This window comes from Planococcus sp. APC 3906 (assembly GCF_030407685.1).
GTDB lineage: Bacteria > Bacillota > Bacilli > Bacillales_A > Planococcaceae > Planococcus > Planococcus koreensis.
Genome location: NZ_JASDCW010000018.1, coordinates 1 through 57671, shown reverse-complemented (window position 1 = coordinate 57671; position 57671 = coordinate 1). Strand labels below are relative to the sequence as shown.

Annotated in this window: 55 protein-coding genes, 10 tRNA genes and 1 pseudogene (1 of these 66 running past the window's edge); 22 read left to right on the top strand and 44 right to left on the bottom strand. The window is 48.3% G+C overall.

What is annotated here, in order from left to right:
- A protein-coding gene (gene hemH / locus QMA09_RS11475) for a ferrochelatase (RefSeq protein WP_290213215.1) crosses the window boundary here: on the bottom strand, positions 1-829 show its 5' portion. Its footprint begins 98 nt before the window's first position; the window shows 829 of its 927 coding nt (coding positions 1-829); the start codon lies at positions 827-829; its stop codon lies beyond the left edge, outside the window.
- Positions 830-858: 29 nt separating this feature from the next.
- Entirely contained in the window at positions 859-1905 is a 1047-nt protein-coding gene (gene hemE / locus QMA09_RS11470; RefSeq protein WP_290213214.1) for a uroporphyrinogen decarboxylase, read from the bottom strand.
- A gap of 200 nt (positions 1906-2105) precedes the next feature.
- On the opposite strand from hemE, the gene QMA09_RS11465 reads away from it, so the two are divergent.
- The 3 genes from QMA09_RS11465 (at position 2106) to QMA09_RS11455 (ending at position 4913) form a co-directional block, all read left to right on the top strand.
- Complete coding sequence (locus QMA09_RS11465; RefSeq protein WP_135500996.1) at positions 2106-2615, top strand: antibiotic biosynthesis monooxygenase family protein; 510 nt, start codon at positions 2106-2108, stop codon at positions 2613-2615.
- 62 nt (positions 2616-2677) lie between these two features.
- Entirely contained in the window at positions 2678-3670 is a 993-nt protein-coding gene (locus QMA09_RS11460) for a sodium:calcium antiporter (protein ID WP_135500994.1), read from the top strand.
- Between the two features lie 76 nt (positions 3671-3746).
- Entirely contained in the window at positions 3747-4913 is a 1167-nt protein-coding gene (locus tag QMA09_RS11455; RefSeq protein WP_135500992.1) for a M20 metallopeptidase family protein, read from the top strand.
- 38 nt (positions 4914-4951) lie between these two features.
- Here the strand turns inward: QMA09_RS11455 and QMA09_RS11450 are convergent, their stop codons facing one another.
- Together QMA09_RS11450 and QMA09_RS11445 are read right to left on the bottom strand one after the other, a co-directional pair.
- The gene (locus QMA09_RS11450; protein WP_135500990.1) at positions 4952-6154 is read right to left on the bottom strand and encodes an ABC transporter permease; all 1203 of its coding nucleotides are present in this window, start codon (positions 6152-6154) and stop codon (positions 4952-4954) included.
- Positions 6138-6887, bottom strand: a complete 750-nt coding sequence (locus QMA09_RS11445) for an ABC transporter ATP-binding protein (protein ID WP_183736501.1) — start codon at positions 6885-6887, stop codon at positions 6138-6140. Before QMA09_RS11445 ends, QMA09_RS11450 begins: the two co-directional genes overlap by 17 nt.
- Positions 6888-7066: 179 nt before the next feature.
- Here QMA09_RS11445 and QMA09_RS11440 point away from each other — a divergent pair, with 179 nt between their 5' ends.
- The 7 genes from QMA09_RS11440 (at position 7067) to QMA09_RS11410 (ending at position 11264) form a co-directional block, all read left to right on the top strand.
- A complete protein-coding gene (locus QMA09_RS11440; protein WP_135500988.1) occupies positions 7067-7483 on the top strand; it encodes an HIT family protein in 417 nt (138 codons plus the stop codon).
- A 121-nt stretch (positions 7484-7604) separates the two neighbouring features.
- A complete protein-coding gene (locus QMA09_RS11435; RefSeq protein WP_290213213.1) occupies positions 7605-8135 on the top strand; it encodes a tryptophan transporter in 531 nt (176 codons plus the stop codon).
- A gap of 126 nt (positions 8136-8261) precedes the next feature.
- Positions 8262-8663, top strand: a complete 402-nt coding sequence (locus tag QMA09_RS11430; RefSeq protein ID WP_135500984.1) for a YtxH domain-containing protein — start codon at positions 8262-8264, stop codon at positions 8661-8663.
- Between the two features lie 138 nt (positions 8664-8801).
- On the top strand, positions 8802-9374 hold the full coding sequence (locus tag QMA09_RS11425) for an HTH-type transcriptional regulator Hpr (protein ID WP_135500982.1): 573 nt from the start codon (positions 8802-8804) through the stop codon (positions 9372-9374).
- Positions 9375-9466: 92 nt separating this feature from the next.
- Positions 9467-10012, top strand: coding sequence for a DUF3267 domain-containing protein (locus QMA09_RS11420; RefSeq protein WP_135500980.1), 546 nt, complete (start codon positions 9467-9469; stop codon positions 10010-10012).
- A gap of 58 nt (positions 10013-10070) precedes the next feature.
- Positions 10071-10256, top strand: a complete 186-nt coding sequence (locus QMA09_RS11415; RefSeq protein ID WP_135500978.1) for a hypothetical protein — start codon at positions 10071-10073, stop codon at positions 10254-10256.
- Positions 10257-10370: 114 nt separating this feature from the next.
- A complete protein-coding gene (locus QMA09_RS11410) occupies positions 10371-11264 on the top strand; it encodes a peptidylprolyl isomerase (RefSeq protein WP_290213212.1) in 894 nt (297 codons plus the stop codon).
- A 93-nt stretch (positions 11265-11357) separates the two neighbouring features.
- Here the strand turns inward: QMA09_RS11410 and yhaM are convergent, their stop codons facing one another.
- From yhaM to QMA09_RS11385, 5 genes are all read right to left on the bottom strand, one after another.
- On the bottom strand, positions 11358-12299 hold the full coding sequence (gene yhaM / locus QMA09_RS11405; RefSeq protein ID WP_135500974.1) for a 3'-5' exoribonuclease YhaM: 942 nt from the start codon (positions 12297-12299) through the stop codon (positions 11358-11360).
- A complete protein-coding gene (locus QMA09_RS11400) occupies positions 12296-15127 on the bottom strand; it encodes an ATP-binding protein (RefSeq protein WP_290213211.1) in 2832 nt (943 codons plus the stop codon). The genes yhaM and QMA09_RS11400 overlap by 4 nt, the downstream gene beginning before the upstream one ends.
- Before the next feature lie 4 nt (positions 15128-15131).
- On the bottom strand, positions 15132-16349 hold the full coding sequence (locus QMA09_RS11395) for a metallophosphoesterase family protein (RefSeq protein WP_135500970.1): 1218 nt from the start codon (positions 16347-16349) through the stop codon (positions 15132-15134).
- A 114-nt stretch (positions 16350-16463) separates the two neighbouring features.
- On the bottom strand, positions 16464-17714 hold the full coding sequence (locus QMA09_RS11390; RefSeq protein ID WP_135500968.1) for an ABC transporter permease: 1251 nt from the start codon (positions 17712-17714) through the stop codon (positions 16464-16466).
- Complete coding sequence (locus QMA09_RS11385; protein WP_135500966.1) at positions 17707-18606, bottom strand: ABC transporter ATP-binding protein; 900 nt, start codon at positions 18604-18606, stop codon at positions 17707-17709. Before QMA09_RS11385 ends, QMA09_RS11390 begins: the two co-directional genes overlap by 8 nt.
- Before the next feature lie 123 nt (positions 18607-18729).
- Between QMA09_RS11385 and QMA09_RS11380 the strand changes: the two genes are divergently transcribed.
- Entirely contained in the window at positions 18730-18915 is a 186-nt protein-coding gene (locus QMA09_RS11380) for a YhzD family protein (protein WP_135500964.1), read from the top strand.
- 419 nt (positions 18916-19334) lie between these two features.
- Here the strand turns inward: QMA09_RS11380 and QMA09_RS11375 are convergent, their stop codons facing one another.
- From QMA09_RS11375 to QMA09_RS11365, 3 genes are all read right to left on the bottom strand, one after another.
- Positions 19335-20114, bottom strand: coding sequence for an enoyl-CoA hydratase (locus tag QMA09_RS11375; protein ID WP_290213209.1), 780 nt, complete (start codon positions 20112-20114; stop codon positions 19335-19337).
- A gap of 119 nt (positions 20115-20233) precedes the next feature.
- Complete coding sequence (locus tag QMA09_RS11370) at positions 20234-20581, bottom strand: YlbF family regulator (RefSeq protein ID WP_135501188.1); 348 nt, start codon at positions 20579-20581, stop codon at positions 20234-20236.
- 16 nt (positions 20582-20597) lie between these two features.
- Positions 20598-21752 (bottom strand): DUF445 domain-containing protein, encoded by a 1155-nt coding sequence (locus tag QMA09_RS11365; RefSeq protein ID WP_338325015.1) that lies wholly within the window; start codon positions 21750-21752, stop codon positions 20598-20600.
- Between the two features lie 73 nt (positions 21753-21825).
- Here QMA09_RS11365 and QMA09_RS11360 point away from each other — a divergent pair, with 73 nt between their 5' ends.
- Complete coding sequence (locus tag QMA09_RS11360; RefSeq protein ID WP_135500959.1) at positions 21826-22029, top strand: YheE family protein; 204 nt, start codon at positions 21826-21828, stop codon at positions 22027-22029.
- 533 nt (positions 22030-22562) lie between these two features.
- Here QMA09_RS11360 and QMA09_RS11355 read toward each other — a convergent pair.
- On the bottom strand, positions 22563-24320 hold the full coding sequence (locus QMA09_RS11355; RefSeq protein WP_290213208.1) for an ABC transporter ATP-binding protein: 1758 nt from the start codon (positions 24318-24320) through the stop codon (positions 22563-22565).
- Positions 24321-24322: 2 nt separating this feature from the next.
- Positions 24323-26059 carry an ABC transporter ATP-binding protein gene (locus QMA09_RS11350; protein ID WP_290213207.1) on the bottom strand — a complete coding sequence of 579 codons (1737 nt, stop codon included), beginning with the start codon at positions 26057-26059 and terminating at the stop codon, positions 24323-24325.
- Positions 26060-26636: 577 nt separating this feature from the next.
- Here QMA09_RS11350 and QMA09_RS11345 point away from each other — a divergent pair.
- Complete coding sequence (locus QMA09_RS11345; RefSeq protein WP_135500953.1) at positions 26637-27173, top strand: universal stress protein; 537 nt, start codon at positions 26637-26639, stop codon at positions 27171-27173.
- Positions 27174-27352: 179 nt separating this feature from the next.
- The gene (locus QMA09_RS11340) at positions 27353-27787 is read left to right on the top strand and encodes a phosphatase (protein ID WP_290213206.1); all 435 of its coding nucleotides are present in this window, start codon (positions 27353-27355) and stop codon (positions 27785-27787) included.
- A 32-nt stretch (positions 27788-27819) separates the two neighbouring features.
- Here QMA09_RS11340 and kynB read toward each other — a convergent pair whose 3' ends face one another.
- From kynB to chrA, 3 genes are read right to left on the bottom strand one after another with little or no spacing between them, the layout of a single operon-like run.
- Positions 27820-28440, bottom strand: a complete 621-nt coding sequence (gene kynB / locus QMA09_RS11335) for an arylformamidase (RefSeq protein ID WP_290213205.1) — start codon at positions 28438-28440, stop codon at positions 27820-27822.
- Positions 28441-29694 carry a kynureninase gene (gene kynU / locus QMA09_RS11330; protein WP_290213204.1) on the bottom strand — a complete coding sequence of 418 codons (1254 nt, stop codon included), beginning with the start codon at positions 29692-29694 and terminating at the stop codon, positions 28441-28443. It lies immediately after the preceding gene.
- Positions 29695-29706: 12 nt separating this feature from the next.
- On the bottom strand, positions 29707-30876 hold the full coding sequence (chrA, locus tag QMA09_RS11325; protein WP_290213203.1) for a chromate efflux transporter: 1170 nt from the start codon (positions 30874-30876) through the stop codon (positions 29707-29709).
- Between the two features lie 319 nt (positions 30877-31195).
- Here chrA and QMA09_RS11320 point away from each other — a divergent pair, with 319 nt between their 5' ends.
- Positions 31196-32077, top strand: coding sequence for a cation diffusion facilitator family transporter (locus QMA09_RS11320; RefSeq protein WP_135500942.1), 882 nt, complete (start codon positions 31196-31198; stop codon positions 32075-32077).
- A gap of 76 nt (positions 32078-32153) precedes the next feature.
- Here the strand turns inward: QMA09_RS11320 and QMA09_RS11315 are convergent, their stop codons facing one another.
- Positions 32154-33461 carry a DUF2254 domain-containing protein gene (locus QMA09_RS11315; protein WP_290213202.1) on the bottom strand — a complete coding sequence of 436 codons (1308 nt, stop codon included), beginning with the start codon at positions 33459-33461 and terminating at the stop codon, positions 32154-32156.
- Positions 33462-33820: 359 nt separating this feature from the next.
- On the opposite strand from QMA09_RS11315, the gene rsgA reads away from it, so the two are divergent.
- A complete protein-coding gene (gene rsgA, locus QMA09_RS11310) occupies positions 33821-34876 on the top strand; it encodes a ribosome small subunit-dependent GTPase A (protein ID WP_290213201.1) in 1056 nt (351 codons plus the stop codon).
- 40 nt (positions 34877-34916) lie between these two features.
- Here the strand turns inward: rsgA and QMA09_RS11305 are convergent, their stop codons facing one another.
- From QMA09_RS11305 to QMA09_RS11290, 4 genes are all read right to left on the bottom strand, one after another.
- Positions 34917-35555, bottom strand: coding sequence for a response regulator (locus QMA09_RS11305; RefSeq protein ID WP_290213200.1), 639 nt, complete (start codon positions 35553-35555; stop codon positions 34917-34919).
- A 17-nt stretch (positions 35556-35572) separates the two neighbouring features.
- A complete protein-coding gene (locus QMA09_RS11300) occupies positions 35573-36688 on the bottom strand; it encodes a GAF domain-containing sensor histidine kinase (protein WP_290213199.1) in 1116 nt (371 codons plus the stop codon).
- A gap of 103 nt (positions 36689-36791) precedes the next feature.
- Complete coding sequence (locus QMA09_RS11295) at positions 36792-38492, bottom strand: phospho-sugar mutase (protein WP_135504043.1); 1701 nt, start codon at positions 38490-38492, stop codon at positions 36792-36794.
- Positions 38493-38569: 77 nt separating this feature from the next.
- Entirely contained in the window at positions 38570-40114 is a 1545-nt protein-coding gene (locus QMA09_RS11290) for a carbon-nitrogen hydrolase family protein (protein ID WP_135504041.1), read from the bottom strand.
- A 130-nt stretch (positions 40115-40244) separates the two neighbouring features.
- Between QMA09_RS11290 and QMA09_RS11285 the strand changes: the two genes are divergently transcribed.
- From QMA09_RS11285 to QMA09_RS11275, 3 genes are read left to right on the top strand one after another with little or no spacing between them, the layout of a single operon-like run.
- Positions 40245-40676, top strand: coding sequence for a disulfide oxidoreductase (locus QMA09_RS11285; RefSeq protein ID WP_290213198.1), 432 nt, complete (start codon positions 40245-40247; stop codon positions 40674-40676).
- A complete protein-coding gene (locus tag QMA09_RS11280; RefSeq protein ID WP_290213197.1) occupies positions 40673-41143 on the top strand; it encodes a thioredoxin family protein in 471 nt (156 codons plus the stop codon). The genes QMA09_RS11285 and QMA09_RS11280 overlap by 4 nt, the downstream gene beginning before the upstream one ends.
- A gap of 52 nt (positions 41144-41195) precedes the next feature.
- Positions 41196-42041 carry an RluA family pseudouridine synthase gene (locus tag QMA09_RS11275; RefSeq protein WP_290213196.1) on the top strand — a complete coding sequence of 282 codons (846 nt, stop codon included), beginning with the start codon at positions 41196-41198 and terminating at the stop codon, positions 42039-42041.
- Positions 42042-42074: 33 nt separating this feature from the next.
- On the opposite strand, the gene QMA09_RS11270 is transcribed toward QMA09_RS11275, so the two are convergent.
- On the bottom strand, positions 42075-42908 hold the full coding sequence (locus QMA09_RS11270) for an aldo/keto reductase (RefSeq protein ID WP_135504033.1): 834 nt from the start codon (positions 42906-42908) through the stop codon (positions 42075-42077).
- A gap of 149 nt (positions 42909-43057) precedes the next feature.
- On the opposite strand from QMA09_RS11270, the gene QMA09_RS11265 reads away from it, so the two are divergent.
- Positions 43058-44359 (top strand): NCS2 family permease, encoded by a 1302-nt coding sequence (locus tag QMA09_RS11265; protein WP_290213195.1) that lies wholly within the window; start codon positions 43058-43060, stop codon positions 44357-44359.
- Between the two features lie 69 nt (positions 44360-44428).
- Here QMA09_RS11265 and QMA09_RS11260 read toward each other — a convergent pair whose 3' ends face one another.
- The 3 genes from QMA09_RS11260 to queG all read right to left on the bottom strand — a co-directional run bounded on the left by QMA09_RS11260 (position 44429) and on the right by queG (position 46710).
- Positions 44429-44737 carry a hypothetical protein gene (locus tag QMA09_RS11260; protein WP_416144299.1) on the bottom strand — a complete coding sequence of 103 codons (309 nt, stop codon included), beginning with the start codon at positions 44735-44737 and terminating at the stop codon, positions 44429-44431.
- A gap of 344 nt (positions 44738-45081) precedes the next feature.
- Complete coding sequence (trmL, locus tag QMA09_RS11255) at positions 45082-45555, bottom strand: tRNA (uridine(34)/cytosine(34)/5-carboxymethylaminomethyluridine(34)-2'-O)-methyltransferase TrmL (RefSeq protein ID WP_135504029.1); 474 nt, start codon at positions 45553-45555, stop codon at positions 45082-45084.
- A gap of 9 nt (positions 45556-45564) precedes the next feature.
- The gene (gene queG, locus QMA09_RS11250) at positions 45565-46710 is read right to left on the bottom strand and encodes a tRNA epoxyqueuosine(34) reductase QueG (protein ID WP_290213194.1); all 1146 of its coding nucleotides are present in this window, start codon (positions 46708-46710) and stop codon (positions 45565-45567) included.
- 67 nt (positions 46711-46777) lie between these two features.
- Between queG and QMA09_RS11245 the strand changes: the two genes are divergently transcribed.
- Positions 46778-47440 (top strand): B3/B4 domain-containing protein, encoded by a 663-nt coding sequence (locus QMA09_RS11245; RefSeq protein WP_290213193.1) that lies wholly within the window; start codon positions 46778-46780, stop codon positions 47438-47440.
- Positions 47441-47516: 76 nt separating this feature from the next.
- On the opposite strand, the gene QMA09_RS11240 is transcribed toward QMA09_RS11245, so the two are convergent.
- Positions 47517-48905, bottom strand: coding sequence for an Ig-like domain-containing protein (locus tag QMA09_RS11240; protein WP_290213192.1), 1389 nt, complete (start codon positions 48903-48905; stop codon positions 47517-47519).
- Positions 48906-49107: 202 nt separating this feature from the next.
- Between QMA09_RS11240 and QMA09_RS11235 the strand changes: the two genes are divergently transcribed.
- Positions 49108-50154, top strand: a complete 1047-nt coding sequence (locus tag QMA09_RS11235; RefSeq protein ID WP_135504024.1) for a C45 family autoproteolytic acyltransferase/hydrolase — start codon at positions 49108-49110, stop codon at positions 50152-50154.
- 74 nt (positions 50155-50228) lie between these two features.
- Here QMA09_RS11235 and QMA09_RS11230 read toward each other — a convergent pair whose 3' ends face one another.
- From QMA09_RS11230 to QMA09_RS11160, 17 genes and pseudogenes are all read right to left on the bottom strand, one after another.
- Entirely contained in the window at positions 50229-51284 is a 1056-nt protein-coding gene (locus QMA09_RS11230) for a C45 family autoproteolytic acyltransferase/hydrolase (protein ID WP_290213191.1), read from the bottom strand.
- A gap of 71 nt (positions 51285-51355) precedes the next feature.
- Positions 51356-53752 carry an HAD-IC family P-type ATPase gene (locus tag QMA09_RS17195; RefSeq protein ID WP_483313552.1) on the bottom strand — a complete coding sequence of 799 codons (2397 nt, stop codon included), beginning with the start codon at positions 53750-53752 and terminating at the stop codon, positions 51356-51358.
- A gap of 54 nt (positions 53753-53806) precedes the next feature.
- A pseudogene (locus tag QMA09_RS17190) lies at positions 53807-53896 on the bottom strand (cation-transporting P-type ATPase); the annotation flags it as partial.
- A 15-nt stretch (positions 53897-53911) separates the two neighbouring features.
- Positions 53912-54013 carry a cation-transporting P-type ATPase gene (locus tag QMA09_RS17185; protein ID WP_483313551.1) on the bottom strand — a complete coding sequence of 34 codons (102 nt, stop codon included), beginning with the start codon at positions 54011-54013 and terminating at the stop codon, positions 53912-53914.
- 178 nt (positions 54014-54191) lie between these two features.
- Positions 54192-54569 (bottom strand): VOC family protein, encoded by a 378-nt coding sequence (locus QMA09_RS11220; RefSeq protein WP_206662871.1) that lies wholly within the window; start codon positions 54567-54569, stop codon positions 54192-54194.
- Between the two features lie 140 nt (positions 54570-54709).
- Positions 54710-54791 (bottom strand) — tRNA-Leu (locus QMA09_RS11215).
- Positions 54792-54908: 117 nt separating this feature from the next.
- Positions 54909-55907, bottom strand: coding sequence for an inorganic phosphate transporter (locus QMA09_RS11210; protein ID WP_290213190.1), 999 nt, complete (start codon positions 55905-55907; stop codon positions 54909-54911).
- Between the two features lie 15 nt (positions 55908-55922).
- A complete protein-coding gene (locus QMA09_RS11205) occupies positions 55923-56540 on the bottom strand; it encodes a DUF47 domain-containing protein (protein ID WP_290213189.1) in 618 nt (205 codons plus the stop codon).
- Between the two features lie 320 nt (positions 56541-56860).
- Positions 56861-56944, bottom strand: a tRNA-Leu gene (locus QMA09_RS11200).
- Positions 56945-56954: 10 nt separating this feature from the next.
- A tRNA-Cys gene (locus QMA09_RS11195) sits at positions 56955-57028 on the bottom strand.
- A 6-nt stretch (positions 57029-57034) separates the two neighbouring features.
- A tRNA-Gly gene (locus QMA09_RS11190) sits at positions 57035-57109 on the bottom strand.
- A 5-nt stretch (positions 57110-57114) separates the two neighbouring features.
- Positions 57115-57186, bottom strand: a tRNA-Gln gene (locus tag QMA09_RS11185).
- A 9-nt stretch (positions 57187-57195) separates the two neighbouring features.
- Positions 57196-57271: transfer RNA gene (locus QMA09_RS11180), tRNA-His, on the bottom strand.
- Between the two features lie 41 nt (positions 57272-57312).
- Positions 57313-57388 (bottom strand) — tRNA-His (locus QMA09_RS11175).
- A gap of 23 nt (positions 57389-57411) precedes the next feature.
- Positions 57412-57485: transfer RNA gene (locus tag QMA09_RS11170), tRNA-Trp, on the bottom strand.
- A gap of 6 nt (positions 57486-57491) precedes the next feature.
- Positions 57492-57575: transfer RNA gene (locus QMA09_RS11165), tRNA-Tyr, on the bottom strand.
- A gap of 3 nt (positions 57576-57578) precedes the next feature.
- A tRNA-Thr gene (locus QMA09_RS11160) sits at positions 57579-57654 on the bottom strand.
- Positions 57655-57671 lie beyond the last annotated feature (17 nt).

Genomic DNA, 57671 nt, shown 5'->3' with positions numbered 1-57671 from the left:
CGTCGCAGACGACTTTACATTCGTAGTCGTTGTCGAATAGCACTTCCAGGTGATCGGCAACAAAGCCGACCGGCGTGTAAACGAACGAGCGATATCCTTTTACATCATATAATTCGCGCGTCAAGTCCTGGACGTCTGGTCCGATCCATGGCTCCGGAGTTTGTCCGGCACTTTGCCAACCAACTTCGTAATGCTCCACGCCTGCTGCTTGGGCGATCAAATCGGCTGTTTCTTTCAATTGATCCGGGTAAGGATCGCCGTTTGCAATGATTTTTTCCGGCAATGAATGCGCAGAAACGATCAGGCAAGATTTAGCGCGTTCTTCTTCGGACATCTCCGCAAACGCTGCGCTGACTTTTTCGCTCCAGTATTGGATGAACTTCGGTTCTTTGTACCAGCTTTCAACTGAAGTCAATTGGATGCCGGCTTTTTCAGCAGCTTCTGCCGCGCGGCCATTGTATGACTTAACAGAGAACGTCGAGAAATGCGGAGCCAATACAATCGAAATCGCTTCTTTGATGCCATCGCGGTGCATCGCTTCTACGCCGTCTTCAACAAACGGTTCAATATGCTTCAAACCAAGGTACATTTTAAATTCGATATCGTCCTGGGCTTCATTCAAACGGGCACATAGCGCATCGGCTTGGTCCTGCGTGATTTTTGCCAAAGGCGACAAGCCGCCGATTGCTTTGTAACGGTCTTTCAGATCTTCCAAGCTTTCTTCGCTCGGCTTGCGTCCGCGGCGAATATGCGTGTAATAGCGTTCAATATCGCTTTCTTCGTATGGCGTTCCATACGCCATCACCAATAATCCCATTGTCTTTTTCATCGTCAATCACCTCATAAGAATTTTGTGTTTCAGTTGCCTGCTTTGTGGGCAGCACTGTATTCGTGTACCAATGAAGTCAATCTTTTCAATGTATCAGGCTGCACTTCCGGGAATACACCATGTCCCAGATTGAAGATGTAGCCGTCTTGCTGCATACCCATATCCAAAATCGCTTTTGCGCGTTTTTCGATAACTGGCCAGTCCGCCAGCAAATAAGAAGGATCGAAATTGCCCTGCAAGGTTTTTGTCAGACCCATTTCGCGTGCTTCTGTAATCGGCAACCGCCAATCCAGTCCGACCACATCAACCGGCAGGTCATGCCATTCTTTCGCTAAGTGGCTTGCGCCGACGCCGAAGATAATCAACGGAACACCTTCTGTGCGGAGTTCTGCAAAAATGCGGTCCATAACCGGCTTGATGAAAATGCGGTAATCTTCTACATTCAATGCGCCGACCCATGAATCGAAAATCTGGATCGCTTTTACGCCTGCTTTGATTTGTTCTTTTACGTAAGGGATGATCGTATCCGCCAGCTTGTCCATCAAGGCGAACCACATTTGCGGCTGGGACACCATCATTGCTTTGGTTTTGTTGTAATTGCGGGACGGCCCGCCTTCGATCATGTAACTTGCAAGCGTGAACGGCGCACCGGAAAAGCCGATCAACGGCACATTCAATTGCTCTTGCGTCAAGATGCGGATGGTTTCAAGAACATACGGCACGTCCTGCTCCGGGTTGATTTCGCCCAAACGTTCGATGTCTGCCATCGTGCGGATCGGGTTATCGATCACCGGGCCAATGCCTGATTTGATCTCAACGTCCACACCAATCGCTGGCAATGGCGTTACGATGTCTTTGTACAAAACAGCTGCATCCACATTGTATTGGTCAACCGGCAGCTTCGTGACGTAAGCGCATAATTCCGGCTGGTGTGTGATTTCTTCCAACGAGTATTTCTCTTTGATTTTGCGGTATTCTGGCTGCGAACGCCCTGCTTGGCGCATGTACCAGACTGGCACATGATCGGTTTTTTCGCCGCGCGCCGCCTTCAAAAAAGTATCGTTAAATTGTGTCATGTAATTTTCATCCCTTCGGTTCTTTTCGTCCTTTGCATCCTATATCCGTATATACTATAGACGCTCCGTATCCTATTGTATAGATTACTTATGCAAATGTCATAAATTAGACGCTTATGCTTTCACCGGATTGCCATTTTGGTTTTACATTGTTGAGGGAACGCTGTATAATGTAGATATAAGTTAAAGGAGGAATTCAGATAAATTTATTCATGACGACAGGTACGTATGACTTTATGAAATCGATGCGTGCAAAACATGCTGACGAGACGATGGTGTTGATGCAGGGCGAAAACACGACATTGCTGCTGCACGAGACGGAGGGCAAATCGCTTTTCCAGACGCCGCGCCGCTATGAAGTGGTAGATGGCACAGGAACATTCCAAGAAAAAGGTTTTTTTGTCTTCAATAATATTCCGGTGACTGATGAAGGACGGCCGATTTTCGAGCACCGTTTCAAAAACCGCGCCGGCGCCATCGAAAACGAACCGGGCTATGTTGCGTTCCGCGTACTGCGCCCGCTGGATTCAGATACGTACGTTGTATTGACTGAATGGGAATCCCCTGCTTTCTTTGAAAAGTGGAAAGAATCCCAGGCATTCTCGAAAGCACATGCGAAACCGGAAGGCGCTCCCGCTGAAAAACGGCCGAATATTTTCTCTGGAGCTTCTTACGTTACGACTTATAAAGCAAAACCTGAAGAAGCATAAATAGATGATGAACGCTTAGCTTTTATATATAGAAGCTAAGCGTTTCGATTGGGGGCATTGCATTGGTTTTCATTTACTTTATCCTGGCCGCAGCTGTGACGGTGTTCGCTGCGATTAAATTATCGCAATACGCAGACGTCATCAGCGATAAAACGGCGATGGGCGGCATGATGGTCGGTACATTGCTGCTTGCCGGCGCGACATCGCTGCCGGAAGTTTCCACAAGTTTCTCAGCAGCCGCCATCGGCAATGCGGACATTGCGGTCGGAAATATGATCGGCTCGAATTTGTTCAATTTGTTCATCTTAGCAGTTTTCGATTTCCTGCTTCGCCGCAGACGCATGCTGGCGATCGCGGAACGCGAACATTTCTATACCGCCATTTTAGGCCTTTTCCTGACGACACTCGTCATCGCAGCGTTGTGGCTGCGGATTGACGCTTCCCTATTTGGCATCGGCATCGACGCCTTGATCATCGGGATCAGCTATATCGCGGGTATGGTCATCATCAACAAATTGCCAAAGGCCGAACCGTCAGCCAACGTCGAGCTGCCGGATGTGCAGCCGGTGAATCCGACGGCCGGGCTTTCAGCAAAAGCGGCCATTTTCCGCTTTGTTGTTGCTGCGCTCATCATTCTTGGTGCAGGTACGGCATTGTCCATTCTTGGCGATCAAATTGCCATCATCACAGGGATCGGCTCCAGTTTTATCGGCAGTTTCCTGATTGCTGCTACGACTTCCCTTCCTGAAGCTATTGCTGTTTTCGTCGCTTTGCGCCTCGGCAACGTCAATATGGCAGTCGGCGCAATTTTAGGCAGCAACGTCTTCAACATGATCATTCTGGCATTGTCGGATCCGGTCTTTACCGCCGGCCCGATTTTGTCAGCTGTTTCCGGTTCGCACATGATCATCGCGATTGGCGTCTTTTTCATGAGCATCCTCGTCCTGATTTCTTTGGTCCAGAAAAAGACGATATCGCCTTTGGTATACGCCTTGCCTTCACTGGCAATCATTGCCATCTACTTTGTCGCGTCTTACCTGAACTTCACTTATTGACAAAAGAGCCTTTGGGCTCTTTTTTTATGCTATCATTTAATTATCATTATTTTGATAAATGAAGGGAGCTAATTGAATGTTAGAAAAGATCTATGCAGAATTGGACACAGCCTACGAAGAAATGGTGGACATCCGCAGGCATCTTCACATGCATCCGGAACCTTCTTTCGAAGAAACGAAAACAGCACATTATATCCGCCATTATTATGAACAGCTTGGTGTTGATGTAAAACATGGTGTCGGCGGGAACGGCGTTGTGGCGACAATCCATGGCGAACGCCCCGGAAAAACTGTCGCTTTGCGCGCAGATTTTGACGCATTGCCGATCGACGACCAGAAAAATGTTCCCTATAAATCGACAGTGCCTGGCGTCATGCACGCTTGCGGACATGATGGCCATACTGCCACATTGCTCGTACTCGGGAAGATCCTTCATATGATGCGCCATGAACTGAGCGGCACGTATGTGCTGATTCATCAACACGCGGAGGAATTAGCGCCGGGCGGAGCCCAAGCGATGATTGAAGCCGGCGTCTTGGACGGCGTCGATGTCATTTTTGGAACCCATTTATGGTCCACTTCCCCGCTTGGCAGAATCGATTACCGCGTCGGGCCATTCATGGCAGCAGCGGACGCTTTCAAGATTAAAATTCAGGGAAGCGGCGGGCACGGCGCAAACCCTCATGAAACGAAAGACGCCGTCGTCATCGGCTCGCAGCTGGTCACGAATTTGCAGCAGCTGGTTGCGCGGCGCGTTGACCCGCTCGAATCCGCTGTGCTGTCCGTCACTTCATTTGTGGCGCAAAACCCGTACAATATCATTGCCGACCATGCAGAATTATCAGGTACGGTGCGGACATTCACGGAAGAAACCCGCCAGCTGATGGAGCGTGAAATGCAGCGTGTGGTTGAAGGCACGAGCATTGCAACAGACAGCACCGCAGAATTCAATTTCATGCGCGGCTATCCGGCAGTCATCAACCACCTGGAAGAAACGATGTACTTGAAAGACGTTGCGGCGACTGTGCCTGGCGTCACTGAAGTCTATGACGCACCCGCGCAAATGGGCGGCGAAGATTTCTCCTATTACCTGCAAAAAGTGCCTGGCACGTTCTTCTTCACTGGCGCAATGCCGGATGGCGAAGTGTTCCCGCACCACCATCCGAAATTCGATTTCAAAGAAGAAGCCATGCTCATTGCAGCGAAGACCTTAGCTGCAGCGGCAATCAATTACCAGCCATAATAAAACAATCCCCGCATCAGTAAGATGCGGGGATTGTTTTATCTTTTTTTGGTTTTCACCGACAGCAAGGTCACGGCCGAAACACCGAAGACAATGGCCAGCATGATCGCAGCGAAGAGCACTTGGCCCGACACGGCTACCGTTGCAGCGACCAAAAGCGCCTGCACTGCTTGAACTCTAAAGACAAGTTTTCGAACCGCTTGCACACGGCTGAACTTGCTCAGCGGGAACAAGTTGTCCATCCGGAAATAATGGGTTTGGTTCAAGCCTTGCCAAATCTGGATGGCTGAAGCAAATGCCAGCGCGGCTGAAAAAATACCGGCCGCAACCGGAAACGGAATCAGCCAAGCTCCCGCCATTGAAATGGCGGTCAGCCGGACCCACAGGTAAAACAATTCATCCGAACGGATGAACGTCCGCCACACCAAATAATAATGGGCATTTTCCGGTCCAGATTTGATGAAGCCGTAAAGCCAGTCCAGCCAGCGCCGCTCTTTGATCTTGCCTTTCAAATGCGGCACATCCGTGAAGAGATTGGCAAACTGGTAAAAGCGCAGCATGCGGTTTTCTTCGAGCGCGATGAAATGCTCGTAGGGAAACGGCTTGCCGCTTGCCTGCTGCTTTGCCCAGCGTCCGTATAGTATTATGCCGAACAACAAAAAGATGGCAATGAGCATTTGGCCGATCACATAGAAATAGACGAAGAACAAAACCAGGGAAAAACGGACCAGCCTGTCCAGCCAGGCGTTACGCCCTGCATTTGCCTTGCGCAGCGAAAATTCCGTATTGATGCTCCACCACTTCAAAAGAAGGAGCATGATTGGCAATCCGATAAGCAGCGCCGACGGCAAGCCGTAAAGCGCATTGACCATCGGCAGTGAAACGATAAAAGCAATGACGGGCAGATAGATCTGCGATAGGAACGACCATTTCAAAGCCGGCTTCAAATAACTGTCCAATTTGCTTTCAAGCGGTAAGAAATACACCATATCCGCTTCTTTCAGCAGCGTAGAAGGCGGACTATAGGCCAACAGCACGGCGAATACGAAAGCCAGCAGCCAAGCTCCTGGAAAGCCTTCCGGAATGTCCTGCACCCATTCGCTGTAAGCATAGCCAGCGGCGCCGATTGCGAACAGCATGACGACTGCGATATGGCCAGTAACGATGTATTTCATGTAATTCTGGACTTCTATTGTATATTTCTGGAGGCGCTTCGACCACACTTCATGCAAGTTCTTCATTTGCAGCATCCTCAGTCATCGCAATGTATAAATCATCCAGTGAAGCATCCGGCATGCCGAATGTACGGCGCAAATCATTCATTGTGCCCATCGCCCGGACGCGGCCGTTATGGAGCAGGATGATGCGGTCACAATACCGTTCCGCTGTCGACAGAATATGGGTCGACATCAGCACCGATGCCCCTTTTTTCTTTTGCGATTCCATCTGGTCCAGCAGCGATTTGATGCCGAGCGGATCAAGCCCGACGAACGGTTCATCGATGATGTACAGCGAAGGCTTCACCAGGAACGCGCTCATGATCATAACCTTTTGCCGCATGCCCTTGGAAAATTGCGAAGGAAACCACTTCAGCCGCTTTTCCATTCGAAATTCCTTCAATAATTCCGCAGAACGTTTTTCAAATGCAGCTGGCTCAATATTATAAGCCATTGCGGTCAATTCCAGATGTTCACGCAGCGTCAATTCTTCATATAATATAGGCGTTTCCGGAATATAAGAAAATGCCGAGCGGTACGCATCCATATCCTCTGCAAACGTCTTGCCGTTCAACCGGATCTCGCCGGATTGCGGCTGCATAAGGCCGATGATGTGCTTGATCGTCGTACTTTTGCCGGCGCCGTTCAGCCCGATCAAGCCGATCAGCTCCCCTTTTTCAATTGAAAATGTCACGTCTTGCAAAACAGGTTTTCGTGTATATCCCCCTGTCAGTGACTGAACTTCTAAAATGGCCACTTTCAACACCTCTTTCTCTTTTTCCATTGTATCAAAACCGCCGCGGGATTTCTTTTTTCGTGTCGAGCCTCAGCGGCGTATTTTTTTGTGTACTGCAAGAAATCTATATTTGATTCTTACGCTCGCTTTTCCAAAAATCAAAATATGATAAACTGGAAAAAATGGAAAGGAAGATGACGATGACAAATTGTATTTTCTGCAAGATCATTGCTGGCGACATCCCAAGCATTAAAATTTATGAAGACGAGTATTGCTATGCTTTCATGGACGTCATGCCGCTTTCGAAAGGCCATACTTTGCTGGTGCCGAAAACACACCGGGAATTCGTCTACGACTTGTCTGCCGATGAAGCAGCCAATCTTTTCAGTGCCGCTCCGAAAATCGCTGCTGCTCTGAATGAAGCATTTGAACCGGAAGGCATGAACCTGTTAAACAATAACGGTGCAAAAGCCGGGCAGAGCGTCGGCCATTTCCATCTGCATTTCATTCCCCGCTATGGTGCTGGCGACGGCTTTGGAGCCAAATGGATGACGAAAGAAAAAGAGTTCACAACAGAACGACTGCAGGAACTTGCCGGGCAAATAACAGTAAAATAAAAGCTGCATGCTTGATTTAATGGTTTATACAGGATAGAATCAGAATAAGTTTTTTCGCCGGCAGCCATGAGGGCATGTCCGGGAAAAACAAAAATAGCTTTGAGCTGAGGAGAGATGAGAAGTGAATACGAAGAATTTAGTGTTAATGGCTTTATTGGTCAGTGTAGGTGCAGCATTGTACGTCATGATCCCGGGATTTAACGGCGGGATGAAACCTGACTTTATGCTGACGATGATGTTTATCGGGATCTTATTGTTCCCACAATCTAAAAATGTATTTTTACTGGCCGTGACAACGGGTGTGATTTCTGGCCTGTTTTCCACTTTTCCGGGAGGCTTCTTCCCGAATATTATCGATAAGTTCGTAACGGCATTCGTGTTCTTTGCAGCCGTTCTTGTTCTAAAGAAATTTTTGGTCAAACTTCCTGCTGCTGTCGCATTATCAGCGATGGGCACAATGTTGTCAGGTGCGGTCTTCCTGTCCGCTGCGATTTTCATCATCGGCGTGGAAATTCCGTTCGGTCCGTTATTCTTGGCCGTGGTTTTACCGGCAGCGTTAATGAACGCTATTGCTTTTGCGTTCATTTACCCAATCATCATCACTCTTGTCAAACGTTCCAAGTTTGAAACAGCAGTGACGCAATCAGCATGATTCTAAAGCTTTTCGATGGCAAATCCATCGAAAAGCTTTTTTTCGTTGAATAGCTATTCATTATTATGTTTTAATTAAGTGAAATAAAGGAAAAGAACGTTATAGGACGAAAGGGGCGCTTTATCTATGAAAGCATCGACATTTTTTTTAGGGCTGGCAACTGGCCTTGCAGCTGGAGCAGCAGCGACATTATTTTCAACACCTCAATCCGGACAAGAACTTAGAAGTTCCATGAAGACAAGCTCTTCCGATTGGAAAGAAAAGTTGACCGATGTAAAAGAAAAAGTGAATAACTTAAAAGAATCGGTGAATCATTTGAAAGAACAAAGCAAAACCGCTGTACCGGAGGCGACTGACGGCCTGAAAGCTTCACTGGAAACGTGGAAAGAAAGCACAGGCCCAGCCAAAGAACATTTACAGCTTGAAATATTGGCAATCCAAAATGCTATAGAAGCCTTGCAAAATTCCATCAGCAAAGATAAAAAGGATGATCATGCTGATTCAGACGACGATTCGGACAATAAATAAAAGGGACTGCCCATGGGCAGTCCTTTTTTCTTATTTATTTTACGATTTCCTAAATTTTTTTATTATTCACACTACATTCCTGTTTGTTTTATTGCTATAATAAGAGAAAACATTTTCACAGGAAAGGTTGGTGCTTAAATGAGTGAAAGAGATTACACTTTGAAAGAAGCCATGATGTTCAGCCAGCGGATTGGCCAATTGTCAAAAGCTTTGTGGAAGGCTGTCGAAAAGGATTGGCAGCTATGGATCAAACCTTATGATTTGAATATTAACGAACACCATATTCTTTGGATATCGTACCATTTAAAAGGCGCATCTATTTCCGATGTGGCCAAATTCGGCGTTATGCATGTCTCCACTGCTTTCAATTTTTCGAAAAAGCTGGAAGAACGCGGATTGCTGTCTTTTTCAAAGCGGGATACAGATAAGCGCAATACATATGTGGAATTAACCGACAAAGGCGCGGACTTGATCCAAGAAATGATCGAGAAATACCATGACACTCCACATACTGTAATTGACGGCTCCCTGCCGCTTAGAGAATTATACGGCAAATTCCCTGAATTCATGGACGTCATGGCCGTAATCCGCAATATCTACGGAAACGACTTCATGGAAATCTTCGAAGCGTCTTTCAAGAACATTGAAAGTAAATTCAGTGAAGAAAATCACATTCTCGAGTCGAAAGGAAAAACTGAAAACGCTCTCTAAAATTTAATGCCCAATACTATTGCATTTCCTCCAAAATCGTTGTATTGTATGTATCGACTCACATGACAAAACACCTTTTAGGAGATGCATCCATGCATTGCTGGAAATCCATTAACGTTAAAAAACAATACGGCCTCGATCGGCTTTATCTGATGTCAGCACTTATCGCCCTTGGCGTCTTTATGACTTTCTATATCGTGCTGAATATCCTGTATTCCAATCCTTTGTCCGATAAAAACTTTTTGCTATTCATAGGCGCAATACTCGCAATCTATCCGCTCCATAAGCTGTTCCATTTTCTGCCGCTTATCGGCTGCCGGAGAAGCATCCGTGTCATCATCAAAAAACAGCTTAAGGTTGTTCCGATGATTTCGCTTCATATTACAGAGCCGGTTGCAAAGATCCGATTCATCTTGACCTTGCTTTCACCATTCCTTGCAATCAATACAGCGATTATCATTTCAAGTATGATGATGCCAGCTTACAGCCATTATTTTGCGATGCTTTTGGCTTATCATTGCGGCTTGTGCCTCACTGATTTGATTTACATCCGCAACTTAGCGCACTCGCCAAAAGATGCGTTGATTGAAGAAACGGATAACGGTTTTGAGATTCTTGTACCTGAAGCGGTGGTCTAATCCTGTATTTTTCGCCCTTCTTTGATATACTAGAAGCTAAGTCGAGGGGAGGAAATCCATGATTATCGCTTTTGTAGTTATGTTCTCTGTGCTTTACTTGTTCCAGATCAACCGAATGACATTGGCACTCGTCACTTCAAGAGAAATTCCGGAAGAAAATCACCAGAAGATTTTCCGGACCATTAATATATTGGTAACAATTTTGCTTGTATCTTTGTATGTAGGCGTAGAATTCACTCCATAAGTCTATTTGCCCCTTGGGCATGTGGACTTTTTTTTTAGGAAACTTTTTGATTTTTTAAACGTTTATGTTATAGTAACTACTGCATCTAGATAGAAAGTTGGGAGCGAATCTATTATGAAAAAATCCATTTTAACCTTGTCCTTAGCGGCATCAGTACTTGCTTTGAGTGCTTGCAGCGACGGTGCTGACAGTGAAGTAATCGTTGAATCTGAAGTTGGCGACATCTCAAAAGAAGAACTGTATGAAGAGATGAAAACTTCTGTCGGCGAACAGGCAATCCAGATCTTGATGATTGAAAAAGTCCTTTCTGAAAAATACGAAGTGACGGACGAAGAAGTAGACGCGGAATTCGAATCATCTAAAGAAGAGATGGGCGAAAACTTCGAGCAATTCCTGACACAAAACAATCAGACAGAAGAAAGCTATAAAAAAGTTTTGCGCTTGAACCTGCTTCAGGAAAAAGCGTTGACTGACGGCGTCGAAGTTACTGATGAAGAAATTCAACAGCAATATGACCGCCAAGCAACTGAATTGAATGCACGCCACATCCTGGTTGCCGATGAAGAAACAGCAAACAAAGTCAAAACTGAATTGGACGGCGGCGGAGATTTCGCGGCACTTGCTGAAGAGTATTCAACGGACACTGGCTCTGCAGCCAATGGCGGATCATTGGACTGGTTCGGCACAGGCGCGATGGTGCCTGAGTTCGAAGAAGCTGCTTACGCATTGGAAGTAGATGAAATCAGCGAACCTGTTCAATCTCAGCACGGCTTCCACATTATCCAAGTTACGGACAAGCGTGAAGTCGAAGACCAGCCTGCATTGGACGAACAAAAAGAGCAAATTCGCACAGAATTGGCGATGGCTAAAGCCGACCAAGCTGCTTTAGTGCCGAAAATCGGCAAAATGCTTGAAGACGCTAAAGTCGAGATCAAAGATGAAGATTTAAAATCCGCTTTGGATGAAATCATTAACGCTGAAGCTCAACCAGCTCAACCAACTCAATAATTGAAACACCCATTAAAAAAGGCGGTGCTAAATTCTTTGTGAATTTAAGCGCCGCCTTTTTTGTATGCGATTATTTAATTGGCCTGCTCTTCCCTAATCGATTGTCGGCTTGTAGAAAGAACGGTTATCCAGCGGAAACAGCCGCTCGGTAAATTCACCTTGCTTCGTTTTTTCAAGCGCGCGGTCAAGCATCATCATTTTCGCATCGATGTTATCGATATAATGGAGCATTTCCGCTTCTTTGATCATCGGCTTTTTCGGGCTTCCCCACTCTTCTTTGCCATGGTGTGACAATACCATATGCTGCAGCAGCAAAACTTCTTCGCTGTCAATATCGAGCTCTTCCGCAGCTTTCTCGATTTCCGTCACCATGATTGAAATATGGCCAAGCAAATTCCCTTTCAAGGTATACGTTGTTGCAATCGGCCCTGACAATTCGAAAACTTTCCCGATGTCGTGGAGGATGATGCCTGAATACAGCAGATCCTTGTTTAAGCTTGGGTAGATCCCTGCAATGGCATCTCCCAGCTTCAGCATCGAGACGACATGGTCCGCCAGCCCTGACACGTAATCGTGATGGTTCCGTGTTGCTGCCGGGAATGTCAGGAATTGCTGCTGGTATTTCTTCAAGATATGGCGGGTGATCCGCTGAATATGGGGATTCTCCATCTTGAAAAGATACTGCATCACATCCTCCAATAGCTCTTCCGTTGTTTTCGACGAAGACGGCATAAGATCTGCAATCGACTGGTTCTCTTCCGGCTTCGCAGGCCGGATGCTCTTGATGCGCAATTGATTTTTGCCGCGGTAATTATGGATTTCTCCACCAACGCGGACAATCGTCTCCGCAGCGAAGACCTTCTCATGTTCATCTTTTGTGTCCCAAAGCTTTGCTTCTATATCGCCGCTCTTATCTTGCAGGACGAGCGACATAAACGGATTGCCGGTAGTGGTGACGCCCTTCACCGATTGTTTGATCAGCAAAAATTCATCGATTGTCTCTCCGACAGCACGCTGTGTAATTCCTTTTGTCATGAATGGACACTCCTTCCAATATCAGCCACATCAATAATCGATGCTTTCGGCCAACTTTCTTTCATCGTCTCGTGGCAAGTAAAATAAATGAATTGATGGTTTAGCTGCAACTCCGTTATTAAGTTTATCATGTGCTGAAGCCGCCGGCGATCAAAATGAACAAACGGGTCATCCATGATCACGGGAAACGCATGGCTTTCTCGCATCGAAACGGCCAGCGACAAGCGCAAAGAAATATAGGCCTGCTCTTTTGTCGCTTGGCTAAGCTCAGCTATATGAAAACGCATGCCGTCTTCCCTGACCGCTTCAAAAAAACCATCTGGATTCATTTCCAGGTTGCTGTAAGCATTGCCCGTCAGTTTGCTGAAATAGGCTTGTGCTGCTCCGATGACCGCCGGCAGTTTTTTATCCTTCAATTCGTCCATCGTCCTCCGGATTGCGGCAGTTATGGCTTTGTCTATCGACCAGCGCATCGCAAGCTCAGCGAGCTCCTCTTTCTTTTCTTCGAATTGCTGAAGTTTTTCTTCATACTCACCATCTGACAACAGCGTTTTTGCCGCCTGCAGCTTATCAGCTTTTTCGGCCAGCAATGCATGACGCTCTTTTTTCAGTGCTCCAAGCTTATCTTCTAAGCTTTCAATGCCGCCGTCTGCTGTGCTGTCGCCATTCATCTCATCGACATCGCCTAGGCTATCCAATTGCGCTGCCAGAAATGCCTGCTGCTTGCCGATTTCCTGAAGGCGTTCCCAGCCGTCGCAAAGGCTGTAAAATTGCTCCAAGTTCAAAGCTCCGGCATCCTGCAACAGGGCGCCTTGCTCCTGCTCAATCTGCAAAGCGAGGGATTGGGCTTGTGCCAGTTCTGCCTGAAGCTCCCTCTTTTGCGCCAGCGATTTCGCCACACTTGCGTTATGGTCTTTGCGTGCGGAAAATTCCGCGCGGATTGCTTCGTACAGGCCATCCTGCGCCAAAACTCTGTTGCAGGCGGCAGACGCTTCAGCAAGCCATTCCTCAGCTTCGGCGGTATGTTTTGCAATGTCTCTGCTAAGCCGTTCCGAAGCCGTTTGCAATGCTTGTATTTCACGCAGCGCGCCGAATAATTCCACGACCGTTTTTCTTCCGGTTTCAGGATTGATGCCCAGCTCCTGAAGAAACTCCCGGTATGCCTCTTTTGCCCCTTGCCCTTGTGGTGCTTGTGCCAAAGTTGCAATTTGGCGCTTCGTTGCTTCCAAATTGTCCAGTAAGCTGTCCAATTTTCTGTCGTATTGCGCTAATTTGTCGATTAACGCATTAAGCTCCGTTTCCCTGCCGCCGTAAGCCGCTAGAACCTGTTGATATTCCGCTGGGAGTGTTTCGGTCTTTCTGCCTTTAAAGGCCATCCAAGCCCCTGCAATAGCTGCCAGAACAGAAATAACGGCTAATGGATAATTTTCTTGGAAAATTCCGATCAGGAAACCTAAAACCCCGAGTCCCATCAATATATACATCAGATTCTTTGGGTTGCTGGATCCTTGAAGCTGCCCCGCTGCTTTTGCCTCGGCTAATTTCGGCGCAGCAGCCAGCCACTCTTCTGCTTCCTTGCGCTCTTTTTCAGATGGTTCGCCAGACAGAAAGAATTTCAATTCCTTCGACGCTTCTTCCAACTTCGTTTTCTCTTCCGCAACTTTCCGGCTATGATACCGCTGCTCTTCTTCTTCTTGATCCGCTTGTTCAACAAAGGACAAGAGCCGCTCCTCATTGTTTAGCGAAACATCCGCCCGCAGCGCCTGCTCCAAATCCATTCCAACCAATGAAAGCAAACGTCCTTGTTCATCTGCAATTTTGCCTATTTCCTGCTGTTTATTGGATAGTTCCGAACTCAGGCGGTGCCATCCGGATTCCTTTGCCAAAAGGCCTTCCAATTCTTCTATTCGTTTCGGCGTTTCGGGCTGATCAGCCGTCCGGTTGTATTGTTGTTCCAAAGAGCCGATTTTGGCTGTTGCTTCCGACAGCCTGTCTGACAGCCTGTCCATCCGGCGGCGGCCATCCGGAGGAAAAGCGGTTGCCTGCAATGTGCTTGCCTCCAACTCCAGCGCTTGCCGCTTTTCCAGAAGCGGCCTAGCCTGCAGCCAGCGTTCAGCAGCTTTCAATGCTCCATCAAGTTCAGCTTCTTCATCGCCCATCTCATCCAGCCGGCTCTCGATTTCACGAACCCGTGCAACATAAGGTTCATATAATTCGATTCGGCGGCGGTACTCTTTCAAATCATTATCAAGTAATTTGAGTTCATCGACCCTCAAGTTGATTTCGGGGTTGCGTCCGCTTTTTTTGAAGACAACGGCCATTTCTTTTTCCAGGCGGCTCTCCATCCGGGCGATGGCGTCCATGCCAGTCGTTCCGGATGCCAGCAATGTCCGGCTCAATTCTTCTTCATTCATATTTTCAAGCCCTTGCAGCTCATGTATGGAAAACGAGAATACAGACTCAAAAGAAGCCCTGTCGTAATCCCGTAAAATCATTTTCAGGTCAGTTTCAGAACCGCGGCTGCCATCTTCGAAATAAAGCGTTACATCTCCAGCCGATTTCCCTTTCACACGTTCAATAATCACCCGCCCGAAATCCGGATCCACAATATGCAATTGCCCGCCATATTTGCCGCCGTTTTTCGGTTCATAGCGCCGCAGGTTTTGATTTTTGGATGGATAGCCGAATAAGGTCTGGATGATGAATTGCTGGATGGTGGTTTTGCCCGCTTCGTTCGTGCCGTAGATGATTGACAGTTCGGGGTCCAAAATGATTTCGCGATCCTGGTGTTTGCCGAAACCGTAGATGACCAATTTTTCGATTTTCATCCGTTCATCCTCCGATTCCAATGCCGCGGCGAATTTTTTCAGCGGCGGCTGCCTTGATATCGCCTGTTGCTGATTCTCCAAGCGGCTCCAAATAGCGGCTGCCTTTCGGATGGCGGTATAAATCCTTCAATACTTCCTTCCAGTCCTGCAATTGCCAGGAATCCATCATGGAAATGATTTCTTCAGCAAGCGGCGACAGTTCTGCTTCCACACTTTCTTTTTCAGCCGATATCCCTTGCACCAGCATGAATGCATCCATTGTTTCCAGCGATTCCCGCACGGCTTCGAGCAGCTCTTCTTCCGGAATGCCAAGAACCAGTTCCCGCGCCTCCGCATCCAAATTGACGAATTTCAGTTTTACCGCACCCGGCCCGAAGCGTTCCGCGAAATCCCGTGCACCGTTGGCACAGGCATCCAACAGCTCGTTCATGTGCATCACACCGCTGCAGTCCACGATGAGTTCGTCAAATTGCAGAACCGAGGTTTGGACAAATGTCAGCTGTGCCGCAGTTTTCGACAGCTCGACATCATAAAAGCCTTTTGCGCCAGCTTCTCCCCGGTGCCGCCCTTGAATGTTGCCAGGGTAGACGATCGGCGGATCATCGTGGAGCTGCTGCCGCAAATGGATATGGCCGAGCGCCCAGTAATCGTAATTTTTCTCAAGGAGCTGCTGTTTCGTAAAAGGTGCGTAGACGGCATGTGCTTTCTCGCCTTCGAGGCTGCCATGAAGCATGCCGATATGGAATGCATCCCCTCCGCTTGCAGCAGGATACGCGTTTACCATTGACTCTTTAATGTGGCGTTCACCATAGCTGAATCCCGCAACAGCAACTTCGATGCCGCGGATATTCAATTTGATTTGCGATACTTCCGCACCGAACGAATGGACATTATCCGGCAATTCGAAACGCGTCCAGCTGCCGCTCAAGTGATCGTGGTTGCCATGGCATAAGATGACAGGAATTCCCGCTTTGCTGAGCCTTTCCATGCCTTGCTGGAAACGGTGCTGCGCACGCAGGCTCCGGTCTTCCCCGTCATAGATATCACCTGCAATCAGCACGAAATCGGGCTGCTGCCCGAGCGCATAAGAGATCAGCCGGTCAAATGCCTCCAGCGTACTGTCCTTCAGCTTTTGCCATTGTTCTTTCTGCAGCCCTTTCACCCCGGTGAATGGGCTGCCAAGATGCAAATCTGCCGCGTGGATGAAACGAATCCCTTTCATAAATCAAGCTCCTTCGAAAACCGAATATTTGTTCTTATTTTACCATGTTGGCGAATAAAAAAAAACCGCCAGCCGAAAAGATCGGCTGGCGGTCGGCACACGGACTGCGCCACGTTATTTATTGTCCCCTAAACGAATCGCTTTGCGGATGTCTTTCAACGATTGCGACGGGCCGTACATAAGGACGCCGCCTCTGTAAACGCGTGCGCCGATCGTGCCCAATACGCCGATTGTCACAAGCATAATGGCGATCGACAGCAACGGCTCCCATAATGGGATATCAAGCATTCCGACTCGCAGGAACATGACAAGCGGCGCAAAAAACGGGATGTACGATGCCACCGTGACGTACGTCGCTTCCGGCATCGCGATGCCGGAAAAAGCGATGAAAGAAGCAATGATGACCAGAAACATCATCGGCAGCATCAATTGCTGCACGTCTTCCGTCCGACTGACAAGTGAGCCAAGCAATGCCGCAAGCACGGCATATAAAAAATAGCCAAGCAGGAAAAACAGGAACGCGAACAGGAATGTGCTGATTTTCAAGTCTGAAAAGCCGAAGACGCCTGTAATGCCGCCTGCCAGATCCGTGCCGGCAGATTTGATGGCAAAATAGCCGGCCGTTCCGAAAATGAGCATTTGCAAGATGCCAAGCATGCCGATGCCCGCGATTTTCGCAAACATATGCTTGACCGGCGAGACGCTCGAAATCAGGATTTCCATGACACGGGATGATTTCTCGTTCGCCACTTCCATGGCAATCATGTTCGGGTAATAGATGACTGCGACATAAATAAGCAAAATCAGGACATAAACGAGCCCGCGCGCCTGGTTCAATTCTTCTTCCGACTTGGAAGAAACGGCGACGGCTTCACGCTCAAATGATGCCGGTGAAAACAATTGGCTGACTTCCGCCTGGCTAAGGCCGATTTCATCGGCAGCCAAAACGGTCTGCATCGATTGCACAGCCTGTTCTACATCCGCTCCGCTGCCCATGCCATTAGCTGATTCGGTTACGTAGCGAGCGGCCAAACCTTGCGCTTGCGTGAGTTCGATATACGCTTCAATGGTCCCTTCCGAGATGCCTTCTCTCAATTCCGTCTCCGACATTTCGGTCGGCATCGCCTGCACGGGACTGTCGACAGCTGCCAATTGCTCCTGTAGCAGAGGCGTTAATTGCCCTGATTCATCTAAAACATGGAGCACATCCGCGTCTTCACTGCCGCCATCAAAAAGAGCAATGATATTTGATAAATTCGCTACCAGGAAAAATGAAGCTGCAACGATCACTGTGGTCGCAATGAACGATTTCGTCCTTGCCTTTGTCAAAAAAGCTTGTTTGAAGATAATCCAGAAACTATGCATGTGCTTTCCCTACTTTCGCCACGAAAATTTCTTCCAAAGTCGGTTCCTCAATGGAAAAATGGCGCAGGTCTCCAAGCTTCATTGATGCAGCAAGCAGCGTTTGCGCTATCGATTCGTTGCCGATTCTGAACACTGCCCCGTCATGCGTCTTTGTGAATGCCTCCACCCCGGCAATTTCTTTCAAGCCTGTTAAATCCTGATCCATTTTAATGCGGACGTTATGCTTGCCGAATGAACGTTTTGCATCGCGGATCGATCCGCTGAGGATGACTTTCCCACGATCGAGTATGCTCATGTCATCGCATAATTCCTCTACATGGTCCATACGGTGGCTGGAGAACACGATTGTCGCCCCTTGCTTTTGAAAATCCAGGATCGCGGACTTCAACATGCCGACATTGACCGGGTCCAAACCGGAAAAAGGTTCATCCAGTATCAGCAGCGACGGTTTATGGATCAACGAAGCTATCAATTGAATTTTTTGCTGATTGCCCTTTGACAGCTCTTCCACTTTTTTCGATGCGTAATGCGGCACTTCAAAGCGCTCAAGCCATTTATGTACTTCGCGTTTTGCTTCCGCGACGGGCATCTTGCGCAGCTGTGCCAAATAAACAAGCTGTTCTTCCACCCGCATTTTCGGATACAGCCCCCGCTCTTCCGGCAAATAACCGATTTCAGGGCTGTTCGCGTATGTAATCGGCTTGCCGTTCCACGTCACCGTTCCGTGCGTCTGGTTCAGCAGCCCTAAAATCATTCGGAAAGTGGTCGTCTTCCCTGCGCCGTTCGCGCCAAGGAATCCGTACATTTGCCCTCTTTCAACCACTAGCGACAAATTGTCCACCGCTGTAAAATCCCCGAATTTCTTTGTGGCATTCTCCACTTTTAAACCCATCGCTCATTCCCCCTTCTCTTTTCTATACGAAGCTCTTGTTGAAATGTTTCAAAAACAGGGACATTTTCCGTAAAAACCGATATACTGAAAAATGAACAACCATTCAGAAGGAGTTGTCGATTCATGCGAACTTATAAATTGACCGCCTATGAAAAAAACGGTGAATTGATTACCGAGGAAACATTCACTGCTGAAAACGACAGCCAGGCAAAAGAACAAGGCCAAGCGCTTCTGGAAGAGAAATCACTTCTGGAAAAAACGCATCGCCTTGCTTCTCCAGCAGGCAAATTATTATTGTTCCATTCTTAAGACCAAAAGGTGCAACGGGGCTTTCCCCGTTGCACCTTTTGTCTTTTGTTGAGAAGTTTTCTATATTCTTTTCATTTCGCTTCAGGCGGACGCTTTCCGCGGGGCGAGCGCCGAGCCGCTTCGTCGCTGCGCTCCTGTTTCTGCATCGCTGCGCTAGCTTCGAAACATTGAAGAGCGTTGCAGGGTCTCGCCTGACTCGCTAATCCCGCAGGAGTCGCCGCCTTACGCTCCATTCAAAGGTGTTTCTTAATAGCAAACCTGCGCTTTTTCTGCAGTTTTCAGATATGAAGCAAAACAGCCCACAGGGATTCAGTGCATACGGGCTTGCGGGGCTGTTTTGAGGAATATCGACTCAACATGAAATATAATGCAGTTTTTTTAATCTAATGTTTTAAAGTGTAGTCAATAATTCATTCCGCTTATTTCCCCTGGAACTCCGGTTTCCGTTTTTCGACGAATGCCTGGATGCCTTCGAGATGGTCGGTGCTCTTGCGCATTGCCGACTGGGCAACTGCTTCCAGCTCGAGCACTTTTTCCAGTTCTCCGACTTTCAATTGGTGCAGGATATGTTTTGTTGCCAGTTTCGCTTTAACAGGTGAAGCCAATGTTTGCTCAACGTAAGCATTGGCGTATTCCATCGAGCGGCCTTCAGCGGTCACTTCATCAATGATACCCTTCGCCAGCGCATCATGCGCTTTCAGGATTTGGCCAGCCCAGATCATTTGCTGAGCTTTCGGTGAACCGACACGCTCTTTCATGAAGAAATGTCCGCCGCCGTCCGGCACCAGCCCGATGCCGATGAAGTTCATCGCCAGTTTGCTGTTTTCTTCAGCAATGATGTGGTCGCATGCCAAAGCGATGCTAAAAGCAAGGCCGGCTGAAGCGCCGTGGATAGCGGCAATGGTAACCTGCGGCAGCGTATAAAGCGCTTTCGCCAAACGGCTGACGTCCACCATGACACTGTCGATATCCATCGGATTTTCCGGATCCATCATTTCCTTGATATCGCCGCCGGCTGAAAATGCCTTGCCTTCGCCATGGATCACCAATACTTGAAGCTCAGTGTCGTGATGAAGGGATTCAAAGCATTCCGCAAGTTCTTTCATCATCGTTCCGTTCATCGCATTCATCGCTTGTGGCCGGTTCAGTTTTAAATAACCGGTACGCCCTTGTTTCGTCAATTCTATTGTTTCAAACATACAAAAAGACACCCTTTCGCAAAAATGAATTGTGATTCATCTTTACGTATTCGGTGTCTTCTTGTGAAATCCCTTTTTTTATGGCGATGTTCGTGGAAATTGCCGTCAGTTGAAAGGAATTACATGGATTCGTATAGGGATTGAACTGGTTTGATCAAAACGCGGTTAACTTCGTCGATAATCTGGCTAAGGCCCATTTCTGCTTCAAGCATTGCCAAGATTTTCGGGTTTTCCTGTGCAGCCACTGCTGTAGCTTGTGCGTCCATCATTTCCTGCTCTGTGATTTCTTCGCCTTGAGCCTGCTTTTGCTGAAGTGTGATCTGCAAGTCGCGGAAGCTCTTGAACAATTCGTTCGATTCGCTATCTGAAGATACGGCTTCAACCGCTTGCTGCAATTTTACGTATTCCTCTGTGCTGCGGAACGTGCTTTCCAATTTGTTGATATCGTCATAGATGTTAACTGTCATCATCATTCTCCTCTGCTTAAATATTCAGCCCTATGGCCACAAGCCCCTGGACTAAACCGATCAGTCCACCAAGGAATGCACCCAGAACCGTGATCATTTTCAACTCGCGCCGTGAAATGCCCAGTACAAGCTCTTCCAACCGGCTGAGTTCAAATGAATCGACTTGCTCTTTCACCATGCTCTCGATGTTGATTTTGCGCAAGGCTTCTTCCAATCTCACTTCCCCTTGCTGAAAAATAAATTCAGCAACAAGCGGTGTGAGGTGTTTCCCTGTCCATTCTAACCCGGTTGGCCAAGTCTGTGCAAGCGTTGCACCCAGACGCCCGTTGATATTGGCTGTTTCACGTACATATTGCTTTACTGAATCGAGTGTCGGGCTGAAATCGAATTCTTTCAGCAGGTCCTCTGCTTTTTTGTCTTGAAGCTTCTCCCATTCGCCGTGAGCCAGCGAAGTCACCAGTTCAAAGGTCTTCGGAGAGTTCAGGAATTTCACAATTTCGGGCTGGATGCGGTCGACAATCGGCCGTGATTCACCGAGCAGCGATTGCAGCATATTGCCAAAGCGCCCCCGGGAAGCCAGAAATTCCTCAAAGAACGTTTTTATGGTCTGGCGTCCTTGGAACGACACAAAATAATCGGTTGCCCGATCGATGCCGTATTTGACGCCGTGGATAATTTTCACTTCGGCTTCCGCTTTCCAATTTTCAGGCATCAGCTCACGAATCGTTTTTCCTTCGATATACGACCGGACCGAATCCGCTTGGCGGTCCACCAATTCATCCAGTTTCGACTCGATTTTCACATCGATGTCTTGCTGATTTGCGACTTCCAGCCAATCTTTCAATGAACGGGAAGATTGGAAAGCGTGGGTTTTAAGCTGCCGCTGGATCCATCCTTCTGTCCGAATCTGCATTTCTTCATTTAAAAACCGTTTTTTGAACGTTTCCGGCGTCAACAAGTGATCGACAATCGTACGCCCTAATTGAGTGGATAATTCATCGCGCCTTTTCGGGATCAGCCCTGGCGTCAGCGGCACCCGCCACGAGCCGATGTATATCGCTTTATACGGGCGGAAAAGCATTTTGATGGCGATAAAGTTCGTGACACCCCCGATTAAAGCCCCGATGATGGCCATGAAGACCAGCGTTAATATTATGTTCAATCTCTTCACTCTTTTCTTTTTCTTCTTTGTCAATCTGATTCCATCCCTTTATACTATAGAAGAGACGCAAAGGGGGATATCTATGCTTCAGCATTTTAAATTCAAGCCAATGTTCGAAAATGCCCAGCTTCCTGGCTGGAACATTTCCTTCTTCTATAAAAGTGAACGCATCGCGGGCGAATACCATCCTGACGGAAAAATCGCTTGGCTGACGGATCCGCCGCAGGACGAGGAGTCCGTGAAAACGATGATCCATGAACTGATGCTATTCCATGTATACGATTGAAACGCCGGAAAAGTTCCGGCTTTTTCAGACTGTCGAGAAACTTAGATAGTTGTTTTGCATTTCGCTTCAGGCGGACGCTTTCCGCGGGCCTGGCTTCAGTCTCCTCGTCGCTGCCGCTCCTGCGGGGCCTTCAGCTCAGGCTTTGCCCGCTGGAGTCGCCGCCTTCCGCTTCATTCCAAAGTATTTCTTAATAGAATGTTATTTCTTTTACTGAAAAACAGGAAAGATACACTTTCTATAGTTTCTTTCCTGTTCTCCAGATATGGAGCAAAACAGCGGAGACGCCTGCGGGAAAGCGAGACAGCCGAGACCCCGCAGGGAGCGTAGCGGACGAGGAGGCTTGGCGCTCGCCCGCGGCAAGCGCAGCTGTTTTGCGGAATATCGAACCTATCAAAAAAAGAATTTAACTTTCTCAATAAGCTGGAAACGCCGGAAAAGTTCCGGCGTTTTTTTCTTCCCGCTTTTTCATTATAGGTAACGCCGCCGTTTTTTAACAGCAATAGCAATTCAACGAAAAAAGGGGAATGCCCCTTCTACCCGACTTGCTGGGCAGGAGACATTCCCGATTGGATTTTGTACATCTGGTGGTACTGGCCGCCAAGTTTCATCAATTCTTCGTGAGAGCCCATTTCGGCGATTTCACCGTGGTCGAGGACCAGGATGCGGTCAGCGTTTTTAATCGTCGACAGCCGATGGGCGATGATGAACGTCGTGCGGCCTTTCTTCAATACGTTCATCGCGTGCTGAATGATTTCTTCAGTTTCTGTATCGATGTTCGATGTGGCTTCATCTAAAATCAGGATTGCCGGATCGAAAGCCAAGGCCCGGGCGAAAGACACCAATTGGCGCTGTCCGGATGACAAGGTGCTGCCTTTTTCGACAACCGGCTCGTCAATGCCGTTCGGCAAATGCTTGAGGACGCGTTCGCCGCCAACCGCTTCAAGTGCGTCTTCCACCATTTTGCGCGTGATGCGTTCGTCGCCAAGCGACACATTCGATTCAATCGTGCCTGTAAACAAATACGGATCCTGGAGTACGATCCCCATGTGCTCGCGGACCGATTGGCGTGTCATGTCGTTGATGTTGATGCCATCGATCGTAATCTGGCCTTTGGATACATCGTAGAACCGAAGCAGCAAGTTCATGATTGAGCTTTTACCGGAACCGGTATGTCCGACAAGCGCCACCGTCTCCCCTTGCTTCGCTTCAAAATCAATGTTCTTCAAGACATATTCTTCTGCGTCATACGCAAACCAGACATCCTCAAAGCGGACATTGCCTCTATAGCGTGCCACTTTCGCGTCGCTGACCGGTTCTCCCTGCAAGTCGAGCAGACGGAAGACCCGTTCCGCTGCAACAAGTGCTTGTTCCAGGCGTGAAAACTGGTTGACGATGCCGCTGATTGGATTGAATAAGCGGATGATGTAATCGATGAATGCGTACAGTACACCGACTGTCACCATGCCTTCCCCGCTGATCGAGCCGCTTCCGAAATATGCGATGAACAAGATGAATATCAATACGCGCAAGACGCCCACCATATTATGCGAAGCCGCTGCCTCAAGTACGAGCAGCTTCTGCTGGAACTGGTAATGGGTATTGTTCATTTCTTCGAATTCGGCTTTCATGTTCTTTTCATTGCGGAAAGCCTGGATGATCGTCATTCCTTGAATCGACTCGTTGATCATGGCATTCATATCGCTCAATTTTTCGCGGACAACATGATTGTATCGAGCCGCGAATTTGCGGTAGATGAGCATCCAGCCGTAAAGCATCGGGATGAGCACCAGCATGATAGCCGCGAGTTTCCAATCGAGGTAGAACAACGCCGCATAGATTCCTGCCATATACATAAAGCTCGTTGCGAATTGAGAGAATACCGTAAAGAATAATTCGCGGATTGCTTCTGTATCGTTGGTGATGCGCGACACGACTTTGCCGGCTGGCAAATTGTCGAAATAACGGATTGGCAATGTCTGGACATGGCCATAAACGTCGTTGCGCATTTTTTTGATGATGCTGTTCGCCCCTTTTTGCAGGAAGATGAACTGGAGGTAGCGGAATATTGCCGCTACGATGCCGAATGCCAGGAAAATCACCAATAAATACGCAATCGGTTCGAAATTCACAGCACCGCCCTGCATAGGCGCGATGTGCTCATCGATTATTTCTTTGGCGATCAGCGGAGCAGCGAGATCTGCCGCTACCGCAATCGCCAGGAGCACAAGCCCCCATATCAACATCCCTTTAAAATTCAGGGCGTAATGGACTAATCTTTTTCCTGTCCCCATGATTACACCTCCTCGATCTGTTGGCGAAGAAATTGTTCGTGGAACCAACCGCCCGCTTTCAACAGATCCTCATGAGTTCCTTCTTCAATGATTTTTCCTTCATCAAGCACCACGATCCAATCGGCATGCTGCACGGCAGAAAGCCGGTGCGTCGTGATGATTGTCGTTTTGCCGGAACGCTCGTTTTGGATATTTTCGATGATTTTCGCTTCCGTCTTCGCATCGACTGCGGAAAGCGAATCGTCCAGAATGAGAATTTCCGGCTTTTTGATCAACGCACGCGCAATCGAAATGCGCTGTTTCTGGCCGCCGGACAATGCAACCCCTTTTTCCCCGACCATTGTCTCCAAGCCGTTTGGCAGCTTCGCCAGATCCGACTCGAAATGGGCGACGCGGATCGCTTCCTGGATGTCTTCATCCGTGGCATCCCGTTTCCCGAACAGGATATTGTCGCGCACCGAACGGGAAAACAGCACGTGGTCCTGCGGGACATAGCCGATCCAGCTGCGCAGCTGGTCTTTCGGCAGCTCTGCCAGATCGATGCCGTCCATAAGGACCGCCCCTTCGCCCGCTGGATATTCACGCAGCAATTGTTTGACGAACGTCGTCTTCCCGCTGCCCGTTTTGCCGACAATGCCGAGCGTCTGTCCGCTGTTCAACGACAAATTGATGCCTTGCAAATTGATCGAACTCGACTGCGGATACGTAAAGCTGAAATCTTTGAAATTGATTCGGCTTGGCGTCTCCAGCGTTTTCGGATGCAGCGCTTCGGCGACATCCTCTTTATGGCCGAGTGTTTCATCCACCCGGTCAAGCGAAGCATTGCCGCGCTGCAGGATATTGATCATTTCCCCGATGGCGAACATCGGCCAGACGATCATCCCGAGGTAGACATTGAACGCGACCAAGTCGCCCAGCGTCATGGTCCCTTCTGCAACAAGGAACGCACCATAGCCCAGACCGATCATATAGCTGATCGTCGTCAGGACTTTCGTAACCGGAGCGAATAAGGCATCAATCCGTTCAACAGCCATGTATTTTTCGTAGACATCAGAAGTCATATCGGAAAAACCTTTTTCAGATTTCCGTTCCTGCACATACGCACGGATAACCCGGACACCGCCGATCGATTCGAGGACGCTGTCATTCATATCGCCGAACGCATCTTGCGCCGCCGTGTAGCGGGCATGGATTTTCTTGCCCAGCACTTGTACGATAATCGCCAGGATCGGCAGCGGAATCAACGCCAAGAACGTCAACTCCCATGACACAAGCATTCCCATTGCGACAATGATCGTAGCCATATACAGCGTCGAATCGACAAGCGTCAAAATGCCGAAGCCGGCGGTTTCCGAGATTGCACGCAAATCATTTGTTGCACGAGCCATCAAGTCGCCCGTCCGATTTTTCTCATAGAACGTAGGCGTCATCTTCATGAAATGGCCCATCAGGCTCGAACGGAGTTGGCGTTCGATAACGTAAGCTCCGCCAAACAACTGGTATTGCCAAACAAAATTCGTTATATAGGCGAGCACCATTGATGCCGCTAATACGCCGACATATTGCCACAGCAAAAGCGAAGTCATTTCTTCCTGTGCAATTGCGTCGATTGCCAGCCCGATCAGCCAAGGCGGAATGATTTCCAGTACGTTGGCGATCATCAGGAGCCCTACGGCAATGCTGTAGCGGATCCAATTTTCTTTAAAAAACCATCTTAATTTCCATAAAACACTAAACATCGTTTACTCCCACTTTCTTTTTCTGTCTTCCGCTAGTCGCCTTCAAGCGATTCCTTGATCATGATTTTCCGTGTTTGAAGCTTTCTCATCTTCATTCTCCCCTTCTCGTTTTATTTGTTTTGCCGATGTTCCAAAGCGAATTTTCACTAGCCGTCTGGAATGGCAAAACGGCGTTATTTATTTGCACAGCCTAAGGCTGACCAAACCATCCTCGTAAATTCAAAATTTTTCCAGTCGTTGACCATAAAAAAACGCGCACCCATTTTCAAGGTGCGCGTGCACGAAAAAAGGCAAGTCCGCAGACCTGCCCTAACTAATTCTAGTCACGAAATAAATTCAAAGACTAATTACAAGGAGGCCTGGCAACGATATGAAATTAGCTGAAAATACGCGGATTGACTTTTTCATTGCCATAACCTCCTTTTCCTTTGATTTGGTAATTCAAGAGTACCACTGCCATTTTTGAATTGTCAACGTTTTTCGAATAAATTCTATTTTACAACAAAGAGGAATGTTTCATTGAGTGCTCTTAGGGTAATTTAGTACTAATAAAATCATTTGATCGGAGATGGTAAGGATGTTTCACAACATTGCGGTTGCTTACGATGGTTCAGAAGGAAGCAAAATGGCACTTGAACAAGCGCTTAAACTGATGGAAGCGATGCCGGATGCCAAGTTGAATGTCATTTACGTCAACGAAGAATATCATGAAAATTTCCGGGCGGCGCGAATCGGCGATGTTTCTCCAAGAGTGGTTTCGGCCAACGTGGACAGCACATATGCCCAGTATATGCCTCCTGAAATTGGCGAAAACGATTACCGTGCGCCAAGTGATTTGAAACGCCCTGATGATTACGAAGATTCAGCTACAGAATACTCCAAGCATATGCATACTGCCATTCAGCAGCAGTTGGATGCCAAAGGCGTCAAAGCGAATGTGTTGGCACTTGAAGGCAGCGCCAGCAAAATGATTCCAGCTTACATCGATGAACAGAATGTCGATCTGCTGGTGGTCGGCAACAGCGGAAAATCCGGACTTCAGAAATTTTTCATCGGTTCAGTCAGCAAACGTTTATTGAAAGATTCACCATGTTCGGTGCTAGTTATCAAATAATTACGATTCCACAAAGTGCGAGTTAGGTATTTACTCTCATTTTGTGGTTTTTTTCGCTTTAAGACAATATTTTATACATTATATTGTCATAAATTTATCAGTTTAGCGCAATATATGGTGGGTAAACATTACTAAGAAGCAAAATCAATAAAATTGGTAAAGGAAGAAGGGAAGCAGCTATGTCAAAACATACCGTATATTTTCTGGACTCACACCAGCACCGCGGTCTCATGGCTGAAATCTGGGCGAATCGCCTGGAACTTCCTGACTGGGACATTCGGAGCGCGGCGTGGGGCCAGCCGCAATTCACTGAAACACCTTTTCAAGTGATGAAAGAAGTCGTATTTGAAATACCGAAAGTCGAGCCTCGCTCTTACAACTCCAAAGAAGTTGGCGAAGCCGATCTGATTATCGCTTTGCACGACAGCGATTTGGAAGGTGCCGATATACCGGCGGATTTGCCTCTACAAAAATTACTAGTATGGGATATTCGCAACCCTGAGCTGCGCAGTTCCGACGAACATGAACAATGGGCTCTTTATCAAGAAATTTGTGATGAAATTGCCATCAATATAAAAAATCTTGAACCTTATTTCCGATCTCATTATATGTAAAACCCGCCTCTTTTAAAAAGAGACGGGTTTTTTCATGTGTATAAAACTGCGCGGACCGGGCTTCCATCCGCTCCTGTAATTTTTAGCGGCAAGGCAGCCAACTGATAAACCCCTGCAGGAACACCTTCTAATACGATGCCTTCCAGAATAAAGCGCCCATTGCGGTTCATCGCCTGGTGCATCGGCAAGTCTTTGCTGGTCTGCGGATCCACCGAAGGGACATCGACGCCAAAGAGGCGGATCCCTTTGCGGACCATCCATTCGGCAATCGATGTGTCGAATTCCGGCCAGGAAGCGGGGAATTCTGTTCGGTCTTGCCATGCCGCTGTATGCAGCAGCACAGCTTCCACCCCTTCTTCTATTTCAGGCAGATTTTTCACCAATACTTTCGCAACGGCCGCTACATCGACCACTTGAGCTTTTGTCAAATAGATATCCAGCGGCAATTCTTCCACTTTTAAACCATTGTCATCGTAATGGAAAGGCGCATCAATGTGCGTGCCCATATGCGTGCTCGTGGACAATTCACCAATATTCACCGATCCGCTTTGTTCTTGTGTCACTGACAGGCGGAACTTGAATGGCACGTCTCCCGGCCATTCCGGCGTCTGCGCATCCAATGCCATGGAAATATCAATAATCTTCTTTGCCACTTACGCCACCACGTTTCTGTCGTTGCTGAAGTTTTTGTAGACTTCATTGTCCATGATGGCCTTCAAACGCTCCACCACTTTTTCAACATCGCTGTAAGACGTATAAAGCGCTACCGGAGCCAAGCGGATAATGTTCGGCGCACGGAAATCGGGTACAACGCCAGCCTCTTTCAAGGCTTTGCAGATGCGCGCCGCTTCTTCATGAGCCAACGCGATATGGCCGCCGCGCCCAGCGTCTTCAACAGGCGTCACGTCTTTCAGCGCCGGAATTTTCTGGGCGATCAACTCGCGCAGCATGCTTGTCAGTTGAAGTGATTTTTCACGCACGGCCTCAATGCCTGCTTCTTCGAAAATTTCAATGCTCCCAAGCAATGGCGCCATGCTGAAAATATTCGGCGTGCCGATTTGATAAGCGCCGGCCCCTTCCGCTTTCGAAAACGAATGGTCCATATCGAATTGCTTCGCTTTGTCCGAGCCGAACCAGCCGGCGTTGCCTGGCAGCAAGTCGTGGTGGCGTTCATGGATGTACAATCCACCCGTTCCGCCAGGTCCTGAATTCATGTATTTATAATGGCACCAAACCGCAAAGTCCACACCGCAATCATGCAGTTCGTGAGGCAAAGCACCGATGGAATGGGCCAAATCAAATCCGACCAAAATCCCTTTTTCATGTGCGGCTTCCGCAATTTCCCGGATCGGCAGCAATTGCCCGCTGCGGTAAAGGACCGACGGCAGCATGATAATTGCCACTTCATCAGTCAATTCATCAATAATGTCCTGCAATTCCAATGTGAAGCCGTCACGGCTCCGTACTTTTTTCATGGCTGTTGCCGGATCTAGTCCGCGCAGGCGCAGATGGCTTTCCACCGCGTAAATATCTGACGGAAAATTCAGCTCATCAACCACGATTGCAAAGCGGTCCCCGCTTGGCTGAAAAATAGTGGACAGCATCTGATGAATATTGGAAGTAATCGATCCTGTCACCATCACTTCATGCGGTTTCGCCCCGACCAAAGGAGCAATGCGGGCACTCAGGTTTTCCGCCATCGTAAACCATGGGTCTTTCCCTTCTGTCCAGCCGTCAATGCCGTGGATTTTCCAGCTTTCCGCGACCTCCAGCAATTTAGCTTCCGCACGTTTCGATATCAATCCTAACGAATTGCCGTCCATGTATATTTGGTTTTCAGTTTGGTAAAATTCTTTTTTAAAACGCGCAAGCGAATCCATTTCATCAAGCTGTTTTTCAGCCGCCATGATTCTTCCCCCTTATAGAAATGCGTAAGACATAGCGCCAAGAATCGCCGTGACCAACACAACAACCCATGGTGCCAGTTTAAAATAGACTAACATTGCAAACGCAGTAATCGCAATGGCAAAATCAACCGGCCCACGAATACCCGATGTAAAGACCGGATCATACAAAGCGGCGAGCAGAATGCCGACAACACCCGCATTCACTCCTTTTAAAGCGGCCTGAACGCCTGACTTCGTGCGGATAACACTCCAAAATGGCAGCGTGCCGAGGACCAGCAGGAAGGAGGGCAAGAACATCGCAATGACCGCAATGACCGCTCCCCATCCACCTGACATGATCTGGCCAAGATAGCCAGCCAATGTGAACAGCGGTCCCGGGACTGCTTGTGCAGCTCCATAACCCGAGATGAAAACATCCGGACCCATCCATCCTGGCACCACTTCCCGCTCCAGCATTGGCAGAACGACATGGCCTCCACCAAACACAATCGATCCGACCCGGTAATAAATATCGAAAATCGCATAGAGCGCAGATTCAAAGAACGGCCTCAGCAACGGAAGCCCGACCAGCAACGCGGCGAAAATCGTCCAAGCCGCAATCCCTGTTTTTCTGCCAAACGTAAGTGCCAGCTTCACCGCTTCCGGCGCCTTTTCTTTGCGGTACATATAATAGCCAAAAATCCCTGCTAAAACGATGACCGCTATTTGGGCCCATGCAGTAGGCACAAGCAGAATAGCCGCTGCGGCCGCGACAGCAAGCGCAATTCTTGGCAAGTCCGGCGCCAACGATTTCCCCATTCCCATCAATGCGTGGGCGACTACCGCGACGGCGACAATTTTCAAACCGTGGATCCAGCCGCTGTCGAACGACGCATTGGATACTAGCATTGCGAACAACACCAATAAGATGACTGACGGCATCGTGAAGCCGAACCAAGACAGGAAGCCGCCGAAGATTCCGCCTCTCAGCATTCCTACTGAAATGCCGACCTGTGAACTTGCCGGTCCAGGCAGGAATTGGCATAACGCCACAAGATCAGCGTATGCTTTGTCATCCAGCCATTTCCGTTTGACGACATATTCTTCCCGGAAATACCCGAGATGGGCAGTCGGCCCGCCGAATGAAGTGAGCCCCAGTTTTGTGGAAGCTTTCAAAATTTCCATGTAATTCTTCTTTGCCATAATCGTCTCCTTTAATGCGCCGGCTTTGCTGAAAAACGAATTTCAGCTTTGCCTGTATTTTTGCTTCAATTAAAGCATAACTGATTGCTTATATGTTGTCATGTACCATCTGGTTAAAGTAAACTCGGCACCTTTTCCCGATTGGCGTTCCTGCGCATTTCCTGCTATACTAATAAAGCTAAAAATATAATTTCACAGCACTTCTAACCGTTCATCCGGCTTTCTGCCTAGGTGGACTGACTATCATATGTTCTATTGAAACGGCTCTCATTCGAGGGTCGTTTCACTTTGTTCAGGAGACTTGGAGGCAGGAAACTTTATGGAACTCTATACAAACTTACGCAAAGGGGAAAAAGGCGCCTGGATCAGCATTGGCGCTTATGTTTTTCTCAGCGCCATCAAACTCGGCTTCGGCTATGCCGGTTCATCTGAAGCTTTAAAAGCGGATGGGCTGAATAATTTGACGGATATTATCGCTTCGGTAGCTGTGCTCATCGGGCTGCGCATTTCCCAAAAGCCGCCCGATGAAAATCATCATTACGGACACCTGCGGGCGGAGACGATCGCTTCGTTGCTGGCATCTTTCATCATGGCGGTCATCGGGCTGCAAGTGCTGCTGGGTGCCGTCCAAAACTTCTTCATCCCGGTGGAAGCCACACCTTCCCTATTCACAGCGGGAGTCGCTTTTTTCAGTGCTATCGTCATGTACTTCGTTTACCGCTTTAACATCAAGCTCAGCAAAGAAATCAAAAGCTCTGCGGTCCGGGCTGCCGCCTACGACAACCGGTCGGATGCCCTAGTCAGCATCGGAGCGGGCATCGGCATTATCGGTGCAGTTTTTGGCGCGCCGATACTCGACGTCATCACCGCCTTCATCGTCGGCTTGATCATCATCAAAACAGCTGTGGATATTTTCAAAGAAGCTGTGTGGACGTTGACCGACGGCTTTAATGAAGATGAAGTGGAAACAATGTCCGTGCTTGTCCGAAAAGTGCCCGGCGTCCGAGAACTTCGTGATTTCAAAGGGCGTAACCACGGCAACGTCATGTTCATCGATTTGACGATTGCGGTCAATCCATCTCTGAACGTCGTTCAAAGCCACTGGATCACAGAAGAAGTCGAAAGAAAAATCCATAAAGTTAAGCCCCACTGCGTAATCCATGTTCATATCGAGCCGGTTTACGAAGATGAGGATGACTGAAAAAATTTCAAAAAGGACGGCGAAAAGAAATCTTTTCGCCGTCCTTTTTTTGTTTAGTGAAGCCGCCCAAGCAAGATCATTCCCCTGCCAAAGCACCGATCTGGATGGAACGCTGGCCAGTGGCCACTGCCAGCTCATCGACTTTCTTCTGCAGGAAGTCCTGGTCCATCGATTTCAATTGCTGCCCTTCGAGCGATTCCAGAATGTATGTCTGGATATCCCAAATTGCTTGGTGATGCTCGGAAGGAGCCAGCTCAGCGACTATTTTAAGCGAATCGGCCATGGAATGCATCACTGAAATATCCTCTTTTCCATAATAGGCCATTTGATAATAAACTTTATACAACACGCCGGAAAATTCCGGCAGCGTACATTTCACGATATGCTGCCCTTCTTTATTGGCCAACGCCAATTCCCCGTGCGGGATGTGAGCGGTTTTCCCAAGCAGCCTGCCGATGCGGACGATTATGTCATTGGCGGTATTCGGATCGTTGATGCCGGGAGAAATTGCACGCAGAGCAATTTCCACCAGCTTCTGCAATGCGTACGGCAAATCTTGTTCAGCCGACCGTTCGCCTCCGATGGAATAATAGCCGCTGACATCATAGTCCTGCCCTTCTTTTCTGTAGATGTTCATCAACGGTTTGCCTTCATAAATGTAATCGCCGATGCAAACAAGGACGTCTACCTCAAATCCATTTTTATCCGCGTGCCCAAGCAGCTTCTCAAAAGACATGAATTGCAGGTAGCCGCTCGTTTCAGCGTTGACGGTTTCAATGATCCCGATAGGATTCAAGCCATCCGAAATTTCTGAAACAGCGCATTTTTCCTCGAACTCCTCGTAATAGGAAATCACATCTTCCGCATCTTTGATAAGCACTTCGATTAATTTGCTCACCTGCACCGTCGTGGCTATGTAATGGATAAAGTAGGCGAACGTGCCAAGGCAGAAAAAAGCGATGACAATTCCGACAAACGTCGACAATACATCATGTGTATACAAGTCATCCCTCATAAACAATAAGGAAAGGGTGTTGTAAATAAAGCCGCCAAGGAAAATGCCCAGCACCCGCCAAGTCACCGGATCGTGGACGAAGTTTTTCAATGCCCTCGGTGAAAACTGGGCGGAATACATCGTTAAAACAACCAGGATTGTTGAAAATGTAAAAGTGCTCATCGTCAGCAGTGCACCTGCCAAAGTCCCCATGATCGTTTTTGCCAAATCGACTTTCGTCAGCAAAATTGACGGGATAAATTCTTTGAACCGTTCGACAAGCAGCAAGTCCACATAAAAAAAGCCGACCGATAACGCAATCGCTAAGATGCTGAAAATCGCGGGCGTCAACCAAAATTTTTCTTTGAATAAATATATAGTGGACTTCATCTTTTCTCCTCGCTTTCCAATAATCGTCTATTAATGCTTTCCCCTCAACAGGTTGAAGGCAAACAGAGACTGCCCTGTTGCAAAACGGGATTGCTGCAGGTATTTTTAATAATCTGATTTACAATAACTTTTGCACAAAAAGTCCTTGACCTGGTTTTAAGGATACAGTATCTTTAAAGTAACTTGAAGAAAGAGGTGAGGTATTATGGCAACGATCATTGTTAATACGCAAATCCAGTCTATAGTACCCCACTCTGTGTATCGCTGACGATACGCTTCTTCCATTATGCCCGGGGACCATGGACTGCGATTTGCTCGCATCCATGGTTTTTTATTTTGCATAATAGGAGGAAATTACATTGAATTTAATCGAACAATATGGCTGGAATACAGCATGGCAAGAAAAAACAGGGCCTTCCGGGATTCCCGGACGTGTCACGCTTGAACACAAGAACATCTACCGCGTGGTGACGGAACGCGGCGACTGGCTCAGCACATTATCCGGCAAATACCGCCATGAACACGCGCACAGCGAATTCCCGGCAGTCGGCGACTGGGTTATGGTCGAACAGATGCCCGGCGAGGAAAAAGGGATCATCCACAATGTCCTCCCTCGTTCATCGCAGTTCTCCAGAAAAGCGGCTGGCGAAACTTCGGACATCCAATTGATTGCCGTCAATGTCGATTATGTGTTTCTCGTCATGTCATTGAACCATGATTTTAACGTCCGGCGTTTGGAACGCTATTTGATTGCCGCCTGGGATTCCGGCGCTAATCCGGTCATCGTACTGACTAAAAAAGACCAATGCGCAGACGTGGAGCCGTATATGCGCGAATTGGAATCAGTGGCATTCGGCATTCCCACGATTGCGGTATCGAGCGTCACCGGCGAAGGCATCGGCGAATTGCAGAAATTGCTGTTGCCAAACCATACCGGCGCCCTGCTCGGCTCTTCCGGCGTCGGCAAATCATCGCTGATCAACGCCTTATCCGGCAGTGAATTGATGGCCGTGCAGGATATCCGTGAAGATGACAGCAAAGGACGCCATACGACGACCCACCGCGAGCTGGTGCGCCTGCCGCTTGGCGGCTTGCTGATCGATACCCCCGGAATGAGGGAATTTCAGCTCGGCGATTACGAAGAAGGCGTTGAAAGCGGCTTTGCCGATGTCGAGCATTTCGCTGAAGAATGCCGCTTCCGTGATTGCCAGCATGGCAATGAACCCGGTTGCCGCGTGCAGGAAGCCTTGCTGAGCGGCGAATTGCAGCATGACCGCTACCGCAGCTACATCAAGCTGAAACGCGAACTTGCGCATATCGAACGTAAAAGCGATGCGGCCGCCCAAAAAGCGGAGCGCGGCAAATGGAAACAAATCACGAAAGACAACCGCAAACGCCCGGTCAAAAAACGTTAAAAAGAAGCAAGCCGTCATTCGGCTTGCTTCTTTTTTCTATTTAATTCCCTGATCCGGTGAGTCCGTGCTTGACTGCGTAAAGCGCCGCCTGTGTACGGTCCTGCACTTCCAGCTTGTTGAATATGTTCGAGATATGTGTTTTCACTGTCTTTTCCGTGACAAATAACGCCGATGCAATTTCCCGGTTGCTCTTGCCTTTGGTCAACTCCGCCAGCACTTCTTTTTCACGCGGCGTCAAAAGGTTCAGTGTATGCGGCGCCGGTTCAGTGGGCCCTTTCAACAACTCGGTCGTCGCTTTCGGGTGCAGCGTATTTTCGCCGCGCATCAAACTCCGGATCGATTCCACCAATTCATCGGGTTCGATGTCTTTCAATTGGTAGCCGGCTGCCCCCGCTTCCATGGCCGGTACGACGTGATCACGATCCGAAAAACTCGTCAGCATCAGGACAATCATCTCCGGATGCTGTTCTTTAATTTTTTGGGTTGCCTGAATGCCATCCATCTCTGGCATGACGAGATCCATCAGCACGATATCTGGCCGCAGCCTGTCTGCCATGTCCACCGCTTCCCGGCCATTCACCGCCTCCCCGACCACTTCAATGTCTTTTTGTGTTTTCAAGAAAAATAACAATCCGCGCCTCACCACATGATGGTCATCGGCGATCAAAACCTTCACCACGTTAACCACTCCCCCGATTAATACGGAATCCTGATGAGGATTTCCGTGCCTCTTCCAATTTCACTTGACCATTCGATACTGCCGCCTTCCGCTTTTGCACGATCGCGCATGCTCTGGATGCCGATTGATGGCAAGTAGAGATGCTCGTCAATGACAAATCCGCGCCCTTCATCTTTGATCACCAGCAGCACATCGGATGATGTCACCGACATGTACAGCTGAACTTTATGGACGCCTGCATGTTTGCGGATGTTGTTGAGTGCCTCTTGCGCAATGCGGAACAGCGTTTCTTCTGTCCGCGATGGCAGCTGGATAACGCCGGTCACTTTCAATTCCGTCGACAGCCCGAGCATCTCGGCATAGCCTTTGACCGCTTCGAGCAATCCGCTTTCCAGCCCTTTCGGCCGCAATTGCCAGATCAGCGCGCGCATTTCATTGAGCGCTTCTTGTGTCAGGTGCTGGATATCACGGAACGTTTCCTGCACTTCCGGATCTTCCGACATGACACTGCCGCCTCTGGCCGTCAACGTCACCGAAAACAGCAGCTGGTTGACCGAATCGTGCAGATCGCGCGCCAGCCTATTACGTTCCTGCACCAATGCCAACTCCTGCTCCTGCTTTGTCAGCAGGATGCGTTTGATGGCGGAGCCGATCTGGAACGCTACAGATTCCAAGAGCGCTAACTCATCATTGGAAAAACGCACAGTGTCCGGTGCGGCGATGTTCAAAAGCCCGAACTTTTCATTGCCCGATTGCAGCGCAACCGTAGCATGGTGTGTAATCCCTTCGGCGTCTCCGGCATCGGATGAAATGGCGTTGTCGATCCGCTGGCAGGCAATGATATTCGAAGCCTTTTCCAAATTGCCGTCGTGGTAGCGTTTGACGCACCAGCACCCCCCTTTTTTCAGGTGGCGGCAATCGTTCTGTTTAAGCGCCGGTGGCAGATTCGCCTGCGCTGCAAGCTGATGCTTGCCATTTTTATCAATAAAGAAAATCCATGCCGCCTCGAATACCGAGCCATTCAATAACTTCCAAATCGCCCCTTCGAGCATCCGGCCCATATCCGTTTCTTCATTCAATAATTCCGCAATTTCTTTCAATAACGCCACATTCGAATGCTGGCCAGCTTCCATCCCGTTCACCTCATCGCTGTTGTCTCTCTACCATACACTTTTTCATTCCAAGCGCGCCTCGTACTTTCGAATGAAAAAGCCCCCTGCAAGAGGGAGCTTCCGTTTATCGATTGTCCAATTCATCCAGGAATGACTGTTTGATGAGTTCCAGCTTTTCATCGCTGTCGCGTTCACTCGCTGCCGTAATGCCGAAATAATATTTCACTTTCGGCTCCGTGCCGCTTGGGCGGACACACACCCATGAGCCATCTTCAAGGAAATACTTCAAGACGTTCGATTGGGGCAACTCGATTTTTTCATTTGTATTCAAATCGACAAAAATCCGGTTCTGGGTTTCATAATCTTCGATCGATACCACCGGGATGCCGGCGATTTGAGCCAATGGGTCTTTCCGCAGCCCTTCAAGAAGCGCTGTGATTTCCCGTGAGCCATCAAGCCCTTTTTTCGTGATCGACACGAGCGCTTCGCGGTACCAGCCGTATCGGTTATAAAGTTCAACCAGCACATCGTGCAAGGTTTTGCCGAGCGTTTTGTAATAAGCGGCGGCTTCGATCAGCAATAAAGTTGCCTGGACAGCATCTTTGTCGCGTGCGAAATCGCGGATCAAATAGCCATAGCTTTCCTCGTAACCGAAAAGAAACTCGAATTGCGGATGTTCATCGTTGTGCTTCAGCTTTTCCCCGATGAATTTAAAGCCGGTTAGGACATCTTCGCATTCAACGCCATACGATTCCGCAATGACGCGGCCGAATTCAGACGTCACAATCGTCTTGAAGATTTTGCCGTTGTCCGGCAGCGTGCCTTTCGCCTGTTTCTGGCTCAATAAATAATCGATGAGGATGGCGCCCGTCTGATTGCCGTTCAGCAATTCGTAATGTCCGCCTGCAAGGACTGCAATGCCAACACGGTCGCCGTCCGGATCGATGGCAATCAGCAATTCGCTGCCGTTCTTTTCGCCGTATTGCATCGCCAGTTCAAAAGCAGAAGCCTCTTCGGGATTCGGCGATTTGACTGTCGGGAATTCCCCGTCCGGCTGCATTTGTTCCGCAACATATGCGATGTCTGTATAACCGGCTGTTTCCAATAACTTTTTCACGGTAGAACCGGATGCCCCATGGAGCGGCGTGAAGACCGCAGAAATTGGCTTGGCCGACCCTTCCTGCACCGTCAGTGCCTGTTCGATATAAGCTGCATCCAAACGCTCACCCAAGTGGACGAGCGATGCTTCCTCGTATACGGAATTGTCGATGGCCAGTTCGTCTTCGACCCGGCTGACAAAATCAATGACGCGGTCCGCGTCTTCGAGATTCAGCTGTGCCCCGTCGTCGCCATATACTTTATAGCCGTTGTATTCAGGCGGGTTGTGGCTGGCGGTGATGACCACTCCCATGAAGGCATTCAAGTAACGTACGCTGAATGACAATTGCGGCGTTGTGCGCGGTTCGCTGTACAAATACGTGTGGATGCCATTCGATGCAAAGGTTTTCGCTGCTTCGAGCGCGAACTCCGGCGACATGCGGCGGCTGTCGTACGCAATCACGATTCCGCGCGCCATCGCCTGTTCTCCGCTGTCTTTGATGTAATCCGCGATTCCTTGTGAGGCTTTGCGGACCGTGTAGACATTCATGCGGTTGGTTCCCGGGCCGATTTCGCCGCGCATCCCTCCTGTGCCGAATGCCAGATCCTGATAAAATGCATCTTCTGCCATTTTTTCATCATCTTTCAACAAAGATAAAGCCTGTATTGTTCCTTCATCATGCTGGCTGTGTTCCAACCAGCGCTTTAGCCGTTCCTGCCAAGTCATAAGACATCCCTCCAATACACTTAGTTTACCAAAAAATCAAAAAAAAAGCCGCTTCCTTTTGGGAAGCGGCACATGCATTAATCTTTTTTGTATTCTACGCGGTAAACGTCGTGGCGGCGGTCCTTCAATTGCTTGACCGTACCGTTCTGGCGCTGGCGGCGCAGGATTTCCAAATCGACATCGCCGATCAGCACCATCTCCAAGTTCGCGTTGGTTTCGCCGACAATGCCGTCGCGCGCGAATTCGAAATCGGACGGTGCGAAAATGCCCGATTGCGCATACTGGATATCCATATTTTCAGTTTGCGGCAAGTTTCCGACCGTTCCGGAAATGACCGTGTAAATCTGGTTCTCGACTGCACGGGCCTGTGCGCAATAACGGACGCGCAAATAGCCTTGGCGGTCTTCGGTACAGAATGGCGAGAAGATGATATTCGCGCCCATGTCTGTCGCGATGCGCGCCAATTCCGGGAACTCGATATCGTAGCAGATCTGGATCGCGATTTTGCCGCAGTCCGTATCGAATACGCGGACCGAGTCGCCGGCCGAGATTCCCCACCACTTGCGTTCGTTCGGTGTGATGTGGATTTTGTATTGCTTATCGATCGAGCCATCGCGGCGGAACAAGTAAGCGATGTTGTAGATTTCGTCATTTTCTTCTTTGACGAAATGCGATCCGCCGATGATATTGATGTTGTAACGGACGGCAAGGTCCGTGAACAATTCAATGTATTGAGGCGTGTATTCCGTCAATTTGCGCACTGCCTGGCTCGGCGATGGCTCGTTGAGGAAAGACATCAACTGCGTCGTGAAAATTTCCGGGAAGACGACAAAATCGGAATGTGCATCCGAAGCGACATCGACAAAGTATTCCACCTGGTTTGCCAAATCATCGAATGATTCGATGGCGCGCATCAAATATTGGACAACACAAATCCGGACCGGAAGGCTTGTTTTGAAATGGCGTTTCGACACCGGTTTGTAATCGACGTTATTCCATTCCATCAATGTCGCGTATTTGCCGGATGCAAGATCATCCTGCAAGTAATTCGGGTTGATCCGCATCAGCTGGAAGCCGTTCATCAATTGGAACGTCAAGACGGGATCATAGATTTTATGGCGCGATACCGCATCTACGTATTCACGCGGCGACATTTCATCCGCGTATTTATGGAAATTCGGAATGCGTCCGCCAAGAATGATCGATTTCAAATTCAACTCACGCGCCAGCTCTTTGCGTGCTTCGTAAAGACGCTGGCCGACTTGCATGCGGCGGTATTCCGGATGCACCATGACTTCGATGCCGTACATATTGTAGCCATCGGGATTATGGTTCGTGATGTATCCACCGTCTGTGACGTCATCCCACGTGTGGCGGTCGTCGTATTCATCAAAGTTTATCAATAAACTCGAGCAGGAACCGATGACTTTACCGTCAAGTTCCGCTACAAGCTGCCCCTGCGGGAAAACGCCTAGATGGCTGCGGAGCTGCTCTTCTTTCCATGGATCCATTCCTGGAAAACTGAGGCGCTGCATTTCCATGATGGCATCTATATCTGCATACGTCATTTCCCGTATGATCATGCTTTTTTCAAAATGGGACAAATCGAATTCTTCTGGCACTGCAGCCACTCCTTCACAAAAGTATCACAGTTTATTATATAGGATAGCGGCACAGGTTGATATTATTTTACTTGCCCGCTGTTAAGAATTATACTTTTATAGAAGTAATTTTGAAAAGAGGTACTGTTCAATGTCCAAGCGCCAAGAAAATATTATGCTTGCCATGTGGGTCGTCGCGCTGATCGCCACTGCCGGTTCGCTGTATTTCTCACAAATACGCGGCTATGCCCCTTGCACACTGTGTTGGGTACAGCGGATCTTCATGTATCCGCTCGTTATCGTCATCGGCGTCGCTTATGCCCAAAAGAATGTCCGGATTGCAGCGACGACGCTGGCCTTGTCGATCATCGGCGGGGGGATATCGCTTTATCATTACGGCTTGCAGAAGCTGGCTTTCCTTTCTGATGCTGCGCCGTCATGCGGACAAGTGCCGTGCACCGGCGAGTACATCAATTATCTCGGATTCATCACCATCCCATTTTTAGCGCTCACCGCATTCATCTTAATCGCGGCCATGAGCATCTATTTGCTGAAGTCATTGAAGGAGGAAACAGGAAAATGAAGAAAATGCTTATCATCGGCGGGGTCGTTGTGGCGTTATTCGCCTTGATCATCGTGCTGACGAATATATCCAACAATGATAAACTCGCCAACAATCCATACGATACAGATGACCTCGAGCAGCCGACCATCGACTTATTGTCAGATGAAAACTACCAGAACATTGCGGTGCCAGACGAAGTGGACGAAAAAATCAAGAGCGGCGAACCGACAACAGTCTATTTTTTCAGCCCGACATGCCAGCATTGCCAGGCCACTACACCTGTATTGATGCCTGTCGCTGAAGATATGGATGTCGATGTCCTCCAGTATAATCTGTTAGAGTATGATCAAGGCTGGCAGGATTATTTCATCGAAGCGACACCGACACTCGTGCATTACGAAAATGGCGAGGAAGTCTCACGCTGGGTCGGATCTCAGCCAAAAGAGAATATCGAAGAATTTTTCAACGAAGTCGTATTGAAATAACAAAGGGGAGCCATGTGCGGCGCGCATGGCCCTTTTATATGGAGGACAACACATGGAATGGAATTACGAAATACAAGAAGACGGCATCACTGTCGAAGAATTGCTGCGCACGGAATGGGGCCTCGGCAAGAAAGTCGTCCACGAAATGCGCATGGCCAAAAGCGTAACGAATGCCAAGCATCAGGAAGTGGTCTGGAAAGAGCCGTTGGAAAAAGGCACGATCCTGCATTTTAAATTGTCGCCGGCTTCTTCGCCTTATGAACCGAAACACGATGTCGAATTGCCAATTTTATTCGAAGATGACCATTTCATCATCGCGAGAAAACCGAAAGGCATGGCCACCCATCCGAATGAAACCGGACAGACCGATACCTTCATCAACGCCATCCTCGGCCATATCGTACGTAATGGGGGATCCTACGGCGAGCACGTCCACCGCTTGGACCAAGGAACGTCCGGCCTGTTGATGGTCGCGAAGCATCCGGTCGCCAAAAATGTAATGGACCGCATGCTCGAGCAAAAACAGCTTGTGCGCGATTACGAAGCCGTCGTCAAAGGCAAAGTCGTCAACCGGACCGGCACGATCGATTTCCCGCTCGGCCGCGACCGCCATCATCCGACGCGCCGGCGCGTATCCCCTTCCGGACAAAGCGCTGTGACGCATTACCGCGTGCTGAAACACATGGAAGGCAAAACATTGCTGCACTTGACGCTTGAAACAGGGCGCACCCATCAGATCCGGGCGCACCTGTCGCATATCAACCACCCGATCATCGGCGACGAGTTATACGACGGCCCAATGACGCAGGATGGAGCATACCACCTCCACGCGTTCCGCATGTCGTTCACCCACCCGTTTACCGGTGAAAAAATCGTTGTTGAAGATACAAGCCGTTAAAAAAAGAAGTTCCCCAGCGGGAACTTCTTTTTTTTAGCGCAAATGGATTTCGTCGGGATGGGTGCCTGTGCGCCAATCCTTGTTCAAAGCGTCGATCATTTCCATCTGTCCAGGAGACAACTCGAAATTGAAGACGTCGGCATTCTCGAGAATGCGTTCAGGCTTCACTGATTTCGGAATGACGATCAAGTCGTGCTGCAAATGCCAGCGGATAATGACTTGCGCGATCGACTTGCCGTGGCTCTCGCCGATCTTCCCGAGCAGCGGTTCACCAAGTAAGCGTCCGCGTGCGAGCGGCGACCAGGAAGTGACCGCAATTTCATTGTCTGCACAGAATTGGCGAAGCGGTTCTTGCGTCAATTGCGGGTGAAGCTCGATCTGGTTGACCATCGGCTTCGTGTTCGCTGTTGCCAAGAGTTTTTCCAAATGGTGCTGCTGGTGATTTGAAACACCGATTGAGCGCACCAACTTCTCATCATAGAGCCGCTGAATGGCACGGTACGTTTCTTCATAAGTATCCGGCATCGCCCAATGCGTCAAATACAGGTCCAAATAATCGAAGTCCAAACGCTTCAGCGATGCTTCGAACGCACGCAATGTATTGTCGTAGCCTTGGTCCGTATTCCAGACTTTCGACGTGACGAAGATGTCTTCGCGCTTCATGCGGGATGCGCGGATGGCTTCCCCCACTTCATGTTCGTTGTCGTAGATGCTTGCTGTGTCTATTGCCGGATAGCCTGCTTTGAGTGCCGAAAGGACGGCATTCACCGCTTCTTCTTTGTCGGTCATCTTGAACACGCCAAGCCCGAAACGCGGCATCTCTACTCCGTTATGTAAGGTTTTCGTTGAATTGATCGCTAATTCCATTTTCATCATCCTTTCTTTATTCATTGTACAAATATTCACCTGAAAACTCGACTTTAAAGAATTTGGCTAAACCCCTTGCATTTCTCTATAAAAGCGAATAATATATGAAATGTTGTTTAAATCGTTCGGATTTTGAAAGGAGTATTTAAATGTTTCAGTTGAAAGAGTTCGGCACAGACGTTAAAACGGAAGTTCTTGCCGGTATGACAACGTTTTTAACAATGGCTTATATTGTCATTGTCAATCCTGTAATCTTGGGTGCAGCGGGCGTTCCGTTTGACCAAGTATTCCTGGCAACCATTATCGCCGCAGCAATTGGCACGCTCTGGATGGCACTTTTCGCTAATTACCCCATTGCCATCGCACCGGGAATGGGATTAAATGCATATTTCACCTCGATGGTGCTAGGATCAGGCGGCACAATCGATTACGTCACCGCATTTTCAGCCGTCTTCGTCGCTGGCATCATATTCGTCCTGCTATCGTTGACCAAAATGCGCAAAATCCTCATCCAAGCCATTCCTGAAAACCTGAAACACGCCATAACTGCCGGCATCGGGCTGTTCATTGCTTTTATCGGCATGCGCCTCAGCGGAATCATCGTGGGAAATGAAGCGAATTTAGTCGGCCTGGGCGATTTGACTTCAGCTCCCGTCCTTCTGACGCTGGTCGGCCTCATGATCACGCTCATCTTTATGTCGTTGAACATTCACGGCGGCATTTTCTTCGGAATGATTGTGACAGCAATCATCGCCTTCTTTACCGGCCAATTGAAATTCGAAAGCCGTTTGATGCAGCTTCCATCCCTTCCCGAAGGCATCATCGTCTGGAATCCGATTGAAGCAGTTCAATTGGTCATCGAATTCGGATTATACGGCGTCGTCTTTTCATTCCTGTTGGTCACGTTATTCGATACAACGGGCACCATGATCGGTGTGGCGAAACAGGCTGGCCTCATGAAAAACAACGATATGCCGCGCATGCGCCAAGCACTTCTTGCAGATTCAGTTGCGGCCACTGCCGGTGCCATGTTCGGCACAAGCCCGACTTCCGCTTATGTAGAATCTTCTGCAGGCGTTGCTGCTGGCGGACGGACAGGCCTGACAACATTGACTGTCGGCATCTTGTTCATCATCGCCGCTTTCTTCGGCCCCCTTGTTTCTTCCCTATCAAGCGTTGCTGCGATCACTGCACCTGCATTAATCATTGTCGGCAGTTTAATGATTGGTGCTGTGAAACATATCGAATGGGATGAATTCGATGAAGCGTTCCCAGCATTCCTGATTATCCTGGCCATGCCGCTGACTTCAAGCATCGCAACCGGAATTGCACTCGGCTTTATCTCTTACCCATTGATGAAAATCTTCAAAGGCAAATGGAAAGCCGTCCACCCGATCCTTTATATTTTTGCAGTGCTGTTCGCTATCCAGATCTTGATTGCACCGCATTAATAAAAGCAGAGAATTCTCTAAGTTTCCAGACATAAAAAAACCGCCATCCGGCGGTTTTTTTATGTCCTATTAAACTCGTGTACGAGCACTTGATACGCTTGCTGTGATCAGCAATACCGCAGCTGTCAGCAAATGCATCGCCCAGCCGATCACTGGGAACCAAGCAACCAGGCTTGTGACAATCCCTAAAATCGAACCGGATTTCGGTGAGTATTCACGGAAGCAGAAAAATAACGTCACTGCGTGCAGCAAGAACATGACGCCAAGCGCCGTGTAGCCTGTGCTGATGACAAAAGTTCCCCCGATAAATGGAATTGCCAGCAGCAATTCAGCCAAACCGGTAATCCATAATAATGCAACGGAAATTTTCATTTTCATTGTTAACTTCATCCTTTCCTGAACTGTCCTTTCCTATTCTACGGATGGCCAAAGAAAAGGTTTCATTTTTTATTAAAAAGCTAAAAATCCCGCATGGAACAGACAAAACTTCTCCACATTTGAATTGAGCCCCATATTTCATTTTCCTGCCACATACGCTATACTAAACAAAGATGCATATTACAAGGAGGTCGTTATTTATGAACTTAATCCTTATTCTAGGTGTTACTGTAGCGTTCTTGGCCGCTATCTTAACTGCAGGCTATGATGATAAACCAGGAACTGCTGAAAAAGAATAATACGAAAAGCCGGTGCATATGCGCCGGCTTTTTTTGTGCTTCCGTTTAATCCAATCCTGGGAAATTCTGCTGGCGCAAGGCCTCGTACATCAAAATCGCCGCTGTGTTGGACAAATTCAGCGAACGGATATGCTCATTCATCGGAATGCGCAGGCACGTTTCCGGATTTTGCTCGATCAGTTCTTTCGGCAAGCCTTTTGTTTCCTGGCCAAAAACGAAGAAATGGTCTTTTTCCGTATCCGAATAATCGAAAGACGAATACGTCTTCGTACCGAACTTTGTAATGTAGTAAAATGCAGCGCCGTCATAACGGTCGAACAATTCCTGCAGCGAATCATAATATGTCAAATCAACATGCTCCCAATAATCGAGGCCTGCCCGCTTCAGCATCTTATCGTCTGTGGAAAAGCCGAGCGGACGGATCAAATGCAATTTCACGCCAGTCCCTGCACAAGAGCGGGCGATGTTCCCTGTATTCGCTGGAATCAGCGGCTGGTATAAAACGATGTGTATAGCCAAAACGTTCACTTATCCTTTCATCTCTTCGGCAAAAAACGCCAGTCCTTTTTGAATTTCATCTTTTACTTCTTCGTCTTGCTCTGTCTCCAGCACCGTTTGCAGCGCTTCGAACCCTTCCGGCATCCCGATTTTCCCGAGTGCCCAGGCCGCTGTGCCGCGAATGACCGGCCGCTCATCTTCCATCAGCAGTTTGATCAACGCCGGCACCGCGCTTTTCTCTTTGAAATGGGCCAAAGCGAGAATGGCATTGCGCTGGATCGGCTTTTTGCCTCGCCATGAACCCGACACATAGCCGAAGCGCTCCTTGAATTCACGGTTCGAAATCGTTAACAGCGGTTCGAGCAGCGGTTTGGCGATTTCCGGATCCGGCGTAAATTCCGCATGGATCAGATTCGCCTTGCGCTTGTTTTTCGGACACACCGTTTGGCAGGTATCGCAGCCATACAACCGATTGCCTATGACGCCTCTGAATTCATCCGGCAAAAAGCCTTTTGTCTGCGTCAAAAAAGAAATGCAGCGCTGGGCATTCAATTGGCCGCCTTCAACAATCGCTCCGGTCGGGCAGACGTCGATGCACAGGCGGCAATCGCCGCATTGGTCTTCCATCGGTTCACTGTAGCGAAAAGGGATATTGGTGATCATTTCACCCAAATACACATAGGAACCGAATTCCGGCGTAATGATGGAAGTGTTTTTCGCGCTCCAGCCGATGCCTGCGCGTTCAGCAACGGCGCGGTCGGACAATTCCCCGGTATCGACCATTGACCGCATGAGGGCTTCAGGGAAATGTGCGGCAATGAACGCTTCCAATAAGGTTAAACGTTCTTTCAAGGCGGCATGGTAATCTTTCCCCCATGATGAGCGGGAAAAAATGCCTCGCCTTGCCCCACGCATCCCTTGCGGCGCATCCTCCATTTTCGAAGGATAGGCAATCGCGATTGAAATGATGCTCACCGCTTCGTCCAATAAAAGCTCTGGATGAGTCCGTTTATCAAGGTCAGGCTCTTCAAAGCCGGATTGGTAATTCAATTGCTGCTGGCGCGCCAATTGATGGCGCAGGTTATAAAAAGGCTCTGCCGAGGCAAACCCGATTTTATCGATTCCGATCTCCGAGGCATAGGCAACAAGCTCTTGTTGAAATCCTTCGAGATTCATGCTGTAACCCCTCATTCTATATCTATGATACGATATCCCTAATACATTCCCTGAAAGGAAGATTGCTGTGGAAATCACCATCCAGCGTCACATTAAGGAAATCCTTCCCGACTTTAAAATAGGAACTATTCATTATAACAATATCACCGTTTCGGAGTCACCTCAAATGTTAAAAGGCCGGCTGCAGCTTTTCCAGGAGCAATTGTATTTCGACTTGGAAGACAAAGACATCACCCATTTTCCAGGGTTGCTCGAATGGCAGCTGGTGTGGAAAGCGCTGGGCGCGAGTCCAAGCCGGCACCGCCCTTCGGCAGAAGCGCTGTTCCGCCGCATCAAAAAGCAGAATTACCTGCCTTCCATCCATTCTGCGGTCGACATGAACAGCTTTCTATCGCTGCAATATGAAATTCCGCTCGGCCTCTACGATGCGGACAAAATCAACGGAGACGTTGAAATCGCTCTCGGTACAGAAGATGATCAGTTCGAGGGCTTGAACAACCGCACCAATACATTGGACAATATCCTGGTTTCCAAAGACGCACAAGGCGCATTCGGCAGCCCTTACGTTGATTCCACGCGAACAGCCGTCACAGAAAATACAAAAAATGCACTTCACATCTTTTATCTGCGGCCTTCGATGAAACGCGATACAGCACTTGAATTATTGACAGCCGCAGCCAATATGTTCACCGGCATCAATGGTGGAGATGCTGAAATCCAACTCCTTTAATATGCTCTACAATAAAAAACCATTGCCCTTTTTTAAAAGGCAATGGTCTTTTTGATTAGCTTACTTTTTGATTTCATTATGGACTTACGACTACAAGACTAGCCTTAGCGCTGATATTTCCGGCTTTATCTTTAGCAGTGACAGTAATTGTCACCCCTCTTTTTTGTGCTTTGATCGGCACTGAATAATAACCGGTCGATGAAGCTTTTGCATAGCCTAGCAGAGTAGTTCCATTTTTAACGGCAACTGTTGAATTTGCTTCCGCTTTCCCCGTCACTTTCAAATCGTTGCTGTCTACTGTATTGACTACGGGCTTTGCAGGAGCTATAACATCGGCTACTGTTATTGCAGTTGCTGCACTTATGTTCCCTGCACTATCTTTTGCCGTAACGGCAAGAGCAGTCCCCGCTTTTTGAACAGCTATCTTAGCCGAAAAAGTTCCTGTCGATGAAGCTTTTATAGAGCTTAAAATAGTAGTTCCTTTTTTTACAGTAATAGTTGAATTCGCTTCAGCTTTCCCGGTAACCACAACATCGTTATTATCTACTTTATTGACCGTCGGCTTGCCAGGGGCGACAACGTCTACAACCTTTGTTGTTGTTGCTGCGCTGATATTGCCTGAACTGTCTTTTGCAGTGGCAGCAAGAGTTGTCCCCGCTTTCTGGACTGCTACTTTCACAGAGAAAACACCCGTCGATGAAGCTTTGGCGGACCCAATGACAGTCGTGCCGTTTTTAACGGTGACTGTGGAATTCGCTTCCGCTTTTCCAGTTACCGCAACATCATTATTGTCCACTTTATTGACCGTCGGTTTGCCTGGCGCTACATTATCGGAAAATGCTGCAGCAAGCATATAAATATCTTCCTCGGTATTGTCGTCCCAAGCATAATCAAAATAGTCATAATCAGTCGCTGCTACATAATAAGTTCCCGCTTTTGCTTGGTATGCCTGAATTTCCATATACTCATCGTATTCAGTTCCTAAATAGACCAATTTGGAACTTTCCACAAAATCTTTTTCAGTTGCCAAAAATAAGAGATCAATCGCATAAGTATTGCTCTCTCCCCCTACAAGCAAAAGTCCATCGCGCGGAACCGTTATTTTGTAAAAATCAATATCATCATACGGCAATAATTGGCCATAAATAGGTTTATCGAAAGACAAGCTGTCTGCATAGCCGAAATCATCATTGTATTCCTGCTCGATCGCGTATTCCCCATAATCAATAGAGCTGGCTTTGACGCTGCCTTCTATTTTTATAGCAGGAGCATTCTTCAACATTGCTTCAAATTGAGTAACAGCCTGCAAGCCACCTATATTCTTTGGCAATTGCTTTTCAATTTGCTTTTCCAGCGACCTGCTAAAATTTTCTGTTGCACCAGTTTCTGCTTGTGCTACACCATTAACCATTAAAGAAGCCATTAGACCTAATGATGTTATCGTGAACAATAATTTTTTACCCATTTTACATCCCCTTTTAATAATTATAAATACCTATAAGTTGGATATTACACTATAAATGATTTAAATACTATTTATTTTTTGAGCCATTCTAATTTATTTTCAGTCATTAAAGAAGTAAATACAGGGCTTAAGCAGATTCCTTTGAATCCGAGGCATTGTGCAGTAAAATCGGGGTACTTCATAATAAAAGAGGGATCATCAAGTGAAACAAATTCACAGCGATATCATTCAATTCCGAGGCAGCCATTACGATTACGGCCGGCATCAAGGCGAACTCTTAAAAGGCTCGCTCCTGTTGCCGAACCGCCGCAAGCAATGGCCCCCATCCAATAAAAACTTCATGATCAATGAACAGGAAGCGACAAGCATCCTCCAGACATTCGCGCCGCGCATCTGGGAAGAAATAAACGGGCTGGCGGACGCACTCGAATGGAATGCCCACGACGCCATCCGTGAATTCGGCGGTTATTACTTGGAATATACACGCAGCGGCTGCTCCATCTTCACCCGTGAGGATTTCATGGTACGCAATTACGACAGCTCGCCGCAGGGCTATGAGGGCCGTTTCGCGCTGTACCAGCCTTCTGACGGCGGCTATGCGACCATCGGACCGACAATGCAAATCACCGGCCGCACAGACGGCCTCAACGAGAAAGGCTTGGCAATGGGCTATAACTTTATCAACCGGCGCAACTCCGGGGATGGCTTTATCTGCAATATGATCGGCCGCCTGATCCTGGAAAATTGTGCGGATGCCGATGAAGCCGTCGCTCTTTTGGAGGAACTTCCGCACCGCCGCTCGTTCAGCTATGTGCTGCTGGACCGCAACGGAAAATCCATTGTCGTCGAAGCTTCTCCCCGCTCGGTCGTTTCGCGGGAGTCCGCTGTATCCACCAACCATTTCGACTTGCTGACAGAAGAAAACCGCTACCAAATCGAAGATTCGCGCCGCCGGGAAGAAGTCATCCTTTCCCAGCAGGACACGATGGCCGAACCATACAGTGCATTCCGTATGCTCAACGATTCGGACAAAGGCGTCTTTTCCAAAAAATACACGACTGCTTCCGGTACGCTGCACACCGCATCGTATTTTCCCGCCAGCTTGAAAGTCGGTTTTGCACTCGGACAGGACCGCTTGCCGCTGATGCTCGATTTCAAGAAATGGCTGGATGGAGAACGCTTGAACGCCAAACGCGTCAAAGGCCGGGTCGACACCCACCTGCCTTTCGCACACATGACTGAAATGTAATGCATTTTATCCATCTGAAAACAAAAACAGGCTGTCCCGAAAGTCATTATTCCTGACTTGTGGGACAGCCTGTTTCATTCTGCAAATTGTTTTTCCAAATGCGCAAAGCCGATTTTTGTATCGATCGTGCCATGGATTTTATCCACTTCCAGCGGCGTACCCTTTAGCCAATGCCCAAAATCAAAAACGGCTGGCTGCTGGTCGCCGCCAAGCGAGAACCAGGCTTCCATTTTTTGCGGCAAATATGCTGAAGTGTGGATGGTGCCAGCCCAGCTTTTGTAGAGCTCCGAGAATACGCCATTGCCCGTACCATTAAACAGGCGGAATGCATTGTCCACGTGAGCAGTCTCATGCGGCTGGGTCTGAATCGCTTCTAGACGTCCATAGGAATCCTTCAAGTAATTGCGGTTTTCGTGCGACTGGATTTCAAAATGGTTGGTGCAGGCGTTTTCGCTTCTGACATCGACGCCGCGTGGGCTTGCTTCAATGATCGACGTTCCGCCGCTCGTGTCCGTCACGACGTAGCTGAACGAACCCCGATGCGGGATTTCCTTCACCAAAGCAATAGCTTCTTCAATGCTTGCACACGTTTCCAAGATAATGCGGCCAATCATATAACAGACAAAGCCATCCCCCGGCTTTTTGCGGTGTGTGAAATTATAGCCCATTGCCAAGCCTTTCTCGTTCATGCCATCCATGCGCCCCGTGATGCGGGAAGTCGGACCGATAAAGGCATAGCCTTGGTCTGTGGGCTGGAACAAGCTGAAACGCCCTTCATAGGTTTGTGGATGGAAATCGTAATTGCGGACCATGAAGTCATCGCCTGTAACAATCGAGCAGCCAGATGGCAGCGCATCGATGCGATAGCCGCCGAAATTGCGCAGCACTTCCTCCATCGGCAGCTCCAAGCTGTCCCGCAGGCCAACGAGCTCTTCCCAGATGCCCGGCGCAAAGCGGCTGAGTGCCTGCTCGGCTTCCGCAGCGTCGATTTCAAAACGCGGACGCTTCGCTTTCCACTGCTTTTGCCGGTTGTCGAGGACGATCGACTCTTTCAAGCGCTCGCCTTGATGCAGCCCAAAATCGTAATGGCTGCCTCGGAATTGAATGATGTCGCTGTGGATTTCCTGCATGCCGCTCCCCTTCCAATAAGCTGTCCCTTGCTGCTTATTGCGTCTATTATACCAAGCTCCGTTCCCCTATCCTACCGGGAAGCACTCATTTTGCGCCATACCCATTTCTCCATTTCGACAATAGCGAAAACGCTGATGCCGATGCCGATCGGCCAAATCCAGTGCTGTGCAGCAATCGGCACGGTGCCCAGCAGGACATTCATGACTGGCAAGTAAGTCACTCCCAATTGCACCGCAATCAGGATGCCGGAAACGATAAAGGCGGCTTTATTCGAAAAAAAGCCTTTCCGAAAGACAAAGCCTTTTTCACTGCGGCAATTGAATAAATAAAACAACTGGGAAATGACCAGCGCCTGGACGGTCATCGTATTCACGATTGCCGGATTAAGGCCAGCTTCCGCCAATGTTCTATTCATATACAAGAGTCCGCCGCAGATGATGGAAGCTACAAATGCGATGCAAAAAACATAATAGCCGCTCAACAGCTTCTCATCCGGATTGCGCGGAGGCCGTTCCATCGCTCCAGGTTCAAGTTTCTCAAAGGCAATCGCCAAAGAAATCGTTACGGCGGTTATCATATTGATCCATAAAATTTGGACCGGCGTCAACGGCATTGCCGTACCAAGAAGGATGCTGACGAAAATAACCGACCCTTCAGCAACATTTGTCGGCAAAATGAACAGGATGGTTTTTTTCAAATTGTCGTAGACGCGACGCCCTTCTTTGACTGCCGTGACGATGGTGTTGAAATTGTCATCCACTAAGACCATTTCCGAAGCTTCTTTCGACACCTCTGTCCCTTTGATGCCCATCGCTACGCCGATGTCTGCACGCTTTAAAGCCGGCGCGTCATTGACGCCATCGCCTGTCATCGCACATATATGCCCGAGAGATTGGAGCGCCTGCACCAGCTGCAATTTATTGTTAGGGCTTGTCCGCGCAAAAACGTCGTATTTAACCGCCGCCTCCTGCAGCTCACTTTCGTCCATCCGATCTAGTTCAATTCCTTCAATAACAAGCCCCTCCGCACCGATGCCCATCTGAGAGCCGATTGCGAGTGCCGTTTCTTTGTGGTCGCCGGTAATCATCTTCACTTGGATGCCAGCTTTTTTGCATAGCCGAATCGACTCGATTACTTCTTCGCGCGGCGGGTCGATGATGCTGGCAAATCCCAGGATTTCAAACCCTTCCTCCAAATCAGCATGGCCGATGCTTGCTGTATTGGCCGGCACTTTTTTTGCAGCAGCGCCAATCATCCTTTCCCCTTTCCGGGCATGGAGCAAGATTTCTCCATGCCAACGGTCCAGCTCATCCGCACTGTCATTCTTCGACATTCTTAAAATCTGTTCTGGAGCTCCTTTCACAAAAATTGTCCTCGTACCGTCATGTTCTACCAAGCCGGCCATGTACTTGTATGAGGAATCGAACGGGATTTTCGCCAGGCAATCGAGTTTCGGTATGGACTCCTCCGCTTTTTCTGCAGCTGTCACCAGACACCCTTCGGTAGCATCTCCGCTGATTTCCCAATGCCCCCGCTCATTGCAAAATAAATGGGACTCGTTGATTGTTTTAACACAAGTCAAAAACTGCTTCAGGCGAGGGGCATCCGCCAATGCCACTGTTTGGCCGCGGCTGGTGATTTCACCTTTTGGGGAATAGCCGCTGCCTGTCAGTTCATATTCCTCGTCCTTCACCAAAATCGACGTAACGGTCATTTCGTTTTTAGTCAATGTGCCGGTTTTGTCGGAACATATCACTGACACCGCGCCCAAGGTTTCAACTGAAGGCAATGTCCGGACGATGGCGTTCTTTGCCGCCATTTCCTGGACGCCAAGCGCCAGAATAATTGACAGGACGGCAGGCAGCCCTTCGGGAATTGCCGCGACCGTTAAGCCTATAATGGCGAGCAATAATTCTCCTGCCGGATAATCATGCCAAAAATAGCCGATGGCGAACATGGCAGCCGCACTAATGACGATGATCGCTGAAATCAATTTGCCAAAATGGGCTGTCTGCTTCAGCAAAGGCGTCTGCAGCTTCTGGACATCAGACATCGAGGAACTGATTTTCCCAAGCTCCGTACTGCTGCCAGTTTCCACCACAACGCCAACGCCAGAACCCGCTGCCACCGATGTTCCGGCAAACACCATATTCAGCCGATCCCCTAAAGAGGTTTCAAGCGGCAATGCATCCACCTTTTTTTCAACAGCCACAGATTCTCCGGTCAATGAAGATTCTTCCACCTTCAAGTTAGCCGCTTCAAGGAGCCGGATATCCGCCGGCACTTTATCGCCCGCTTTTAAAACGGCAATGTCTCCTGGTACCAGATTGGCTGACGGGATGACTTTCCTCTTCGATGCACGGATGGCCGTCGCCTTCAACGATAGCATCTTGCGGATGCTGTCCAGCGCTTTTTCCGCCTTGCTCTGTTGGATATAGCCGATGGCTGCGTTGATCACAATAACCATTAGGATTACCAATGTATCGATTGTGTGCCCCAGCACAATTGTAATTACCGCTGCCCCAAGGAGTACATAAATCAGTACATCATGGAATTGCTTTAAAAACCGCATCACCCTCGATTCTCTTTTCGGTTCAGGCAGTTCGTTCGCGCCTGCAGCTTTCCTTCATTCATCCGCTGCCGCATCCGTTAGCCCTTCTTCAGTGTTCGTTTCCAATTCCGCCAAAACATCCACAGCCTCAAGATGATGCCACGCCAGCTTTTTCACGAGACTTCCTCCTATCTCCCGCACAGCTTATATTGCCTTAATAATAGATTGATTATTCAGATATCACAACTCTTATCTTTTATCCGCTGTCTATTTATTGGCATGAAAAAAAGACCATGAAAATTATGGCCTTTTACTCGTCTTCTTCGAGATATCATAACCTGGCTAACACAGTAACTTACTCATAATTTGATAACTCGACTAAATTGCCATCGGGATCTCGGATGTAGAGCGACTGGATTGTCCCTGATGCACCGGTTCGTGAAACAGGACCTTCTTCAACAGCTACGCCGTTTTGCTTCAAATGCTCAAGCAGCTTTTCGAGTGGTTCATCCGAAATAAAGCACAGGTCGGCACTTCCCGGAAGAGGTGAACGCGCTTTAGGTTCGAACTCGTTGCCAGCTTCATGCAAATTGATTTTCTGTTGTCCGAAATGGAGCGCCTTACGCCCTTCTCCAAACTCTTTCACTTCCATTCCGAGAACATTTCCATAAAAATCACAGGTTTGTTGGATGTTTTCTACGGTCAATACAAAATGGTCAAGACGATTAATCATTTCCATAGTCAGCTCCTCTGCGGAATTAAACAGTATGACTATCTATACGCCATTTCTCTAACCTATACCTGCCGAAACCATGAAAGAACGAAAAAATCCCTGTCACCATCAATAAATGATGGTGACAGGGATTTTCAGTATACCAGTGGCCGGGGTCGAACCGGCACTCCAGAAGGAACACGATTTTGAGTCGTGCGCGTCTGCCAATTCCGCCACACTGGCATGACCTTGAATCGGACAATTATTATTATAGCACCTTCAAATTAATTTGGCTACAGTTTTTTCACGATAGTAAAATAAAAACCAGTTTTCTTTTCAGAAAAACTGGTCTCAGATTCATTACAGAAAAATATTCAATATAGAGTAAATTATTCCGGCAATCATTGCTGAAATCGGCAGCGTAATGACCCAGGTAATCAACATTGTTTGGGCTGTGCCCCATTTAACACCTTTGAGGCGGTGTGCTGCCCCTACACCCATAATCGATGAAGAAATAACATGTGTCGTGCTGACAGGCAAGTGGATGGCAGTAGCACCGAAGATGACTGCAGCACCTGAGAGATCCGCAGCCACACCGTTGACCGGACGGATTTTCATAATCTTTCCGCCAACAGTTTTAATGATTCTCCAACCGCCTACGGAAGTTCCAAGAGCCATTGCCAATGCACAGGAAACCTGCACCCATAATTGAATATCATCCGAACTTTGGTAGTTGTTCACGATCAAAGCCATCGTGATGATTCCCATTGCTTTTTGCGCATCATTGGTACCATGTGAAAATGATTGCAAAGCAGCCGTCGCAATTTGAACAAACCGGAAGTTCCGGTTTGTCTTTGTTAAGTTATGATCTTTAAATATCACTTTGATTATACTGTAAACGATATAGCCCACTACAAAAGCAAGAATGGGAGAAATCAGCAACGCTTGCAGTATTTTCAGAAAGCCTGCAAGATTCAATGCGCCGACACCGGCAGCTGCAATCACAGCACCAACAATCGATCCGATCAGCGCGTGGGAAGAACTGCTTGGAATTCCATAATACCAGGTAACCAAATTCCAGGTGATGGCAGCCAATAACGCCGCCAAGATCACGATTGAGCCATTAGTAAGTGTGAATGGATCAACTATATCTTTTGTGATCGTCTTAGCAACACCTGTGAAAGCCATAGCTCCCACAAAGTTCATGACTGCTGCTAGTATGATTGCATGGCGTGGTTTCAATGCTTTCGTGGAAACTGCCGTAGCGATTGAGTTAGCTGTATCATGGAATCCATTTATGAAGTCGAATACTATAGCGAAAATGACGATTAAAACCGTTAACAACAATACCATATCCATGAGTCGTCTTGCTCCTTAAGCGTTTTTCATAATAATTGATTCAAACGTATTTGCTACCTTTTGGCAGTGGTCAGCGATTTCTTCTAGTTCTTCGTAAATATCTTTGTATTGGATAATGCGAATCGGATCTTTTTCCACCGCGAACAGATTTTTAATGGAATTGCGGAGTGTCACGTCACATTTCGATTCATAATCTTTGATTTTAATGGCATGCTCCCTCATCTGGAGCAATTTCTTATTCGCCATCAAGTCGACAGCGGTCACAATTTCGATTGCACTCAAACGAATCGCTTCAACGAATTCGAGCATATATGAGTCTGCATTTACGACGCCGTACATCTCGAACATAGAAGCCGTATGTTCCAATCCATCTAAAACATCGTCCATGCTCATTGTAAGCGCCAAGATGTCCTCACGTTCGATAGGTGTAATAAATGCTTTATTAAGATCTTGGATTATATCGTGGACAAAATCATCACCTTTTGTTTCGTAATCTTTCATCGTATTCGAAAAAATCTTCAAATCACTGGTTGCCACTAGTTTATACTCGGCGAAATACACGGCAGCTTCTTGTAAATTTAGAGCGATGCTCCCTAATTGAACTGCAAATTTATCCTTCTTCTTAGAAGCCATTTTCTTGCCTCCACTATTTCAATATAATATAATTCGAACTTAAATATAATAACGCAATTTACATAAAATTAATACTCACTAAGTTGCAATTTACAAATCTTTAATACTACATAATAATCAGATAACTGGAGCAGGCATATAGCAAATGCAGCTTAACTTATGAAACTGCAGCGTTTACAGATTTACTTATTTTTTCGGATGCCACAAGCAGGCTTCCGTGTAGATGTGCCTTTGGAAAGACGTGAAAACACAAAAAAAAGCTCCAGCTTTGAAAAACAAAGCTGGAGCTTTTCTAAAGGGCAGGCAGGCCCTTTACATGATACCGGCGGTCGGGGTCGAACCGACACTCCCGTGAAGGAACGGGATTTTGAGTCCCGCGCGTCTGCCAATTCCGCCACGCCGGCAAAATAATTATGGAGGCGGCAACCGGACTCGAACCGGTGATAAGGGTGTTGCAGACCCATGCCTTACCACTTGGCTATGCCGCCAAAATTTGGAGCGGAAGACGAGGTTCGAACTCGCGACCTCCACCTTGGCAAGGTGGCGTTCTACCACTGAACTACTTCCGCAAAAGCTGGGGTACCTGGATTCGAACCAGGGCATGACGGGATCAAAACCCGTTGCCTTACCGCTTGGCTATACCCCAATAACTAAATGGGGCGGACGAGGGGAATTGAACCCCCGAGTGCCGGAATCACAATCCGGTGCGTTAACCACTTCGCCACGACCGCCACGTTTGTATTTTTTAAATTTAAAGTTTGCTTGAAAATCATGGGGCGGACGAGGGGAATTGAACCCCCGAGTGCCGGAATCACAATCCGGTGCGTTAACCACTTCGCCACGACCGCCATCATATAATTTTTTAAAAAAATGGCAGGGGCAGTAGGAATCGAACCCACATCGGAGGTTTTGGAGACCTCTGTTCTACCGTTAAACTATGCCCCTAAAAACTGGTGGTGGGGGGCAGATTCGAACTGCCGAACCCGAAGGAGCGGATTTACAGTCCGCCGCGTTTAGCCACTTCGCTACCCCACCTAGTGGTGCCGGAGAAAGGAGTCGAACCCTCGACCTACTGATTACAAGTCAGTTGCTCTACCAACTGAGCTACTCCGGCATAAATATTGATAAAAA

Coding starts and splice junctions, on each gene's coding strand:
- queG (WP_290213194.1), bottom strand. CDS start 46,710: ATGAATCTCGAAGGATTTCAACAAGAGCTTGTTGCCTATGCCTCGGAG.
- QMA09_RS11360 (WP_135500959.1), top strand. CDS start 21,826: ATGCTTCAGCATTTTAAATTCAAGCCAATGTTCGAAAATGCCCAGCTT.
- QMA09_RS11205 (WP_290213189.1), bottom strand. CDS start 56,540: ATGGCTTCTAAGAAGAAGGATAAATTTGCAGTTCAATTAGGGAGCATC.
- QMA09_RS11450 (WP_135500990.1), bottom strand. CDS start 6,154: ATGAAGAACTTGCATGAAGTGTGGTCGAAGCGCCTCCAGAAATATACA.
- QMA09_RS11295 (WP_135504043.1), bottom strand. CDS start 38,492: ATGACTTGGCAGGAACGGCTAAAGCGCTGGTTGGAACACAGCCAGCAT.
- QMA09_RS11240 (WP_290213192.1), bottom strand. CDS start 48,905: ATGGGTAAAAAATTATTGTTCACGATAACATCATTAGGTCTAATGGCT.
- QMA09_RS11340 (WP_290213206.1), top strand. CDS start 27,353: ATGTCAAAACATACCGTATATTTTCTGGACTCACACCAGCACCGCGGT.
- QMA09_RS11375 (WP_290213209.1), bottom strand. CDS start 20,114: ATGTTTGAAACAATAGAATTGACGAAACAAGGGCGTACCGGTTATTTA.
- QMA09_RS11385 (WP_135500966.1), bottom strand. CDS start 18,606: ATGGGTTTAAAAGTGGAGAATGCCACAAAGAAATTCGGGGATTTTACA.
- QMA09_RS11220 (WP_206662871.1), bottom strand. CDS start 54,569: ATGATTAATCGTCTTGACCATTTTGTATTGACCGTAGAAAACATCCAA.
- QMA09_RS11285 (WP_290213198.1), top strand. CDS start 40,245: ATGTCCAAGCGCCAAGAAAATATTATGCTTGCCATGTGGGTCGTCGCG.
- QMA09_RS11265 (WP_290213195.1), top strand. CDS start 43,058: ATGTTTCAGTTGAAAGAGTTCGGCACAGACGTTAAAACGGAAGTTCTT.
- QMA09_RS11270 (WP_135504033.1), bottom strand. CDS start 42,908: ATGGAATTAGCGATCAATTCAACGAAAACCTTACATAACGGAGTAGAG.
- QMA09_RS11415 (WP_135500978.1), top strand. CDS start 10,071: ATGATTATCGCTTTTGTAGTTATGTTCTCTGTGCTTTACTTGTTCCAG.
- QMA09_RS11420 (WP_135500980.1), top strand. CDS start 9,467: ATGCATTGCTGGAAATCCATTAACGTTAAAAAACAATACGGCCTCGAT.
- QMA09_RS11400 (WP_290213211.1), bottom strand. CDS start 15,127: ATGAAAATCGAAAAATTGGTCATCTACGGTTTCGGCAAACACCAGGAT.
- QMA09_RS11275 (WP_290213196.1), top strand. CDS start 41,196: ATGGAATGGAATTACGAAATACAAGAAGACGGCATCACTGTCGAAGAA.
- QMA09_RS11320 (WP_135500942.1), top strand. CDS start 31,196: ATGGAACTCTATACAAACTTACGCAAAGGGGAAAAAGGCGCCTGGATC.
- QMA09_RS11440 (WP_135500988.1), top strand. CDS start 7,067: ATGACAAATTGTATTTTCTGCAAGATCATTGCTGGCGACATCCCAAGC.
- QMA09_RS11355 (WP_290213208.1), bottom strand. CDS start 24,320: ATGGGGACAGGAAAAAGATTAGTCCATTACGCCCTGAATTTTAAAGGG.
- QMA09_RS11315 (WP_290213202.1), bottom strand. CDS start 33,461: ATGAAGTCCACTATATATTTATTCAAAGAAAAATTTTGGTTGACGCCC.
- QMA09_RS11390 (WP_135500968.1), bottom strand. CDS start 17,714: ATGCATAGTTTCTGGATTATCTTCAAACAAGCTTTTTTGACAAAGGCA.
- QMA09_RS11300 (WP_290213199.1), bottom strand. CDS start 36,688: ATGGAAGCTGGCCAGCATTCGAATGTGGCGTTATTGAAAGAAATTGCG.
- QMA09_RS11210 (WP_290213190.1), bottom strand. CDS start 55,907: ATGGATATGGTATTGTTGTTAACGGTTTTAATCGTCATTTTCGCTATA.
- kynU (WP_290213204.1), bottom strand. CDS start 29,694: ATGGCGGCTGAAAAACAGCTTGATGAAATGGATTCGCTTGCGCGTTTT.
- QMA09_RS11280 (WP_290213197.1), top strand. CDS start 40,673: ATGAAGAAAATGCTTATCATCGGCGGGGTCGTTGTGGCGTTATTCGCC.
- QMA09_RS11260 (WP_416144299.1), bottom strand. CDS start 44,737: ATGAAAATGAAAATTTCCGTTGCATTATTATGGATTACCGGTTTGGCT.
- QMA09_RS11350 (WP_290213207.1), bottom strand. CDS start 26,059: ATGTTTAGTGTTTTATGGAAATTAAGATGGTTTTTTAAAGAAAATTGG.
- QMA09_RS11455 (WP_135500992.1), top strand. CDS start 3,747: ATGTTAGAAAAGATCTATGCAGAATTGGACACAGCCTACGAAGAAATG.
- QMA09_RS11395 (WP_135500970.1), bottom strand. CDS start 16,349: ATGAAAGGGATTCGTTTCATCCACGCGGCAGATTTGCATCTTGGCAGC.
- QMA09_RS11410 (WP_290213212.1), top strand. CDS start 10,371: ATGAAAAAATCCATTTTAACCTTGTCCTTAGCGGCATCAGTACTTGCT.
- QMA09_RS11230 (WP_290213191.1), bottom strand. CDS start 51,284: ATGCAGGAAATCCACAGCGACATCATTCAATTCCGAGGCAGCCATTAC.
- QMA09_RS11380 (WP_135500964.1), top strand. CDS start 18,730: ATGCGAACTTATAAATTGACCGCCTATGAAAAAAACGGTGAATTGATT.
- QMA09_RS11430 (WP_135500984.1), top strand. CDS start 8,262: ATGAAAGCATCGACATTTTTTTTAGGGCTGGCAACTGGCCTTGCAGCT.
- QMA09_RS11425 (WP_135500982.1), top strand. CDS start 8,802: ATGAGTGAAAGAGATTACACTTTGAAAGAAGCCATGATGTTCAGCCAG.
- yhaM (WP_135500974.1), bottom strand. CDS start 12,299: ATGACAAAAGGAATTACACAGCGTGCTGTCGGAGAGACAATCGATGAA.
- chrA (WP_290213203.1), bottom strand. CDS start 30,876: ATGGCAAAGAAGAATTACATGGAAATTTTGAAAGCTTCCACAAAACTG.
- QMA09_RS17195 (WP_483313552.1), bottom strand. CDS start 53,752: ATGGTTATTGTGATCAACGCAGCCATCGGCTATATCCAACAGAGCAAG.
- QMA09_RS11370 (WP_135501188.1), bottom strand. CDS start 20,581: ATGACAGTTAACATCTATGACGATATCAACAAATTGGAAAGCACGTTC.
- QMA09_RS11345 (WP_135500953.1), top strand. CDS start 26,637: ATGTTTCACAACATTGCGGTTGCTTACGATGGTTCAGAAGGAAGCAAA.
- hemE (WP_290213214.1), bottom strand. CDS start 1,905: ATGACACAATTTAACGATACTTTTTTGAAGGCGGCGCGCGGCGAAAAA.